The organism is Aedoeadaptatus acetigenes (genome assembly GCF_025566985.1).
Taxonomy (GTDB): Bacteria; Bacillota; Clostridia; order Tissierellales; family Peptoniphilaceae; genus Aedoeadaptatus; species Aedoeadaptatus acetigenes.
In genome coordinates this window covers 57672-115342 of record NZ_JAOQJD010000007.1, presented here as the reverse complement: position 1 = coordinate 115342, position 57671 = coordinate 57672, and the positions used below count along the sequence as shown (strand labels likewise).

The window sequence follows — 57671 nt, the reverse complement described above, 5'->3', positions numbered from 1 at the left end:
TACCCTTTGCGACTCTAACATCGAGCCGATATGGACATATTGGAGACTCTTATATCAAATCAGCGGTCGCATTAGGCTTGCAAGGTTTATTTATTATCATCACTCTAGGAGCATGGTCGGTATTCGTGCAGTCTCTAACAGTAGCAAAAAATGGCAATCCATGGACATTTATGTTCTCGTTCCTAGCAGCAAGCTTACTTGCCGTGATTGTACTCTTTAGAACAAAATCGGCAGCAAGTTCGATTGTCTCTGCAGCGTAAAGAAAGGAGGAAGCAATGGCTTATGTAAATGTACCGAGAGACCTGTCAAAGTATGAATCTAAAGTCGCATTTAACCTAACAAAAAGACAATTGATTTGTTTTTCGATAGGAGCGGCTTTTGCAATTCCCGCTTACTGGTTTACACGTCATTTTTTACCAAGTGACGTGCGTTCAATTTTAATGTTTATTATTGCAAGTCCTTTTTTTGTTGCCGGTATTTTTAAAAAAGACGGCATGACTCTAGAGAAATATCTCTACATTGTGTGCCGACAGAAATATTTTAGACCTGGCATACGACGCTATAAGACGCTGACTCAAAGTAAGCGAGAAGTTACGACAAAAATAAAAGGAAAAACAAAAAAGAAGAAAAAGAGGTGAGATCATCTTGAATCAAAATTTCCAAAAAAAGCAAGAACAGCGTCTAAAATCAAACATCGACGCAGCGAAGAAAAATAAAGAAGACTTTGGCAACACAAAAGCCAAAAAGTCGGAATCAAAGACTCCTCAAGTTTTACAAAACTTATTGCAATTACTCGTTAAGAAAGAGGACAACGAAGTCTACACGACGCAAGATAGCTTACCTTACGACAAGATCTTTCAAGACGGTATTATGAAGCTTGACGAAGGACGCTATAACAAATGTATTGAGTTTACTGACATTAACTACCGATTAGCAAAGCCTGAAGATCAAAGAAAGATTTTCGACGACTATTGTAAGTTTTTAAACTACTTCGACTCGACGATTGATTTCCAACTGACTTTTTTAAATTTAACAGGTTTTGCTGACAGGCTCATGCACAATATTCGCATACAAAAGCAGAATGACCCGTTCAATGATATTCGAATGGAATATAGTAGAATGCTTCGTAATCAATTGGCAAAAGGCAACAATGGTTTGATTAAACGAAAGTTTATTACTTTTACCATTAAAGCTAAAAATTTAAAAGAAGCTATTCCAAGACTTGAACGAATAGAAACAGATATTCGCAATAATTTTAAAACACTAGGCGTACAGGCTGAATGTTTAACCGGGAAACAACGTGTCGAACAACTTCATGATATTTTAAATCAGGGAAGCGACAGAGAACGGACGACGTTTGATTGGCATAATGTAAGAACCGGAAGCATGACGACGAAGGACTATATATCTCCCTCATCGTTTAATTTTCAAAATCCACGAATATTTAAAATGGGGCAGATGTATGGTGCAAGTAGCTTTTTAAGAATTGACGCTCCTGAACTGTCGGATAAAATGCTTGCTGAAATTTTAGACATCGAAGACGATCTATTGGTGAATATTCATATTCGATCAATGGATCAACAAGAAGCAATTAAAGAAGTTAAGCGGACAATTACCGACCTGGATAGAACGAAGATTGAGGAACAAAAGAAAGCCGTTCGCTCAGGTTACGATATGGATATTATCCCCTCAGACCTTGCGAGCTTTTCTGAAGAAGCGAAGAATTTGTTGGAAGAACTCCAAGGGCGAAACGAGCGTCATTTTATTGTAAGCTTCCAGATTACGACCTTTGCTAAAAATAGAAAGAAGCTTGAAAATATCATTTTCCAATTAAATGGTATCGTTCAAAAATACAACTGTAGTTTAAAACGTATGGACTATCAACAGGAACAAGGACTTATGTCTGCGTTACCGATTGGGGTAAATCAAATAGACTTTGAAAGAAAGCTCACAACGTCTTGTGCAGCTATTTTTGTACCCTTTACAACCCAAGAGTTATTTATGGGCGGGAAAGCCCTCTATTACGGTTTAAACGCCATATCCAACAATATGATTATGGTAGATAGGGGTACACTAAAAAACCCTAATGGACTGATTCTAGGTACTCCTGGTGCCGGTAAATCTTTCTCGGCCAAGCGGGAAATGACGAATGCTTTCTTCATCACAGATAATGACATTATTATTTGTGACCCTGAAGCGGAATATTCGCCATTGGTAAAGGCGCTAGGTGGTGAAGTTGTTGAAATATCACCAAACTCCAAACATCATATTAATCCTTTGGATATTAATATTAACTACGCCGACGGCGACGACCCAATCATGTTTAAAGCGTCGTTTATTCTATCCCTATTCGAACTGATCACAGGTGGTACGCAAGGTTTACAGCCGACAGAAATTACCATTATCGACCGATGTACAAGAGCGATCTATCGGAAATATTTAGAAAATCCTATTCCTGAAAATATTCCGATCCTGGAAGACCTATACAATGAATTAAAGAGACAAAAGGATATAGAAGCTGAGCGATTAGCGACCTCTCTTGAAATTTATGTAACAGGTTCCCTTCGAGTTTTCAACAATCGTACAAATGTAGACGCTAACAATCGAGTCATTTGCTACGACATTAAAAACTTGGGTAATGCACTGAAGAAGCTAGGTATGCTGATTATTCAAGACCAAGTTTGGAATCGAGTGTCCATTAACAGAGACAACTTTAAAAAGACCTGTTTTTACATTGACGAGTTCCACTTGCTGCTAAAAGAAAAGCAAACTGCGGAATATTCGGTGGAAATCTGGAAGCGGTTTAGAAAGTGGGGAGGAATCCCAACTGGTATCACACAAAACGTTAAGGACTTACTACTAAGTCAAGAGATTGAAAACATCATCGAAAACTCAGACTTTGTTTTAATGTTAAACCAAGCTTCTGGCGACCGTGAAATCTTAGCTCATCGTCTCGGTATTTCACAAGATCAACTGTCTTATATCACCAATTCAGGTGAAGGAGAGGGCTTATTATACTTTGGCAATGTTATTGTGCCATTTATAGATAAGTTCCCGAAGGAAACGAAACTCTACAAACTCATGACAACGAAACCGGGAGAGAAAATGTATTAGATAGGAAGGTGAAGTTTTGAAAAGAAACAATTATAAAAATAAGCCTAGCCAACAGCCTATCGATTCTTCCAAGGTACAAAAGAGTAAGGAGAATTATAGCCAATCTCTGAACAGAACTAGAGACGATTACAATGCCAAGCACGAATCTTTTCATGCTTCATCTTTCAAAGACTATCGAGCCTTTACCAATCAGCAAGAAAATATAAAGAAACAAGAAAGCGTTAAGCAAGACTTTAGAAAGACTGATAAAGCTATAAATGCTCAACTCACGGCTTCCTATGAACAGCAAAAGAGGTTAAATTATAGAAAAAACCTCATGAGAAAAGAGCGTAGGGAGCGTGAAAGAGAGGAATATGCTAAAGAGCTAGAACAAAGAAGGCGAGACGAAGAACGGCGATTAGAAGAAAACAGAAAAATTGACGAGCGCCGAATTGAAGAAGAAAGACGTCGTCAAGATTATCTTCAAGAACTGGAAAATCAAAAGTTTATTCCGACTCAATCGCCTCTTTCTGCTGCTATTCAGCGTGAACTCGTAGACAAGCCCGCTAATCGTGTAGTCGATTTAACGGAAAGAAAAGAGAAATATGAGAAGCTGAATAAAAGAAAAACCTCTAACGAGAATTTTTCATCAAAAGAGAAAGAGCCTTCTACCGGTAGTCAGCCTAAGTCTTACGCCGATCAAAACTTTTATGATGCTGATCGATCTTCTACACGGCAACATCGTGATAGTGTTAAAGATCCAAAAAAAGAAAAGCTTAGGAAAAAACAGGCGAACACTGTTTATCAAAGATATCAGACAGATGTGGCTGACAATAAAGTAGAGGCGGAAAGACAAAATTCTTCTGCTCAAGCTCAAAAGTTTAAGATGACAGATGAAATGGATCTCGACGGTGACGGTATTATTGATCGATATGATGCCGACTTCAGGGATTCGAATGTTCAACATTATGGCGATTTAGACGAGCGAGAAGACGCAAGAGCGGATTCGGAAAAAGAATATACAAACAAGGATATTAAAGAATCCCTTCTCTTTAACTCTGAACCCGAAAACTCAAATAGTGCTGCGAAAAAGAAGAAGCTAATTAAAAAAGCCTATTCTTCAAAATATCGTAATGAACAAGAAAAAGAGTCTGATTTAAAAAAAGAAAAACGATTCTCGGACAAAATGTTCTTTGATGACGAAGAAAAGGTCAATGCTGAACATTTAAAACTCGATCAAAAACTCGAAAGTGTTTCCGATCGAATTGCAAGATTAAACAAAGATAAAAACGCCGGTGCTGACACCGTAGCACGAAGCGTCGGTATGTCTGCAATGGCATTAAAAGCTGCTAAAAAAAGAAAGCAGTATGCGTCACGATTAAAAAATGATGAATCATCAATGATTCATAAAGTTAAAGAACACAAGTTTAACATTGAAGATGAAGCAACTAGACGGGTAGATCAGCTAAATGCAGATCAGAATCTTGCAGTTGAAACTGGCAACAAGGCAGCTAAGACTGCCGTTAAAACGAGAAAAGCTACCCAAAAGATTAACAAGGCATATCAAAAAGCTAGGAATAAGAAAAAAGCAAGAGAATCCTACTTAGAATCAAAAGGGGCTTCGTCAAATGCTCAATCATTAAGAGAAAGAATAAGCAATGCGATGAAAAATCCCGGTCAAGCGATTAAAAGGGTCGGGGAAAAAGAAGGTGCTAAATATTTAGCACTGGCACTCATCATCGTGCTGCTTATTTTTGTGCTTTTTTCTTGTGTATCATCATCTTTAGTAGGTATTACCTATTTAGGTAACACGTCTTATCTTGCAGATTTTATCGATGTTACGGAAGCAGACAAATACTACATGAAAAAAGAAGCAAAGCTACAATGGGAGCTTCAAAACATCGAGAAAGTTTATCCTGGCTTTGATGAGTATCACGTTGTAGATGACGCTATAGGTCACGATCCACATTTGCTTATTGCATATTTAACGGTAAAATTTGAAGATTTCAAGTTGAAAGATGTTACCGGAGAATTAGAGAGTATATTCAAGGAACAGTATCAATACAAAGTTGTTAAACGCACGGAAGTACGCTACCGACGGAATGGAAGCCCTTACCTATATAAGATTTTAGAAGCGACACTTTATACTAATGACTTAGAAACGGTGCTTCGCTCTCGATTAGGTGGAGGAGATTATTCAGGGGCAACTGGCGAAATGGGAGATTATGGCAATGGTCAATTTGCACAGCCTTTAAAGCATATAAGAGTTACCTCGCCTTTTGGTCCACGTAAAGCGCCTGTACCTGGAGCTAGTACATTTCACAGAGGAGTGGATTTTAGTGCGTCTGTTGGTACGCCTGTCTACGCTTCAGAATCAGGAAGGGTTATAACGAATAAATTCAATCGCTTCCGTGGTTGGTATATTGTTGTTGACCATGGAGGTGGTCTGAGAACGTTATATCAACATTTAAACGGTCGAGCGCCCAAGGCGGTAGGCTCAAGTGTTCAACGTGGAGAAGTTATTGCTCGTACAGGTAGGAGCGGTATCGGTTCAGGTCCTCATTTACATTACGAAGTACATGTCAATGGCAAACCTGTCAATCCGCTACCTTTTATTCAAGGCAATGGAAGGCGCAAGCCAAAACCCAAGCCTAATCCGCCGACACCACCACCTTCTACTCCGGAGATTTCTGGAAGTTCAGGAGACTCAGACAAAGTAACAGACCTTGAAAAATTCGATATTTATATGGAATCTAAAGGTAACTTCATGCTCTTCGAATCTCCAATAGAAAGTGATTGGAAGGGCAAGATATCAAGAATGTTCGGTTGGAACGTTATAAACAATAAGGTTACTCTTTATAACTGGTTGGATATTAATGCCGGCGGTGAAAAGGTAGTAGCTGTAAATGACGGTGCAGTATCTTCGAGCAGCGGTGGTCTAACTTTAACTGATGACACAGGTTGGAAGATTAAGTATCGAGGAGTTAGTCCGACCAAAACCGGTAAGGTTAAAATCGGAGATCAAATCGGTACTGCGTCAGGTAAGCTATCTATTCAAATTATTAATGACCAAAATCAAATACTAAATCCGTATTTTCATTTATGGTCAGAAGGCGGACGAGTCCAGTACAAGATGTACAATCCACGTCCAAGCATAGGCAGTATAGATTTCTCTTCCGGAGGTTGGGGTCAAGGTGGCGCAATGCCAAGCGAAGCCAAACCTTTAGGCGATTATTTTATTGCAACTGCCTACACACCTGACCCTAGAGAAAATGGCGGTTACAATGGAACTGCCATGGGGACAAAACTTGTACGAGGCGTGGTAGCTGTTGACCCGAAAGTGATTCCGCTAGGAACCGTTTTATGGGTAGAAGGCTACGGTGTTTGTCGTGCAGAAGATACAGGTGGAGCCATTAAAGGTAAACGCCTTGACTTGCTGTTTGAAACTAAAAAAGAAGCCTACAATTGGGGACGACGCAAAGTGCGTGTAGCGATACTTCCAAAAGGTTATAAGCCGGGAGGAAATGTTAGTGAACGGCGAACATCACTATTAAAAGAAGCACAACGCTATAGTGGCGTTCCTTATGTTTGGGGCGGTACAAGTCCACGAGGCTTTGACTGTAGTGGCTTTGTACATTACGTCTATAAGCAAAAAGGTATTAATATTCCGAGAGAAACCGTATCTTTGTACAACGGTGCAAGAAAGGTTTCTGCAGATCAGGCAAAGCCTGGCGATATAGTGTTCTTCCACAAAACCTATAATACGAGTAAACCGATATCACACGTCGGAGTCTACATTGGAAATGGAAAAATGATACACGCCAGTTCCAGTAGAGGTGTCATTATAGCGAACATTAATACGAGTTACTGGAGAAGTAAACTTGTTGGATTCGGAAGTTATTTACCGTAAAGGAGAAAAAATGACGATAGAAAAAGTTATAAAAAAGAAAACAAAGATTCAAAAACTCGAATCGAAAATCGCAGATATGCAGAAAGAGTTAGATGTTCTAAACGAAGATTACTATGCTGATCTTGGTAAAGAAGTAGAAGAAATATTTGTTGAAAAGGAACTAGATCTTAAAGATTTAGTTCCTTTATTAAATATGATGGAATCTTCCGAGGAAGTTCCTGACAAAGAAGAAGGAGGAGAAGATGAAATCGCACATTAAAAAAGGGCTTATCCTTTGTTTAGGTATGTTACTAATTGCACAGCCTATTTATGCGAGCAATCAGGAGATAGCCAACAAATTAAAGTTATACAACAATCCGTCACAGAATCGATATATAGAAAGTAAGTTAAAGCCGGAGTCTAAAAAACAGCCGTCTCAGCCGAAAAAAACACAGGCAGCAAAACCGGCAGCAAGACGAAATCCAATTCCTAAAAAAGCAGTTACACCAACGTCACCGGCACAAAAGTCAACGGTACAAACTGCTCCGTCTGCTCCAAAAGCTGTAGTTGAGCCTAAACAAAAAACGGAATCGGAAACAGTGCCTGAAAAAGCTACTACGCCGACAATGGCAAAGCCGGAAGAAAAGAAGCCTGATGTACAGCAATTTATAAAATTCCGAGCTGAAAATGGGAAGCTATACTATCTCGTGACAACTAGAAATCCTGACACAGGAGAGATTATTGACTCGGAACTATTCAGTGAACTTTCCGAAGACCGCTTGAAGGTAATGAGTGGTGAAGATTTAGATCAACAGGAAAAAGAACGTGAAGAAGAAGAAAAACGTCGGCAAGAAGAACTTGAACGACAACGTCTTGAAGATCAAAAACAAAACAAAGAAGAAGTACCTGAGAAAAAAGGAAATGGTGGAACAATCTTCTTGATGATTTTAGTCGTTGTCGGTGTTATCGTCGCAAAACGATTTAAAGATCAAAAGAAAACACATGAAGAGTTTGACGACGATGAACTTGACGATGATGATGACGATGAATTTTACGAGGACTACGAGGCAGATTATGACGAAAATGATGATACAGAGTTATATGAAATCGATCAGAGCCTCTTTGATGAAGATGATGAAGACGAAAGAGAGGATCAAGATGAAGAATAAGCTAAAAATAGTGGCAATGGCTTTGTGTTTTTTAAGCATTTCTTCACAAGCCTTTGCTACAGGAAAATCAAATATAAATGAATATGGGACTGACGTAAAAGAAGAAACAATCGTTAGCTCAGATACGCCTCAGTATCAAGATAGTCAGGAACAGAATAAAAAGATTGTACCTTTTGATCCTTCGAAGAAAAATGATATTCATGAGTCGAGAGGTCGAATCATCATGAATGTCGATCAGAAAGGGAACGACTTTAACTCCAGAGGTAATAAGTTTGATTTAATTCCCTTTACGACGGCGAATGGTACGACTTTAAAGCTATTAGTAAATTACGACGAATACAGTGAAGATGTAGTATTACTGGGTACGACAGACGAACAAGAACTCGCAAGTATGACCAAGAACTTGACGGAAGAAACTCGTGAGAGAGAAAAAGAAAGAGAAGAGTTCCAGCAAGAAAGTAGGAAGCTTCGAGAAGAAAATAGAGAAAAGCTCCAGGAAGAAAAGAGGCTTGAAAAAGAGAAGAAAAAACAAATTCAGCGAATGCTAATGTTACCCATTATTCTAGGCGGAGTTGCAGTAGCTTTAGTCTTAAAGTATTTAAAGAAAAAGAAAGAAGCAAATGAAGAAGGCTTAGAAGATGAAGGCGATATACTTGCGGAGGACATGGAAGACGAGTTTATAGAAGCAGAAGACGAATTTGACGATGACGACGAAGAATAAGGAGGGAGCTTGTGAAATTAATTGTTGCAGAAAAACCCTCTGTCGCAAAAACAATTGCAAAAGTGATTGGCAATAGTCATAGCCGTAATGGCTATTTTGAGTGTGGAAACTATATTGTTACTTGGTGTGTCGGGCATTTAGTGTCATTGGCAGTACCGGAAGATTATACCGATTCATGGGCAAACTGGGATTTGAAAGTTTTGCCCATGATCCCGGTTCAATGGAAATTCAATGTAGTGCAATCTACACAGAATCAGTTTAAAGTAGTAAAAGCACTCATGAATCAAAAAGAAGTAAGTGAAATCATCTGTGCAGCAGATGCCGGTCGAGAAGGCGAGCTTATTTTCAGACTTGTTTATGCTAAGACAAACTGCTCTAAGCCCATAAAAAGGCTATGGGTATCTTCACTTGAAGATAAAGCCATAAGAGAGGGTTTAGATAAGTTAAGAGATGGAAGTGAGTTCGACTCGCTTTATCAATCGGCACTGGCAAGAGCAAAAGCCGATTGGTTGGTAGGAATGAATTATACACGCCTATACACTGTAGGTTATTCTGAAAAACTAACAATTGGTAGAGTACAAACACCTACGGTCGCCATGGTAGTTGAACGAGATAATGCTATTAAAAACTTTGTGAAATCCAAATACTATGAACTAGAAGTACAGGCGATCAAGGACAATCAAAAGATCCTCTTTAGATCTATTAATCAATGGGAAAAGAAAGAAGATGTTCCCGGTGATCTGGGAAGACATATTATAATTACTAGCTATGTTGAAGATCAAAAGAAAACTTCCGCTCCTCGTCTTTACGATTTAACGAGTTTACAAAAAACAGCCAATCAAGTGTATGGTTTCACAGCCCAGCAGACTTTAGATTATGCACAGAGTCTATACGAAAAGAAGCTTATAACCTATCCAAGAACGGATTCACGTTATCTCACTGAAGGTATGAAAAGTACAACGGAAGAACTAATTCATCATTGTCCGTTATACGAAATGAACGACAAAAAGAGCAATCACGATCGATTGTTTGATGATAGTAAAGTTTCTGATCACCATGCACTGTTGCCGACACTAGAATCTTTAGATGAAGATCTTCATAATGTGCCAAGTTCAGAAATTAAAATTTATGAACTCATTTACTATAGGCTATTAGAATCGGTTTCGGGAGATCACATCATCAGGCAACAAAAAGCAGAGGCTATCTTTAAAGAGCGTCCTGAAGTTAAACTTCAAGCAGTTGGCAAAATTATTGAAGAAGAAGGCTTTAAGTCGGTCGAGAAGTTATACAGAGAAATCAGCCTTGAGAACAGTCCAATTTTCAGAATTGAAGAAAATGAGCTTCTGTCAATTGAAAATATCTCTATCGTTGAAAAAACGAAAAGTCCGCCAAAACCCTATAATGAGTCAACACTTTTAGGAGCTATGGAAACGGCGGGAACTGAAGATCTAGATACGAGTTTAGAGATAGAGCGAAAAGGCTTAGGTACTGCTGCTACAAGGGCTTCTATTATTGAAAAGTTGATCCAGTCCGAATATCTAGTGAGAGATAAAAAGAATCTCAGGTCTACAGAGAAGGCACAAAGACTCATCACCGTAGTTGATAGTCGAATTAAAGATCCTAAGACAACAGCTCAGTGGGAAAATTTACTATCTTTAATTTCCACCGGCGACTATCAAGCTGAGAATTTTTTAAAGAAGATTATTAAGGAAATTACAGACCATTGTTCAGATTTTGAACCTGATTCAAGTTTAATTCGCAGCAATCAAATTGGATCTTGTCCTATTTGTGGTAATGCAATAATTAAGACGAAGAAGGTTTATTTTTGTACGAATAAGGAATGTAATTTTCATATTTTCACGGAAATGTGTAGAAAATCCATTAATGAATCAGAAGTTGCAGAACTTCTGGAAAATGGAGAGACAAAACTTATAAAAGGCTTTGTTTCCAAGAAAGGCAATAAGTTTAATGCAAAATTAAAATTGAATTCAGATCATGAAGTGATTTTTGATTTTGAAAACAAGAAATAGTTTAGGAGAGAGAACAATGACTCAAAATAAAGACAAAAAAAGAATTGTACAAGAAGGATATATTGCAGAAGATATCAAGATTGAAGCTGCAATATCTAAAGAAGGTAAGCCCTTTTCCGTTGCCAATTTTTCAATCGTATTTGAAAATGAGGGTGGAGAAAGAGAATACCGCCCTGTAAGTGCCTATAAACATAATATAGATAAAGTCATGGATCTCAAAAAAGGAGATCTAATACGAGTGTATGGAACAGAGCAAGAATACTCTAAAAAGTCCGGAGAGAAGGCTGTCTCAATCAATTTAAATGATTGTGATCTTCTTGAAGGTGTAAAGAGGCAAGACATTGTTTCTTTAAGAGGTAATCTGACACAAGATGTAAGCCTTACCGATATAACGACTCGTGAAGGTGAAAAAATTCAAGTAGCTAACTTCTTTATTGTTTATAAAGATGAAAATGGAGAAAAAGCCTCTCGATCGATCAGTGCTTATGGAAAGAATGCGTTAAAGGTCGCCGACTTGAAACAAGGAGATTTTGTCCATGTTCAAGGTGCGGAAAAGCACTATAAAAATAAAGAAGGAAAAGATCGGACGTCCGTTCATCTTTATAGTTTTAAGATGCTAAAAGCTAAAGAAGATAGACAAAAAAATAAGGAAGTCGATCGGGAAGATAAGAAAATGAAAAATCAAGATGAAAGAGAAATCTAGGAGGATATTATGAATCATTGCATGTTTTCAGGAAAAGTAGTTTCAAAGGAAGCTGTTGAACAATTTACGGGCAAAGATGGCAGAACCTTTGATTCGATGAATTTTCAATTAGAAGTAGAAAATCAGAAAGAAAAAATGTTAGTACCCTGTCGCTATATTTCGTCTGCTGATACAGACAATAATTTAATGACGACGCTAGGAAATCTCGAAGACGGTCAAGACGTTATTCTCATGGGCAAGCTCAATATTCGTTCTATTAATTTTGGATTGACCACTATAACTGAGCCGTCTATTTATGTTCGCTCGATCGAAATTTTAAAAAGTAAATACAACATTGTAGATGAAGATGACAATTATATGATTATAGATAAAATGGAAACACCGTTTTAAGCTCTAGATCTATAAAAGATTAAGAAAGAAAGGGGTAGCAAAATTTTTTGTTACCTCTTTTTTTATTTAGTATTGACATATATTCCATGGAATAGTAATGTGGAGGTAGAAGATGAACGCTAATAAACATGATGAAATTTACGATAATATTTATAATACGATTGGGGGGTTGCTTGAAGCTGAACAATGGAAAGGGTTTATGCAATCTGCTGCCTATAACTATAAATATGATTTTATGAGACAGGTTGCTATATACAGCCAAAGACCTGATGCAAAAGCTTGCGCTCCGTATGACTTTTGGACACGAGTAGGACGATATGTTAAACGTGGGAGTGCCGGGATAGCAGTACCAGACGAAACCACGCAAAAAATGAATTATCTTTTCGACATTTCTGATACAGGAACTAAAGTAAACTACAATGACCAGGTTTTTGTATGGCAAATAAACAGAGAGGCGTTTAATGAAAAATATGGTACCAATTGGTATCAGGCTCTTAGCGATGAAATAAAAGAATCCATAACATCACGAAATATAATTGATGAATTGTCAGATAACCAAAAAGACGTATTATTTCATACTGTTCTGTATCAAACGCTCTATCGCATGGGCGTATCTCAAGAACAGTTGAGAGAAATAGATTTTACTAATTTAAAAAACTTGTCATTTAGTGAGTTTTTAGTCGTTGGTAGACTTGCAAATGAACAAACAAAAGAAAGTATTAATCAACTACGCTACGAATTTAAGGATTATATAGAAAGAGAGGCTCAAAATGACAGTCAAAGTTATGAACAACAAACAGTATCAAAAGATCAACGGATATTGGATTCCGGAGACAAAAATCAAGAGCGAACAAAGACCGATCAGGAAATACGGACACATGAGGTGGAAGTATCTCAGAGAGAGCGAGAAGCTTTCGGATATGGAACTGTTGAGCGAACTCGAAGTAACCGGACAACTGATGAACTATCTGGCGAATATAGAGGAGGAAGCGGAGAAAATCAAGGAATCCCGCTCGAAGATGATGGAGGAACGGAAAATCGATTCCAATCTTCAGAAGAGCGACTATCAAGCCTATCTACAAGGGGTTCTACAAATCGAGACGGAATTAGAAGAAATAATTCTGCACACTCTAATTTACGCATAGAAGATATAACACAAGAAATATCCAATAGATTCGTCATGTTTCCACCTGAGGAAGCAACACAAAAAGAAGTCATTCAGCAAGATATGGCTTCTTTTTTAAATGAGCAAAACAATAAAACTGCCTTGGATATGGATATGGATAACGACGGTGTTATTGATCGATATGATGCCGATTATCGAGATTCCACAGTACAGAGTATTGGGCAACTCGATGAAAGAGAAGAGGAACGAAACAGGGAAGATGAAAACGAAGACTATGAACTAGGCTATTTCAGTCTGGGGAATGGATATGTAGTTTCAGATCAAAATATAAACGATAGAGAAACAAATGATTTTTTGTACCTAGCTCATATAAACGCTGATCGAACGATCGATTTTTATAATGCGACATTAAGCAGCCATTATTCTCCAGGAATAGTGGATAAGATTATAGGCGAGGTTTGCTTGCAAGCGATGATCTTAGATGGGAATATCTCTTTTACTCAAAATCTAAAAGTTTTAAACGAGCTGTCTCCATTACTTAAAATAGAAGAGTTATCTAATGGAGAGATAGAAAACTTAAAGACTCTACTCACAAAAATAGATTTTAACAGTTACATCGAAGCGGAAAAACTTAATCCTCAAGTTTTATCAACTGAGGAAAGAGTTAGAGAGATTAGTCAATTAGCACTCGATGTAAACAAAAATAAGGCAAAAGATCAAGTAGAACAGTCATTACCCGAATCCAATGCTTTAAGTCAACAATTGAAATTTAACTTTCCTCCCACACCTATCACTCAGGAAGTTATAGATACTATATTAGTTCATGGTGGGAATGTTGATGGAGGAAGACTTGCTATTGTTGCAGAGTTTTCAAAAGACAAAAGCATAGAAGAATTAGGCGATTTTTTAAAGCAGTCATTTAAAGGTGGCAACGGTTTTTATATCGATGACAATCAAATCGCAGCATATTATACAGACGAAGGTCTTCAAATAGCACATGGTACATCTGCTAAGGAAAGCTATACAACGATTTCGTGGGAAGAAGTAGCGAAAAGAACTGACGAACTCCTCCAAACCGGCGATTTCGCTACGAAGGAAGAATTAGAAAATGCACTCACTTTCGAGAGGGAGAAAATTGCAGAATCGCTATGGTATTTAATACACGATCTAAATGCGGAAAGCACAGGAAGCTATTTCAAAACACTAAAGAACGAACGAAGAGGCTTCTCAGAAGATACCAAGGATATTGCGGCATTGCTATCAAATCCCGTTTCTCTCCAAGGCATCAAAGAGGAATATAGCGACTTCTTAGAAGCATATAAAGATGACAAAGATCTTCTGCGATTTAACTTTCATAAGGTAGATGATCTTTATCAAAAATTAAGTGAACTCGAATTAAAACGTCGTGCATACAAGACAAACCTAACAGAAAACAAAGGAGTGAAGTCATTTATTACAGAAGATGAAATATATGACTTCTTTCATAGCGGAAGTGGAATGTCAGGAGGAAAAGAACGAATTTATCGTTTTTTCACGGAAGATCACGGTTTAACGGAAAAGGCAGAATTTTTAAGAGATGAGTACGGCACGGGTGGTCGTATGCCGGTCTTTCCGGGTTCCAGTAGCAGTCAAGAAGAACATGATTCAAGAGGAGTTAAATTAGAAAAGGAAAACTGTTCTGAAGTTTTTCTTACCTGGTCAAATGCGGCTAAGTATGTTGATGACTTAATTCTTCAAGGTCTATACCTCGATAAGCAAGAAACGAACCTAGAAAAAGACTCAGAAGACAAGAGCAATAACTATTGGATTGTTGAATTTAATGAAAATGATCCTCTAATTCCTGATTATTCGGGCCAATTAGTAACACAGGAACTAATCAACGATATCAAAGAAAAAGATCAGTTGGTATTCAATCACAACAGAAACGTTGGAATCGACGCAAATAATGAAATGACAGACGATTATATGGGCTATTTCAAGTTTTATTTTGACCATTATGTCGATGGCGAAAGAATCGAGCATCGTCGAATTGATATTGGAGATGGAGAAGAAGCTAATGCACAAGAGTTTGCATATCTCGAAGATCAATTACTCAGAATTAAAGAAGAGCCGATTAAGCAGCAAGTCGTTTCCACGCTAGAGAAAGAGAATTTTGAAAAAATTGAGGGAATTGAAGGGAACTTCTATTTACTCAATCGAAAACAAATACCGAAAGGTGTATTGAAAGAGCCGAGCCTTATTAAAGATAGTGTAAATGGTCGTTTGGGATATGAGGCAGATCTTCTCCTAGACTTAAATGAACAAAAACTAAAATCGGTTTTTTTGTATAATGGTTATTGGATTAATAATAACGATTTTGATTATGAAAGTTATGCTGATATTGAAGCTGCCCTCGTAGATTTAACCGATCGAAGCTATACAGGAAATATCCTAGATGAGTTTACTGAAGCCAGTGCTGAAAAATATGAACTCAATGTACGTGAAGTACAAAATGTTTCTGTAAAAGATGAGAAACAAAGCTTCGATTTAGTTAAGGATTTTGATCCGCCTTCTGTCCGACTGGAAAATAATATTAAAGCGTTAGAAGTCCTCAAACGTTGTGAGAACGAAAGTCGATATGCTACAAGTGACGAGCGAAAAATTTTAGGAAACTATGTCGGTTGGGGCGGTCTTGCAGACGTTTTTAATGAAACAAAAGGTGGACAATGGGAGCGTTCAAGAGAAATAATTAAACAATATTTATCGGAAGAGGAATATGAATCCGCTAAAGAGTCCACGTTAACATCGTTTTATACGTCGAATGGGATTATCGATGGAATCTACAGTGCTTTAGAGAACATGGGATTTAAAGGCGGAAATGTTTTAGAACCGAGTGCCGGAATAGGAAACTTTATAGGCAATTTACCAAAGAGTTTGGAGCCGTCATCGTTTCATGCAGTAGAGCAAGATACGCTAAGCGGTCGCATAGCAAAACAGCTTTATCCGGAAGCTACTATTGAAGTTTCGGGATTTGAAGATGTGAAACTACAAGATGACTACTATGATATAGCAATAGGTAATGTTCCCTTCGGAAATTACAAGCTATATGATGAAGCTTATAGTAAGCAGAATTTTTTAATTCATGATTACTTTTTTGCGAAGTCTCTGGATAAAGTTCACGATGGTGGCATTGTTGCTTTTATAACATCAAAAGGAACAATGGATAAGACAAATAGTGAGTTCTTAAACTACATGGCAGATCGAGCAAAACTGGTAGGGGCTATAAGATTACCAGAAGAAGCTTTTAAGCAGACAGGAACGTCTGTCACTTCCGATATTTTATTTTTCCAAAAGGGAGAAAACAGTGATCGCACCTGGAATGAGCTGGGGAGAGATGAAAACGGAATATCCCTGAATCAGTATTTTATAGAACACCCTGAAATGATCATTGGAACTATGGTAGAGCGAACTGGTCCTTTCGGGAAGGTTGCTGCTTGTCAGCTGGGCGATAAAGATTTTTCAGTACTCTTTGAAGAAGCCATTAAAAATCTACCTAAAGGTATATACAAAGAGCCGAATGAACGGTCGATCGAACCTAAAAAAGAAGAAAATCAAATTACAGCGGAACTGCCTGATTTGTCTGATGTAGAGGATTACACCTACTGTAAAGTAGGAGATAAAATATACTACAAGAATGAAAACGTCGTCGAAGAGATCTCACAAGATGTCGAGCTGCTTAGCGGTATGATCGAGCTACGTGATACAGTTAAAGAACTTTATTACCTGGAATATAATAATTTCGATAGTAAAGCGATCGATGAGGAAATGGAAAAGCTCAATAGTGTATATGATGAATTTGTCGAAAAGCACGGTCGCATTAATGAACCTTCGAAGATTAAAGCTTTCAGAGGAGACGACTCCATTGCCATTCTTCTAGCATTAGAAGAATTAGATAATGACGGTAAGTTTGAACAGAAGGCTGATGTCTTCAGAGAACGTGTTATTAAGGGAGTAGAAGTTCCTGAGCATACAGAAGATCTGGTAGATGCTGTCATTCTTTCTCTCAATCACAAAGGTAGAATTGATCTGAATTTTATGTCTGAAATTATGGGAAGAGATTCCGCAGAAATTAAAAACGATCTTTTAGAGAAAAAGCTGGCTTTTAAAAGCGAGAGAGGTACAGGAGAATTAGTATATCGTGAAGATTTTTTATCCGGTGATATTCGCAAAAAAATAGAAACGTTCCAAGCAAATATCGACTCTTTTACAGTAGAGGAAAGAAAATCGATGATAGAAGCCCTCGAATCAGCAATACCTGAAGCAATTAAAGCGAAAGATATAAGCTTTAGGCTAGGCTCTACATGGATTCCTGAGAGGTATATTTCTGATTTCTGTAGAGAAGTGTTAGGTGGAAGTAAGCGGATTGAATTTTCGGAAGCCACGTCGAAGTGGTATGTACCTGATAAAGGGAATGACTGGAGCGTTTATAGTACGACTAAATTTGGCACCCGTCGTATGAACTCGTGGCATATTTTGGAGAAAACACTTAATCAGAATGAACGATTAAAAATTGAAGATACAATTTATGTCGATGGCAAGGAACAAAAAGTACTAAACAAAAAAGAAACGATTTTGGTACAACAAAAGCAAGAATACATGAAGCAAGAATTTGCGAATTGGCTTTTCAGTGATCCTCAAAGGACAAGTGAATTAGAAAAGATCTATAATGAGCGATTTAACAATATAGTTATTCGAAAGTATACAGGAGAAAATCTTCCGTTTAGCGGCATGAATCCGCTTATTAGCTTGCGTCCACATCAAAAAGACGTAGTAGCCAAATCAATATTCCACGGAAATACGTTGGCAGCTCATACAGTTGGAGCAGGTAAGACTTTTTCTGCAATTGCAGCCATAATGGAATCGAAACGCTTAGGTCTATCATCTAAGGCTATGATCGCCGTACCCAATCACTTAACGGAGCAGTGGGGTAGAGACTTCTTAAAATTATATCCAGACGCAAAGGTCCTTGTGGCGACAAAAAAGGATTTTGAAAAAAAGAATAGGCATAAATTAATGGCGAAAATCGCCAGTGGAAATTATGATGCCGTTATTGTAGGACACAGTCAGTTCGGTATGATTCCCGTGTCGCAAGAATATGAAAAAAGATTCCTACAAGAACAATTGAAAGAACTCGATCTAAAACTAAATTCTTGCAATAAATACACACAAGGGTTTTCCGTCAAGCAATTACAGCAAAAGAAGAAAAAACTAGAGTCGAAAATAAAGGCGTTAATGAAAGAAAAACGCCGTGATGATATTGTCAACTTTGAGGAAATGGGAATTGACAAGCTAGTTGTGGACGAAGCTCACGAATTCAAGAATTTACAAATTCCCACGAGTTTAACAGGAGTAAGTGGAATTAGCAATAGTGCGTCTCAAAAGGCATATGACCTCTATATGAAAACTAAATATTTAGATGAGAAGACCGGTCGTAAAGGTCTTCTTTTTTTAACCGGGACACCTGTTTCAAATTCTATGTGCGAACTTTTTGTTATGCAAAAGTATTTGAACAATGAAGATCTTGTCCGAACCGGATTATTGGATTTTGACGCTTGGGCTTCCACCTTTGGAGAGATTAAAAATGTGCTTGAACTATCGGTCGATGGTACAAGCTATAAGATGAAAACAAAATTTAATCGATTCAATAATATGCCAGAACTAAAAAAACAATTTTTAAATTTTGCAGATATAAAGATGCCTGAAAGCTTAGATTTGCCGGTTCCTGATCTAAAGTCTGAAGTAGTAAAGGTAAAGCCTAGCGAATTACAAAAAGAGATTATCGAAGATCTCTCTTCCAGAGCTGACAAGGTAAAATCCGGGATTGATCCTAGAATTGACAATATGCTAAAGATCACGAACGACGGGCGTAAACTGGCACTTGATCAAAGGGTATTTGACCCGATGCTGCCAGATGAAGACAACAGTAAAGTGAATGCTTGCGTCGATAAGATTGTAGAAATCTATAATCAAACTATGGATAGTAAATCCACACAAATTGTATTTTCTGATTTATCTGTTCCGAATAAAGATGAATTTAATGTTCATCATGATCTTAAGGAAAAACTCATTAAAAAAGGTCTCAAAAGCCAAGAAATTGCCTTTATACATGATGCCAATACTCCTGCAGAAAAAGAAAAGCTATTTGCGAAGGTTCGTTCAGGCGATGTTAGAGTCATCATCGGTACTACTCAAAAAATGGGAACCGGTACGAATATGCAAGACAGGGCTATCGCCTTACACCATTTAGATTGCCCGTGGAGACCGGCAGATAGAGAACAACGGCTTGGTCGCATGGTAAGACAAGGAAATGAAAATAAGGAAGTATTCGAATACACTTATATTACCGAAGGAACATTCGATGCCTATATGTATCAAATTCTAGAGAACAAGCAACGATTTATCAGTCAATTAATGACAGAAGAATCGGCTCTTCGATCCATTGAAGACGTAGATGAAATCACCTTAAACTATGCGGAGATAAAAGCTTTATGTGCTAACAATCCTTTGATTAAAGAAAAGATGGAACTAGAAAATGATGTTAATCGATTGAGCATTGAAAAAGCTGGTTATTTGCAGAATATAAATCAACTTAAAAATCAAATAGCAAATGTATATCCTGAAACCATGAAAAAACTTGAAAATAACATGAATGTTATAAATAAGGATTTAGAAAGAGCTCGTAGAAGCGAGAATAAGCCTTTTGAAATTAAAATTAATGGAAATGTATATAAAGATGAAAAAGAGGCTGCAAAAGCCTTTATAGAGTCTTATCAGGGAAGTATTAAGAAAACAACACCATTTGCAGAGTATGAAGGATTTAAAATCTTCATAGATTACAGTTCTATCGACAAGCAATATATTTTAAATATCGCAGGAGAGGAACGTAACTATAAAGAACTCGCTTCGAAGGCGGGGCACTGGAATATCACAAGAATAAAAAACATGACATCTCCGGAATATTTTAAGGAACTAATAAATAGTACGGAAGAGCGACTAAAAGAACAACAAAGAAACTTAGAAACTGCCAAAGAAGAAGTGTTAAAACCATTTATAAATGAGGAGGAATATGTAGAGAAAATGAATAGGCTTACGGAAATTAATCTGAAATTCAATGATGGAGATATTTCATTCGATCAGTCTCTGGAAGAAGCTAAAGAGAAATTATCAGATTTTTGTATTGCCTCTCAGGGTTATTCAGATATTGATTTTACCGACCTAGGAGATGTACATCTCATGACCAAAAAGATTGATGGTCAACGGAAAATAGATATATCTTGTAATTTACTCGATCAACCCGAGCTAATTACAAAGTTAAATGGTGAGATCATAGATATAAGAAGAGAACAGTCATTAGAAGACTTTATAAAACTTAATATCACTTCACTAGATCTTTCTCAACACATCCACAAACTTAAAGAAACAGGGAAGCTTGAACTTTCTGAGAAAACAAATAAAGAGGTGACCAAGCATGACAGATTCGAAGATAGAGATGATCGCTAGAGAGATAGGTGAAGATACCGAGTCCTATTTAAAGGCTTTTTTTCAATATTTTCTATTTATAGAAGATGAAACGATTTTAAACGATCTATATTCAGCCTTCATGGAGTCAAGCTATTCACTTTTTAGCGATGAGATTGTCAATTTTGAAGAAGAAATTAATGCCATAAGATATGAAGCAATAAATGACTTTATTTCTAGGGTGAATGATGTAATAGGTCAAAAGATAGATCTAAAAGCTTTTGAGACAGAATTAGAACAAAAAGATATCATCGATGCCTATGAAATAAATCTCATGGGGAAACTAACGAGAATTATAATAGTCTTTAAAAATGAAGAAGGAATAGTTCTAGGTATAAGCGAAAAAATGATATTAGAGCTAGTAACGCCCCTAGAGTTGGTCTATGAAACAAAGATTCAGCAATTACTTGGAGAAACTGAAAGTAGATCTAATATAATTCAAATTTATTTTCAAGCTCAAAAGATAGGCACATTATATTGGGATAGGTCAATAAACTTGAAAATTAAATATGGTCTTCTTTCAGATTATCTTGACGGAGAGTTCTATACTCTGAAAGAAGAAAAAGAAAAGATGGAGAAAGAGTTTAGAGACTTTTATCTAGATACGATTAATAGTTTGACGTACTTTAAAATTCCTAAATCAATTAATTTAGAAGAAATTTTCCATTTTGAAAATATCGATAGAGACTATAAAGTTATTCTCTATATGAAGAAGCTATATAAGGAGATCCTACAAGGAAAAAAGTCTAGAATGCCTGATTTTAAAAATATTATTGAGATGGAAAGCTTCATTGGGCAAGCTAACGTTTATCAGCCTTTGTTTTTGGAAAAGCTAAGTAAAGTAGACAAGACAAAACTTAGCTATGAGCAGGCAAAGAAAATAGCATTAAAGAAAATTGAAAATCAAAAGATATAAAAAGAGCTGTCTAGATAAAGAACGATTTGTGAATTGGTAAGTCATTAATATGACAGAAAGTAGATGAAAGGGTCTATTTCTAGAGATTTCCTATAGCATTGGCAGGAAAAAGACATTGCGGGGCATGGTAAAAGGTTGTATAATTAAACAAGAGGAAAACCTTTTAGTACTTTAGCACTAGGAATTTTAATAGGGGGTGATTTTTAATCTGTATTGTTGGAGTAGTGTGTAATTCTGTTGTTTTGTAAAATTTTTCTATTAGAAAGGTGGTCAGGATGACTTTTAAAAATAATATTAGGTTTGCGATTGTTGCTTTATGTTTAGTAGCGTCTAGCATCCCTGTACATGCACAAGAAGAAGTTGTTTTGGAAGAACCAATAGAGTCGATCCATCAGCAAATCCCTGTATTACACATGAACCATGCAATATCTATATTGAATAAGAACAATGCCCAAAATAATAGACAAGATTCCTCTTTTGGTATTTACTATGACCAAGAAGGTAATCAATATGGTCCAACGGATTTTGATGTGGAACAAGAAAATATATTTATCTTGGATAATGCGAAAAATAAAGTAAGTAAAGTATCCTCTACAGAAGGAAGAATGGATGCATCAGTCCGCTTAGAGTCTCCATCGATGATATGCGAAGATAAAGGCAATATCTATATTTTAGATATAGCAAATGGACAGATTGAGATAATTGGAGTAAACGGTAGTTCCAAAATCAAGGACATTGATCTAGGGAAAAATGAGGCTATCTCCGAATTTGAAGTTGTGAATGGTTGTATCTATATTACGCTTTTTGATGATACAGAGCACACAATTCAATATATGGATCAAGGTAAAAGGTTTGTAGCTGTGAATAATTTTATTGGTCGAATTTCCAATGAATATATTTATACTTTTGCTTTAGAAAAGAATAGCGAAAATGCGTACAACGGAACTATGACAGTTTCGAACTTAAATAATGAGCTATTAGCTAATCTAAAGATTATCTCTAACTATCCCCTATATGGAGCCAAATTACTTGGTGTAAATGAAAAGGGAAATTTTTTGGTTAGTAAAACCGTAAATATAAATGGGAAAAGCACGAGTATTTTGGATGAAATAGATCCAAATAGTAATATTATCAATGAAGAAGAAGCAATAACACACGCAGATATGCTAGAGCCCTTTATTTTTGATAATGGAAAAATTTATAATGCAAAAGAAAATCAAGAAGTTTTGAAGATAGTAGCAACTACTGTAGAAGGCCAACCAGAAACTATTGATAAGAAGAGTGGAATTGAGATTTCCCCTGAAGTAGTGCCTTCTCCGGTGCAGGCCTCAATTTCGAGGAGTCAAATTATGAATATTGCTCGTTCATACCATACATCTTTCTCGTGGAAATGTACCAGTAGAAACATCAGTGCAATGAGAGGTTACTCTAAACCTAGTTATATTAATGGCGCTGGAACATATACTTGTATGCCATACTGTTGGGGTGGCTTTGACACTAAGGAATCGTTTATTCGAGGGTTAAAGAATGGTGGCAGAGCAGGAAATATTAATACAAGGTCTGGCAAAGTTGGAAATACCTTTGGTTTAGATTGCTCAGGATATGTAAGTAGATGTTGGGGCCTAACATCCAAAAGAGGCACAACTACAATTGAAAATGTGGCAAGACGGATTTCGTATAGCAGTCTGCAACCAGGAGATGCCCTGAATTATCCGGAAGAACACGTTATGTTATTTGAAAAGCGTGACAGCAACGGGGACTATGTATTGTATGAAGCAACGAAATTAAATGGATATGATCGAGTATCTCATACAATACGTTCAAAATCGAAAGTAGAGAGTCAGTATAAAGCTATTCGGTATAATGGCATATGATCCATAGATAGCTTAACGTATAGATAGATGAATGCATAGATGAATGAGTGTAGGAGGCCTTTAATGAAAAAGATGGCAGTATTGTTATCATGTTTATTGCTTCTCCCTTCAGTAGCCTTGGCGAAGGGACCTTCTCCTGTTGGACGTTACGTTGGAGTTTACGTTAATGGGCGGGAACCCTTAGAAGAAGATGTGATGCCCGTTATCCGTCACAATCGAACGTTTCTTCCTTTGCGTGCGGTCACTGAAGAATTAGGCTATGTCGTGTCGTGGAATCAAGATAAAAAGGAAGCAACTTTAACGAAAGGTAAAGAAAAAGTCGTGATGACGATCGGAATAAAATCTTATCGTCAAAACGGAAAAGATGTGGCGATGGATGTCGCGCCATATCTAGAAAAAAATCGCACATTTATTCCGGCGCGTTACTTAGGGGAGGCGACGGGGCTTTCAGTCCAATGGATGCCAAACGAGCGCATCGTCACCGTCGGAAGCTATCCTCAAAAGGATATTCCTGGAGCGAAACGGATCTACATCAAGGAAATAGATATGTCCTTTATTTTACCGAAAGATGCAAATATTGATTACAAGCTCGAAAACGACGAGCTTTGTTTCTATGAAAAGTCGAATGAACAAATAGGTGGCGATGGTTTTCTCTTTCGCCTTTCAAAAGTCAAAAATCCGAGGACTGATTGGTGTAATGGTCCTGTGATCCTTGCTCATAAAGATGGCATCTACTACGGTGCAGATTTCCGAGGAGATCCAGCGGAAATTCAAGATAAGGCACTAAGGGAAAACTTCGAAAAAGCTTACGACTATATTGATGATATTCTGATGACAGTTCGAGTAGGAAAGTAAGAGGAAATTCTATATTAAATAGTGTTAATAGTGTTGGTGGAAACACCGGCACTATTTTTTTATTATAATTCTGGTCAGACTCAATTTAAAATAAACTTCGAAAAGTTTATCAAACCATAAGTAACGGATATCAAAGAATTGTTTGATTTTAATTTATAGACCAATTCATGTAGGTTCAAGATAGAACCTAAATATTTAGTAATTTACTCCCTTTTAGTGTAATAAAGAAAATGATTAATGACTCTTTTATCCATTCACTTTTGAAGAGATAGCTTTACGAACGAAGCTTGAATCGTTTTTATTACACTAAGATTAAAAACATAATCTGAAGAATTTACAAAATCTTAGTTGATATGTGCAATCGCACATGATATCATCTAACCAAGATATAACTCAATCACATTTCGTATGGAGGTTTAAAATGAAAAAGAAAATGTTAGTCAAAAGTGTATTGTCCGTAACATTAGCTACAACTATGCTCTCTTCAGCAGGGGTAGCGTATGCCAACCATGCTCCTGTGAATGCGAATGACAAGAAGATTCAAATTAATGGAATTAAGTATTTGAAAATTGCAGACTTAGAAAAAATGGGATTTAAAGTAATTGTTAAAGATGGCGTCCTAATTCTTGAAAAGGATGGAAAAATTATTCACTTAAAGTTAAATCAGAAGACTGCTTTAGTTAATGGCTTAGAAATTTCTTTATCTAACGTAATTTACTCTAACGAAGGAGTAAATGAACAAGCTCTAAAGAATCTATTAGAAGCATATGACTCCGGCAGAACCTATTATGTTCGTAATATCTTAACGAAAGACGAAGACACAGTTAAAGATTCGAAAGCTGTAGAAGAACCTGGAACAAGACCTGAAGAACCCAAGAAAAAAGAAGAAGGCACTTTAGATCTCCTGGACATTCTGAAAGATGAAGAATCGAATAAGAAGATTTATGATGATCTAAGCAAAGATAACGAAGTATTTGATAAACTGTTTGATTTCAGTGTAGAAACCCCTGGAACAGAAGAACCTGGAACAAGACCTGAAGAACCCAAGGAAAAAGAAGAAGGCACTTTAGATCTCCTGGACATTCTGAAAGATGAAGAATCTAACAAAAAGATCTATGACGATCTAAGCAAAGACAACGAAGCTTTTGATAAGCTCTTCAATTCAAAAGGTGAGAACTCTGATAAAAAAGAACAAGATGAAAGCCCAGAACAAACGCCTGAAATCGTATATGAAGAGATAACCGTCAAATTAAAAGATGGAAAAACCGCTACTGTTAAAGTTCGATATGATGAGGCTATGGCTCAAAAACATCTCGATCTTTTGAATAACTACAGAAAAGAAAACGGGCTTCCTAAAGTCAAAGACAATAAAGAACTAGTCAAAATTGCAAAAGAACGTGTTGCTGAAATTGTATATGAAAAAATGACGACCGGAACCATTAGCCATACTCGAACGAATGGCGATGCAATTAAGAAAATGAACGACTTTGCCGGTGAAAATATTCAGAATATACGTGGGACTTTATCTGAATCAGAAATGAAACGTGCTTTGGATAACTTTATTAATTCTCCTGTACACAATGAGGTTATGAAGCATAATGAGTATGACAGGAACGTAGGCGTAGGAGTAGGCAACTACGAAGATAGCGGTGTATCTCGAGTCGTTGTTGTACAACTATACGGAAAAGATTTAAAAGGTAAGGAAAAATATACTTTTGACGAAACAGAAAAACAAAAAATAGCTGAGGAACGAAAGGATGAAGAAGAAAAGAAACTGATTGACGATGTAAAAGGTCAAATCACCGATGAAATCAATGGAGAATCTGAATCCGTAGTACAATCTGAAGCCAAGGAAACTTCCTTCACTAAGGAAGAGAAGGCTTTAGTTGCAGAAGTTAAAACAAAGATCGAAGAAGAAATAAACAAAGACGGAAACACAAACGAAATCGTCGCGTCTCCTGAAGAAGCAGCACCGACTGATAGTAGTGAACAATAAAACAAGAGCCTTGCGTTAAGCGAGGCTCATATAACTATAAGTTCTCTCTCATAGATAGGTGTCATTGCACATTTATCTGATATAATTACAGTAATAATAAACGGAGAAGGAACTTAACATGAATGAAACAAATAATATTATTCTTTTAGATCCCGAGGATCTTCTAATCGATCCAGAGAATCTAATTTATGAAAGGGATCCGGAGGATGATGAAAAACTTAGAGAAAGTATAGATCAATATGGAATCCAAAAACCTTTATTAGTATATGAGAATCCTAGTGGCAAATATACAATTATTGATGGACATCGCAGAGCAAAAATAGCAATACATGGTGACGCAATGGTACCTTGTATTCTGTTCCCGATTGAAAATTCCCTAGATCTCATAAAAGCTAAAATAGCCGTTGTGCAATCAAACCATGATGAAAATAATCGATCTGTACAAGATAAATACCGTGAAATAGTTTTTCTAGAAAAGTATATTAAGGAATTAAAAAAGCTAGACCCATCGGTAAAGGGACTTACTAGAAAGCTTATTGCTGAAAATATAGGATTAAAAGAACGTCAAGTAGCTGACTATACAAAAATAAAAAACAATTTAAGAGAAGACGATATGAAGTCTTTTTTATCAGGAAAAATTAATGTTAAAGAAGCTCTTAGTATAATAGATAATTACAAAGAGTTTATACCTGACGCAGTAAGCGAGTTATTTATTAATGATGAAAATAATCCTAAAAAAAACAATCGTTTTTCCGGGAAAAGTATAGACGAAATAGAAACCGTTATTTTCGATATGGTACACAATGAATCGACTTTAAACGGTTATAAAATTGAGCCACAATCGAAGAAAAAAATAAGGCTAACTGATTTAAATACAAATCAAAGTCAAATATTCAAGATTAGAAATATTGCAATAAATATACACGACTACAACGAAAGATATAACGAGCGAGCAGGTGAGGAAGCAAATCCGAAAGTTCAATCTATCTATGATCTAACAATGAACTTAAATAAAGAAAATTTGAATCCTATTGATCGTAGAATCCTATCAGACGTAATAGAAAAATTGCACGGCAAGGGAGTTTAGGATGGAAAAGAAAACATCTAAAAGCCAAATGCGTGCAACGAAAAAATGGAAGCAAAAAAATAAAGAAAGAAACCGTTTTTTATCCTATCGATCGACTGCCTTTCTTTTTGCTAAATCTTATGCAACAAAGGAAGACATAGAGGAGTTAATAAACGTCTTTCAATCCGAGAATCCCAATGCGAGAGAAGAAGAGGTGGAGAAATGAAACTGTTAATCAATGTTATCTCTTTTTTCTTTGAAACAAAGTATAAATTTCTAATTATCTTTTTATATTTTCTTAAATGCTCGTAAAGCCTTATTCTATGTGCTTTCGAGTATTTTTACTGTAGGAAGATACTTCACGTTTCTTTGCATATTTCCTCATGTCTTAGCTGTCAGAAGTGGTAAATTAGTAGTAAATTCATCTGTACTACTAAGCAACAAGACGTTCCTGCTGTTTCTTTTTTTCCAAGCGGTTCATCTCTGCCATAGCAGAATCGAATGTAGCATGTGCGTAATAGTTCAGCGTCATGTTTATATTCGCATGCCCCATAATGTACTGCAATGCTTTTGGGTTCATTCCTGCATTTGCATAGTTAGTGCAGAACGTATGACGCAAAATGTGTGGAGTGATATGGGGTAGCTTATCCTCATGATATTTATTGTATTTCTTGACAAGGTTTTTCAACATACCATTGTAATCACTTGCCACTTTAGGATAGTCTTTCCCATTGAGAAAAAGGAAATTACTATAACCATCAATCACAACACATTTACGGTTCTTCCGATTCGCCAGCACTCGCTGAAACGCTTGATAGGCTTCTTCAACCATAGGAACTTGTCGTTCGCCACTTTTAGTCTTGGGAGTTTCAATGTAGTATCCATTTTCAGTATCTCGTAGTAACTGATGGTCTACCTTGACAAGACGATTTTCAAAATCCAAATCTGGAAGTGTCAGACCGCCAAACTCTGAAATACGAAGACCCGTTTTTAAGAGTATCAGGATTTCATCATAATTCTTGCTGTAGGTCTTATCAGCTTTCGCAAAGGATAACAGCTTTTCTTCCTGCTCCGTTGTCAATGCGACTTTAGGAACAGTATCATCATCAATGACGGTATTTAGCTGGAAGTCAAAGGGATTCTTCCGAACACAATCGTCTTCAATCGCAATATAGAATGAAGCCCTTAAAGAACGCTTATAGTTATTGATGGTTTGATAAGCATATCCATCTTCACTCATTCTAATCGCCCATTCTTTAGCGTCAGACGGTTTAATGCTGTCTATGCTCCTTGCACCTAACTTGTCCTTTGTCAAAATATCCATCAGATATTTCCGTCCAGTTTGCGTGCCTTTCTTCACATTGGGTCTTTGAGCATTCTGCTTTGCGTAAAGCTGACAAAGTGTCATTTTCTTTCCTACAACATCAATGCCATCATGAATGTCTTTCAGTAGCTCCGCAACTTTTTCCCGAAGAGGAACACAATCACGCTTTCCTGCTGGTACTCTGTCTGTAGCCACCAGTTTCCATGAGTAGATAAATTGCGGTTCTCCAAATGAATCTACATATTTATATAAGTATCTTCCGTCTTTTCGTTGGCTCTCCCCAGTCTTTAAAATGCGACCTTTATTGTCACGTCTTTTCTCTGACATGGCTTTCGCTCCTTTCCAAAATGGAAAGAGCCTTGATACGACTTAATGCTATTTTATCATATCCAAGACCCTTTGGCGACGCTAGATTGCGTCCAATTTATCAATAATTTTTTCAAACTGTTTTCGCTTTATCTGAATACGATTGCCATTCATAATCAGCCAATCAGCATTTTTATTTTCATCTGCCAAACGACGGAGCTTATTTTCGCCAATACGGAAATACTTAGACGCTTCTTCAATGGTCAGGGTATAACGCTCCCAGATAGGAATATCTGTCTGCTTCATAAAATCCTCCTTTCCCAATCACACGTTAGATTTCATAAAAGTAGTTTTACAAGCAATCGAACAGCTTTAGCAAAGCTCACGGGAGTTCCACCCTTGCACGGTTCTCGTCCAACTGTACTCATTGCCTGCGACGCTTTTAACGCTCGGACTATGACGATACAGGAGTATCATTATTACGATAAGAATGTCTTCGCTGGCAATCCTGCTAAAGATTACTTCTCGGATCACTGACATGAATCGCTCGCTATCTTTACAGGGCAGGTCATGGCGGTCAGCTCCGTTGGCTCTTTTCTTATCGAAATGTATTCGACTGCTGTTATTCAGTTTTCAAAGAACAGATGGCTTGTCAGCCTATCAAAACATACTGAAAGACAATATGCTTTGATGGAATAACAAACCTCCCCAATCGGGAAGTATGGAAAGCTCGTCCGCACTTCCACGAAAAGAGAGATAAATCGGTGCTACTCAATCTCAAATGACAGGATTTTTGTAATCAACCTGGTTTCCATTCGTCCACGTAAGACCTCATCAACGACCATACTTTGATTGCCATATTCATCTTTCATCAACCGTAGAGAGCGTTTAGCAATGTACCCTCTGTAATAATGTAGAATCTGGTTAATCGCTTCTGTATCGCCATCACAAGCCTTTACAATCAATGGGAATGGAATTCTGGAATATTCTTTTCTCATTCTTCGTTTTCCTCCTCCATAAACTTCTTGATTAAGGCTAGTCCACTGGTTCTATGCCGATAGACAGTAGAACGGTTCAATTTCAACAGGTCTGCAATTTCTGAATCGCTCATGTCCATAAAGTAAAACAGCAGTAGAATTTCACGTTTCTTGTCTGGCAACTCACGTAATGCTTCACTCAACAAATCATTTTCAACGCCTACTGATAACCCATTGAGTGTAAAAATCTGAAAGTCAGTTGAATAGTTATCTGTTGTCGCAAACTGGCTAACAAGATAATCGCCAACATCCGAAAAGGACACCTCACGCTTTGCAATCCTTGAAAGATAAAGCATATAATTCTTTCGCTCGTCTTCCATAGCACGTTTACAGATATAGTCAAACTGATTTTCTATTGTGGTCTGAAAAGAAGATGGTTTCATGTTTCTCACCCCCTTTCTATCTAGGAAAGGAAGTGAGCCTTGCTCGTTTATCTCCTTTCACTCTTAGTCCCAATGTGAAAGGGGGATTTGTTGCATTACTGATAAATAAACTTTGTAAAAAAGTTCTGAATAGCCAAAAAAGCATATAAACAGATTTATTTCTCTGTTTACATGCTTCTGTTATTCTATCTATATGATTTATAAAACCACATTGGTGGACGTACTTATCTATTGCAGATAGACGACTTTTTTTGACAAGAACCCAATGTAAGGAAATTTATTGTATATGATGTACTTCATGGCGACGTTGACCTCCAACAAACCGCCATTTGGAAGTAATATACAATATTTTAACAGCGTAAATAGCACTACCATATAACGGTTTTTTTTATTGGCGTTTAGTAGTGCTTTTTATTAAATATAAACCTATAAACCATATAACACGTTTTTCTATACCTGTTTTTAATTCAGTAGGAACAATAAAATGTATAGAGGTGGTCTACTATGCGTAAAAAAGAAGATAAATATGATTTTAGAGCCTTTGGTTTAGCCATTAAAGAAGCTCGATTGAAACGAGGTTTAACTCGTGAACAAGTGGGAGCATTGATTGAAATTGACCCACGGTACTTAACTAATATTGAAAATAAAGGGCAACACCCCAGCATACAAGTTCTTTATGACCTTGTATCGTTACTTCATGTTTCCGTTGATGAATTTTTCTTACCTGCTAATAACTTGGTAAAAAGCACCCGACGATTACAGATAGAGAAATACATGGATAGCTTTACAGACAAAGAACTATCCTTAATGGAATCTTTAGCCAGCGGTATCAACGAAGCAAGAAACATCGAAGACTAATTAAAAGAATCCATACATAACGGAAAGAGCCGATAAAATGAGATTGTATTAATCTCATTTTATCGGCTCTGCGTCTTTGCGTCTGGCTCTGTAATCACAGTTACTTTGAACTGCTTTATTTCAATTAAATTTTCTTGTCTGCATTTCGGACAATAGAGGGGGAATTTTTTTAATTCAGTATCTTCCCTTATCTTTAATCGTGTTTTATTTCCACATACAGGACACAATATCCACTTGTAGTTTATAATAACTATCTCCTCCTTTACACTTTAATTCAAATCTTTATTAAAAAATATTTCATCTTATTTAACAAGAAACCATATTTATATAACAACATAAAATACACTAAGTTATTTTATTGAACATATATCGTACTTTATCTATCCGACTATTTGGACGACGGGGCTGGCAAACAGGTTCACCGGTAGTAACATGGTACCCTTTTAACTCTGTTAAACAAACACTACGTCCATTTGTAAAGAAAGTTAAATCACTACGATATTCTTGAATACACCGAGCAGGGATTTCTCCACTAAGAATGACCTCATTATTTTTCAATTGAGTGTCTACGATGTTCGCACAATATTTAGGAGCATCGTTGTATGCTCGTGAAAGATATTCCTGTGGCGCATAAATTTTAAAACTAAGATATGGCTCTAACAATTCTGTTCCAGCTTTTTTTAAGACTTGTTCCAATACAATAGGAGCAAGCATCCGAAAATCTGCTGGGGTACTAACAGGGCTATAGTATAAGCCATACTTAAAACAGATTTTACAGTCCGTCACATTCCAACCATATAATCCTTGTTCGCAACCATAGCGTATCCCTTCCATAACTGCATTTTGAAATGATTGATTTAAGTATCCAAGAGAAACCGAGCTCTCATACTGCATTCCACTTCCCAACGGAAGCGGTGATACAGATAAACCAATGGAAGCCCAGAAAGGATTTGGCGGCACTTCGATGTGAATGGTATATTCTGCATTTTTTAACGGTCTCTCCATATAAATGACTGTAGGCTCTTTTAGTTCTATCTCCACATGATACTTTTCTTGCAACAGTGCACTAATCACTTCCATTTGTACTTTCCCTAAGAAAGAAAGTATAATTTCATGTGTCGTAGAATCCACGTAATATCGTAGAAGCGGATCACTATCTGAGATTTCCAAAAGGGCATCAAGCAACATTTCTCTCTGTTCAGGTTTACTCGGTTCAACAGTTGTTTGTAGTAGAGGGTGCGGATTTTCAATCTTTTTTCTCTGTGGCAATAGTTTTGTATCTCCAAGAACACTATTTAACTTCAAAAACTCATTTTGCAAAATAACAATTTCTCCAGAATAAGCTCTATCAATCTTACATAATTCACCATTTATTGAAGTATACATTTCTGTAACTTTTATTTTTTCTTTTTCTGATACTCTAACCGAATCTCGTAAATGTAGTACTCCACTATAAAGGCGTATATATGCAAGACGTTGTCTTTTTTTTGTATATTCAATTTTGAAAACATTTCCGCAAAGTTCAGACGGACCTCGATGTGTTGATGAATAAAATTTATTAGTAATAACTTCTATAAGGTTATCAATCCCTATATTACTTTTTGCACTTCCATGATAAAGAGGGAACAGAGAACAATTCTGAAATCTTATGCTTTCCTCTTGTTCGAGTTCCAATGCTTCTAATGATTTACCGGACATATATTTCTCTAAAAGGTCATCGTTTCCCTCTATTACCGTATCCCATTGTTCAGATTCGGTAAAGTTCGTCACACACATATTAGGATACAGTTCTACCTTCTGTTTGATTACAATTTCGGCAGAAAGTTTCTCTTTAATATCCTGATAAACCGTTGATAAATCAATTCCATTTTGGTCAATCTTATTGATAAAAAAGATTGTGGGAATCCCCATTTTCCTAAGTGCATGAAATAATATACGAGTTTGTGCTTGTACGCCATCTTTTGCAGAAATCAGTAGAATTGCCCCATCTAAAACTGATAATGAACGATATACTTCTGCTAAGAAATCCATATGTCCTGGCGTGTCTATGATGTTCACCTTCGTATTTTCCCACTGAAAAGAGGTTATTCCTGTCTGAATTGTAATTCCTCTCTGACGTTCTAAAAGCGTATTATCCGTCCTCGTTGTACCTTTGTCCACGCTTCCTAATTCTGTAATCGCTCCACTGTTATATAATAAGCTTTCTGTTAAGGTAGTTTTTCCTGCATCAACATGAGCTAAAACTCCAATATTAATAATTTTCATGTGATTTTCCTCCATTCAAAAACCCAAAAGGGCATAAAAATCCCAGTGATAAATACTTTTATCACTGGGATTTTTATGCATAACCATAGGTATACAAAGCATACAGATATTCTCTGGATACTTTAGAATCACATGATAAAGGTATTCTTAAACTGGGTACAAAAAACTAAGCCCTCCTAAAAAAGGACATCCAATTATTTGTTCCCACTATCAAATTGACAGTTTATTTAAGAATACCTTGCCGCATATTTATTAACTCCTTTTAAATAGATACTTAAATAATAGCACGTAAGAGCATATTTGTAAAGGAATCTCCAATTTTTTATCAAAGAGAGTACGTGATTACAAAATAGCTGTAATAATGTACCAATATTTGTTATTCTATAATCTTCCAATTACTCCCGTTCTTTTCAAGTACCAAATCAAATTGAGATACCTGCGTTGCTTTGGTCTGCTGGTCGATATACTCCACTGTCAGCGATACCGTGACTTGATTATCCTTACGATTGTGAATAGGATTTACCAGTTCTTGAAAGATGTACTCTTTTCCGATTGGTTTTAATATCCCGTCATTCACATAGTAGGAAAGTTCACTGGCTGTCGCTGTAGGATAGAGCTTGAAGAACGTCGTTAAAAACTCATTGATTTCATTGGTTGTAATGGAATCAACCGTCCCCTCACTTTCAATGGCTTTTGGTTTATAACTTGATTTCTTAGGTATGTTGGTAATGGTCGGATTCTTAACCAGTACCATATTTCCAGAACCATCTACATAGACACTCACTATATAAGCAGAGTGGACGGTCTTTGTATTTTCTCCCTCTGTAATGAGCTGGTCTACACTGTAGGTTACATTAAACTCATTGTCGCCAGTTGGCTCTACCGTCCATATCTGAAATCCTCTTACAGAAGACGATACAGGAATATCTTTGCGTACTGTATCAACATTGAGAGCTTGAAGTTCATCTGTCAGATAGCCTTTTAGACTTTCCATTCGATTATCAATGGACTTATCGGATTGCTCCCATGAATAGTAGACTTTCGCAAAGTTCTCTACAAAATTTTCTACATGATGAGTATCAACGTATTCCTTTTCTATGATAGTTGTTTCGTGAATAGTATGAGTATCTATAGCTGTAAAGTGCTTGAATATCGCAAAGCTGAAACTAAGCCCTAAAAGTACCCACAAGGCAATCACAACCTTTTTATGAGGATTGACCTTATAGTAGACACGAGGTTTCTTTTCCTTTGGTATCTGTTTTTCTTTATTCTGATTTTTTCTAAATTTCATCATTAAATCTTCCTTTCTCATTGTTTGATTCGTCCTGCTCCCACTAAATGCTGTTGCCAGTAGGGGCTTGTTAAGTCGGCATAACCGATTGGGTCGCCTGCATGAAACATACGGTTATTGCCAAGGTATATCCCAACATGAGTAATATAAGAGCCAGCGTTATAGGTAGAATGAAAGAAAACCAAATCGCCAGCTTGTGCTTCCGATAGTGGGATATGCTGGGTCACATCATATTGCTGTTGTGCGGTTCGTGGTAAGTTAATTCCAGCTTTTCCATACGTCCATTGTGTCAGTCCGCTACAATCAAAAGAAGTAGTCGGGGAAGCTCCACCGTAAACGTATCGCCAGCCCTCATATTTCAGTGCTTCGTCCATGATGGCTTGTACCGTATCATCATCAAACTCTGTTGTGACAAGATACTGCGTTACCAGTTGCACATAAAACATATTGCCATAGTTGTATCGCCAGCCCCCATTGATAGGTATGGCTATGGGATTGGGGTAAGACACTTTTTCGCCACCTGAATACTCTTTTGAGAAACTTTGAGCCAGTTCAAAGGTATATTTATTTCCACGATTAGCCACATACCCTAAGAAACCACCACCATAATTGTAGGACTGGATAACCGATTCTAAATCTACACTGAGCCTTTCGCTACTGGCTAATAATTCACTGAAATACTTCACACCTTGCTTAATGGATTCTTCTGTACTCAATGAATTAGGTGGAAGACCGAGGGATTCCGAGGACTGCATAACATCTTCCGCAGTACCGCCCGATTCCACCTGTATAATCGCAAGAAGTATGTTGACATATTCTTCAACGCCATATTCTTTGGCATATTTTTCTACCATAGGCTTATGAGCCAGCACTTCTGCGGAAACATTCACACCTCCATAATGAATATTGGAAATTCCGCTGTCCTGTTCATCTGAAAATAAAATGGCAACAAACAGAAGCAGTGAGAAGACCATCAAGAATAATCCAGAACCACCAATCACTAAAGTTTTCAACTTCATGGTTTCTTACCGACTTTCTTAATGGTGGCGGTTTTGATTGGTGGTCTACTTCTTGTATTTTGTAGTGGTACTCTTTGAACAGTAGACGGACGTTCTTTTGTGATTGGACGTTGTGAAGTTCTATCTGCTGTAGTGGTTGAAGTTGCTGGCTTTTGAACGGTTTTTTCTTGAACGGTATTGCCTTGGCGTTCCACTTTTGGACTTGAAAAATCGGACTTAACTGCTGGACGCTCTTGTTTGGCTTGTTGAGATTCCTTATATGAAGTCTGAATATTAGACTGTTTTGAGGTCTGTTCATCATGATATTGTTCTTGTCTTGTAGTCGGTCTTTCATGAACAGAAGAAGCAGGCTGTTTTTTCTGTTTGACCTGTTCCATTTCAGAGCGACGCTTCGCAATGGTTTTTCGCCTTTGTTCCTGCTGTTCCTTGCGTCCACTGGCTCTGTCCGCTTTGGTTTGAGAAATACTACTGGTTAAATCACGGACATTCTCTTTTACTTTGGATTTTCCTTGATATACTGCATATCTTGCATTGGTCGGCAAATCTTTAACCTGTTCTTTCAAACCACTAGCAGTGTCTACCATTCTGTCTTTGGTATCAGCTACTGTACCGATGGTTTGACCGATACGTTTTCCAAGTGTTGATTTTTCCTTTCCGTCTGGTCGGGAGTGATCTGCTTGTGTCCTTGCAGAACTCCCCGAACCCGACTGTCCTTTTTTACCTGTAACAATGGCAGACCCAGCCCCTAGAGTAGTCATGGAACGTCCAAGTTTCCGCTGTAGACGGTGCATGTGAGCGTGCATAAGCATACGAGGTTTTCTCATCACACGACTTCCCACACTTTGAGAATCGTTACTCTGTAGAGAAAACATACTCATTAAATCGCCCAGCTTGAAGTAGATTCCTGCAAAGGTCACAATCTGTAGAAAAGCAATCAAAAAGAACGGATAACCAGCCGATAAGGTATAGAGCATGGTTGAAATACTAAATGCTGTCGTAATAATCAATGTGATTCCAGCTCGTGTCAAAATGGTATTAAAGAGCTTTGTTATGGCTCGTTTTGACATACCATCAAATGATGGAATCATGCTTAAAATAAAGCTCACAGGCAGAAACATAGCATAGATGATAAAAAGTACCTGCGAGAAAATCATGATTCCTGTTAATAGGAATACAAATATGGAAATCCCAATATTGAAGACAAATAGGAAGAAGACTGTACCTAAACGGTTAATGGTCTTTGTAATGGTTAGATTGGTATTGCTTCTGTCTTCAATTTCTTCCGCAACAATTTTTTCTCTGTCTTCGCCATTGTTGGAATCTGGGCTGGTGGAGAGCAGGCTTTCCACACGGTCAATACCGATACTTTCAATGTCTGAACTGTTGTATTGAAGCAGTAGCCACGGTTGCTGAACCTGTATGGAAAACAGGCTATCTCTGATTAAGTCCACGCTGTCCTTGCCTTGACTATCGGAATGGGGCATGACAATCTTCGTGCCAAGTGATAAACTGGCATTACTGATGTCTGATGAAAAGTCATTGATTTTTTTAATGTAGTCGGGAGCGTAGGCAATAAAGGAAGCCGATAGGATAAACACCAGCACAAAATTCATAATGGCATGAATTGCCTTTGTGGTTTCTCTCTTTATCAGTCCCGTATAGGCAACATAAACCCCAAGAACCAAAATCAAGAGTAAGAGGAATCCAACATAGAAACCCTCTGTTGAAAATCCGTTTGCACTCACACCAGCTAAGGTCTGCATATTCTTACCAATGGAATCTGCTGTAGCGGAAATGAAGTCTAAGGAATAGGCTTCCTGTACTAAGTAACCTGTCGCATTGGAAACATACAAACTGATTGTCCAAATAAAATTGGTAATGGCATATAGTCCATACATGACCTGTTTTCCAATCCCGTCCGACCAGTTCCACGGAAGCCAGCCCCAGCTATTATCCACATAAAAATCCAGTTGATAGTTTTCAAGTGGGTATCGGCTGTATTCATTTGCCACATTGACCGTATCATCTACCAAGCCCGCAGCTTGAACCACCGTTCCCAGCATGGCTAAAAGAAAAATGGCAATCACAAGTGTGAAAGCCACTGTCATTGCCACTTTACCTAGACGTTTCAGCGTCCAGTTTGATTTTATTCTGTTTACTATTGATGGTTTCACATTTACACCTCTTTTCGCACAGGTGGTCTGGTATCAAAGGCATGGAGCAGTTCTTCAAATACAGGGTGGAACTGTATCACACCGACACGACCATATAAATCACTGATAAGGCATTGCCCGTTTTCCAAATCACGCAATCGCTTCTGATTGTTTTCGTCCTCTGGGTCTACACCAAAAAAGGCTAAGGTCTTTTTAATCTCGTTAAGGTCAGTGGAACGAAATGCAAATTTTAAGCCGAGGTTATTTTTCAGTTTTTCATCTAAGAGGTCGTCTGTATTTTGGGTCACGAAATATACCCCAGCGTTCATAGCACGACCAGCCCGAACCAGCTTCATAGATAGTGTTTTTCCTTGTGCTACCTGTAAAAAGCTCCATGCTTCGTCTAAATCTACAATCTTGAAAATGCTTCGGTCTGTATGGATAAAGTCTAAAGCAAAGGTACTAATGACAATCAGCATAGCAACGGATAAAAGCTCCATAGTGGTATATTCCTCAAAGGAAGTTTCCTTGTCGGGAAGTACCAAGTCCGCAACCTGTATAATGTTCAGTTGTTTTTCTAAGCTGATAGACTGCTCCACATAACCATTACTGAATAATAAATGTGCAAAGTCATAGTCTGTAAAACTTTCGATATGGTCGGCTATACTGGTACTTAGTGGCGTATTCTCAACCCGTAATTCCTCAATCACTTTCATCAACCCTCGTACTTCACTATTGGTTACTGCACGAATGGCTTTTCTAAGGATTGGGAAGCGTTCCCCATCACGAGAGGAAATCCCCGTAAGGAATGTCAGAATATCAATAGCCAGTGATTCAGAATCTTTGGGATTTTTCATAATCACATAAGGGTCAAGTAAGCCTTTGTTTTTCTCATCAGAAGTCAGAGTGACGATATTGATTTCATGGGAAATCTCTGGCAAGGTTTCTTTCCATCTGCCACGTTCTGCTTTTGGGTCTACAATCACTGCTTGTGCCCCATAAAGCACCGCATAATAGACGATAAGGTTATTCGCAAAGGATTTACCACCACCCAGCGAACCAACAAAAGCCGACGCTAACGCATTGGTTACTGAACCCTTAACCCCTTGACTGGCAAGAGCAGGTTTCAGATAGACATTGCGTCCAGTATCTAAGCTGTAGCCAACATAAATCCCCTCATTTTCCCCCAGCATTTGAGTAGCACCAAAACCTAAACCAGCGAGGAAATCAGAGGTCACGTATTGAATATAATCATTCATATAACGCTTGCTGGCAGGTAAAAATTCTTCATGTAAGCCGAGCATATCCCCAAATGGTCGTACCAGTTTTACGCTTAAATCGTCATAAAAATCTTTCACTTCATTACAACGACGTTTGAGTTCGTCAAGATCATTTGCTGATACCCTTACCACATAAGACAGCTTGTACATAGATTCCTTGCTTTGGTCTAAATTGGTTTCCAGCTCATTCACACTTTCCAGAGCTTCCGCCACATTGGAGCTGGTTTCATTATCACTTTGCCAAGCGTGGTTATCCAAGTCTTTCAGTTCTTTCTTTTTATTGCGGACAGTAGATAGGGCTTTACGATTCGCTACAATTTCCACATTCATTGACGTATCAATCGGGAATGTAAATTGCTGTTGCTGGTAGTAGAAGATTTCAGAGGACGGGAAGTCCAGTTCTCCGACAATGCTGTTAATGGTAAAGTAAGCTACATAGACGGTTTCATCTTCCTGCTGGATTTTCAAATATCGCTGTTTTTCTTCCACCAAACAGCGAGTAGGCTTAATCAAGTCATAGTATTTAATCAGCGTTTCATTATCCAGCTTTTTCTTTGATAGATGGTACTCATACTCTTCATAGGCAGTGCCTGTCTGTCCGTAAAGGTGTTCAATCAGATAGCCGAAGTCGTCCTTATCTAACCTGCGGATTTTGAAACGACGAGAGATTTTATTTTCTAAGAGCTTTTCCATCTTCTGAAAACGCAGGATTTCATCATTACTCATACTAACAAAATCGCCCATCAGCTTATGGTTCACATCATAGACAAAATCAGACAAAGCATTTTTTGCTTCAACGGTAAGACTTTTCATAGAAAACTCCTGATCGTTGAGAAGCAACTTAAAGCCGATAAAGAAACGGTAGTTCACTTGATTTTCGCCAATCATGGATATTAAAGCGTCTGTCTGTTGGTCGATTTTGTCATAGGCAACCGCTTTGAGCTTGCCAGTGACTTCATTTTTGGAACGCTCTTGTGCAGAACGTATGCTGGATTCTGTACTGATTTGTAAAGCATGAATTTTGCCATCACGATTTTGTGCGATAAGCTGTCTGAAAGAATCATGCACTTGTATTTTCTGTTCTGGACTTAGAAATGAGTAATTGTAAGGAACAAGCTCATAGTAAGCATAACATTCCCCGTCTTTATTCCAGACGAGATTGTTTTCAATGTATTTAATTGGATATGCCATAAAATTCACTCCTAACTGCTGTAATGGCTTCTTGTGGCTGGTTTCTGCCAAGCGTTACTTTTTTTCCTGCATAGGTCAGCTTTGGTCGCAGTGCATAAGCAATGACAGACTTCAAAAATCCATAAGGCTTTTTACCATCAAAAGTTTTTGTAGACATAAACCATGTGAAAGCCACAGGAATCCCAAAGTATTTGAGAAATGCTCCCTCTATCATGGAAAGAGGGGGCAAGTTGCCAAGTATCATCACTGCAAAGAGTGACACGACAAACCATGTCATTTGCGTAAAGGTTATGGGAAACGGAAGTCTAAAATCATTGATAGAATACAGTACCTTTTCCACAGACCAGATACTGGTATAGCTTCGTATTTTCTTCATGTAATCAATCCTTTCATAAAAAATAGGGGTAGCTGATTGAGCCACCCCGTAAAATAGAAAATCTGCCAGTAGTAATGTACCGACAGATTTAATAGACGATTTCAAAAATCCCATGATTGGTTGAGATAAACGTTCCTGAAAGGTCTAAATCCCGACCATAGGCTTGATAATCAATATAGTTTTGAAGACTAGCTGGTACTTCGCCTAAAGCACCCGTTTCTTCAATGTAGTAGCGTGCCACGTCATACATATCATCACAATCGGAATGAATGATAATATCCTCTTGATGTTCGCTTAGTTCTTCAATGCTTGAAAAATGAGTGAGCAGAGCAGATAGCTCCGATTGTAATTCTTCGGGTAATTCCGATACCATTTCCCATAGTCGATTGAGTTCGCCAATGGAAGTGTATTCGTCAACCGTAAAGGGTAACTCGTAGTCATGAATGGCGTATTCCTCATATTCATCATTCAAGCCGATTTTCTCTTTGACTTCCTCAAAGTCAATGGGAAAGGTAAACCACGCACCGACCAATTCGCCCTCATTGTATTTGCCTAAATTCGCAATATAGACTTGCATATCGTCCATATATTCACGTCCTTTCTTTGTAGAGATTCAAAAATCCCTACCGCACTTCGTTTGGTGTACCATTCCTTTGCGGAACATAAGAAAACCACTTATATTCCACAAAAGAACGGTTTTATTTAAGCACCAATAATGCGATTGAATAGCTCTAGTAAAATGTCTTTTACTCCAGCAGCGTTGAAGACTAAGCCAACCGCAATAATCGCAATAATTAAAAAGCCAATCAGTTTGCTAAACTCACGCTTGAAGCCAAGATACAAGCCAATCACAACGATTGCTAAAAGCACCAGTGATTGAGCGTTTGATAGAAACCAGTTATAAAGGTTTTGTCCAAAATTCATAAAAATGTTCTCCTCTCTATATTCAATGAATTTGTATTTGAGTTATTTTTTTGTTGTTATCACGTCCTGTTCTTTTACTGACTGTTGCTTCAAAATCTGCTTGTGTCGGTCTGTCAGTTTCGCATGGTCGAGAATGTCTTTTACAACCTGCGTCTGGTTGATTTCATCAAGTTTAATCGCAACCTTTAAGGTCGGGGCAACTTGATGAGATAGCCAGTTCAGCGTCCTTTGGAAGGAGTAAGGCTCTGGTTTTGTGGTTAGTTTTAATCGTTCACGATTGTTCCCAATAAACCAAGCCCATTCTTCATTCAGTTTCCAATCAGAACGAGGTTTGGAATCGTCTTTATCTACAAAACGGATATACCGATTGATAATTTTAAAGGCGGTATGCTCTGGATTGTCATAGACGAGTAAATCACGGACTGCATAATAGGCACGCTCATTTTTCAATCGAATCTCAAAACGGTTTTTTACTTCTGCGTCTTCAATGGGAATATCATTTTTCTTGTACTGCTCGTAGTCCTTTTCATAGATACAGAAATAAACTTCACTTTGTAATGAACCGATATAGAGGGTGTTTCCCATACATTCCTTTTCCTCTTTGCGTACCAGTTCGCCACTGCGATAGCTTTTAAAACTGCGGAAGACGGAGATACATTCTTCCTGTTGGCACTTTTCAGTGAGTACAGGGATATTCAAAATCCCTGTCTTATCGTTAATGGCAAGGTCAAGGCGTTTCATCACACCGCCAGCCACCAAAACGTCCATAAAGAACTCATACCAGCTTCTTTGTTGTGCCAGAAGATAGCTTTCAAATTGTCTGCACCCACGACCTTTCAATTCCACCAGAACTCCTTTGTCCAGTTCATGGGAGCAAAGGACGAATATGTCGCCTAAAGCATAATGCTCTGAATAAGAATAGAAACCATAGTCCTCATGAAGAAAATAGGACAGTTTCAGTTGTAAGATGTTTTCGACCACCTGCTGTACGTCTGTTGTCGGAAAGCGAATCCTTACATAATCAAACAGCATTTCAAGGGGAGCGTCGGGATTGAAGCGTTCCAGAGCTTCCCAAAGGGACTGCTGTAAATCCTCTGATGGCTTGACTTTTCCTGTTTCAATATCGCTTAGATACTGCCTTGTAATACCAGTCGCAACAGCTAAACGGTTTTGAGATAGTCCATAAGCCAAGCGTTTTTCTTTTAAATGCTGTAACCAAGTTTGTTCATTCAGTAAAAATCCCTCCAATCAAAAAGGCGTATGTCAACTTTTAAAGCCCATTTGACATACGCTGAAATTTTGTAAATCCCTTGTAACCAAAGGATTTTCTAATGTTTTTTTGACTGTTTCCTGTCGATTTGTACCCCCCTGTTAGATACGGGGGGTTAAGTGCTGGCGTGGCTATTGCCACACCAGCCAGCAAGATCAGTCCACACCTGCGACTTCCGCTTCGCACGTCGCCTGCGTGGACTGTCTGCTGTTGGATAACTTTTTAATTTCCTCCAAGAAATCATATCCTTTTGGTACAAGGGGAGTATAAAACTCTGATATGACACTTGTTCCTACATCAACATAGCCACGACCTTTGATTCGCTTTAAGAAGAAATCCTTTTGTACGTCACTGCCAAACATCATGCCATAGCCCATTTCAGACATACGACCTAAAGCCACTCTGAAATTAAACTGATCACGGATTCCGTCGCCTAAATATTTTGCGTCTGGACGTTGACAAGCCAGTATTAGAAAGAAGCCAGCTTGACGACCTAACATGACAATCTGTTTCAGCTTATTCATAACTGCGGTGTTTTCTTTTGTTCCCAGCATTTCCATGAAAGCGACGTATTCATCAAAGATTAAGAAGTGTGCCGGGAGACCTAAGTAAGCATAATTTTTGCCAGTCTTATAGTTCTTCATCTGCTTCATTTCCTCACTACGTTTCATCATTTCTTCATAGAATGTTTCAATGCAAGAAAGCAAGTCTTCTTTTCTATAGTAGACATTTGCCATCACAGAACCTAAGTCCGCAAGGTCAGCATTTTTCGGGTCAAGAATATACAGTTTTGAATCTGTATGAAGCAAGGCTTCAATCAGTGTCAGTATAAAGTAAGTTTTACCGCCACCTGTACCACCAGCAATCAACATATGAGGGAGCTTATCATATTCCCACCATACGTTTTTCATTAAGCGAAGTTTACCATCTTTAGCTTCTACTTCATCAATAGAAATACGACTGGCTATGGTGTCATAGAGCAAAGTATATTCCACATAGGAATCCTTTAACTCTTTATCCGTCAGCTCACAGTACAAGCCACTCTCTAATTTCTTTTCCAAGTGTAAGAGTTGGTCTTGATATTTTCCCAGCGTGATTTCCACCCGTATCTGTATCAAGCCATTTTTAAGTCGATAATACATTTTAGGGAAGTAGGTTATCTTTTCCTTTGTACGACCAGCACTATCTTTAAAGAAACCCTCTGTTTTGACCTGTTCAGATTCATACCACTTGTTTTCAAGTATCATCTTTGCCAGTTTTTGACGGTGGTAAAGTTGTTTAACCGTATCATAGCGAACCCGTTTGAATACAAACGCTACCAGCAAGCAGATAAGAATTGCGACACTGAAACTGATAATTAAATAGGGAATGTCAATCTTATCTGCTTGTGATAGGTTAAAATCCTGCCAGTTGATCTGCTGGATTGTCTTCACATGAAACAGTCCGACAACCAGCAGGAAAACAGGCAGGAGTGACGCTATCGTAAAATGAAAGACTAAATCTTTACCAGATGGGCGAATCCTTTTACCACGCTGTTTCATGCGAAAAAGTCTCCTTTCTACCTAGCGACTATTTGTCTTGTGTCGGTTCTTTCTTTGCTTGTGGTTGAGCTTTGAATGAACTAGAATCCTTTGTCAGCACAATATCGTCTGCCTTGATATACCAGTCAACATCTGCTCCTTGATAGGTGGCAGTAGCAACGGTGTCCGCAATGGGATTGATAAGTTCCACCCGTGCGTTATAATCAAACTCTTTCAAAGGCACGCTGGCAGGAATACTTACTTGAATCATGCGTCCTTGTCCTTTGGATTTTAAGTCATAGGTACGTTCCTTGATTTCATCTGAAACCGACCCGTCTTCATTTTGGATTCTCACTTCACGACGTAGAGCAGAGAATTTCAATTCTCCAAAAGTCGTGTCTTTATCTAATACAATGCCATTTGCTAATCTCATCATTTTTCCTCTCTTTCTTTATTCTTTTATCATGTCGTCAGCATGTAAAAGGTAATTTGTAAAACCACGAGTGCCGATTTTGTAGCCCTCTGCGGTAATACGTGGATTGACTAACTTCACACGTTCCTCAAAGCCGAAATGTTTTTCGCCAGCTTCAGCAGGAAGCACCACCACAATATCATCTGCTCTTTGAACATCAGAATAGAGATTATAGCTTCTTGATAAGACAGTTAGCCGTCCGTTGATTCTTCGCTGAACGACTTTATCCTCGCCAGCAAATTCTAAATTGCCGAATGTTTTTTCCATGTTGGGAATCACAAATTTAAGTTCCATATTTTTACCTATCCTTTCTTTTTTATTGGCTGAATGAATGTTTGATGGTCTTAAAGAGTGGGGAACGACCTTTTGATTCTTGATTTTTTGTTTTCATAAGTTCACTTCCTTTCAAAATCGGGTAAAAAAATAGACACCTCATTTTTTGAAGTGTCTACCTATTAAATATTCAAATTTTATTGGAAGTATCTTTATATCTTCACTTTTCAAGGATAAATCGTCGTATCAAAGCTCATTCATAAGTAGTAAATTAGTAGTAAATTGAGTGGTTTTGACCTTGATAAAGTGTGATAAGTCCAGTTTTTATGCGGATAACTAGATTTTTATGCTATTTTTAGGAAAAATCTTGTTTAAATTAATTGCGATAGCCTGTCATCTATTAATTGCATTCGTTCTGCTTGCATTCTCGGTGTTATCTCTTGTGATAGGCTGTCAATTTTCCAGACGATAAAATATTTCTTTTATACTAGCATAGTCTGGAAGGGTCGGAGCTTTGCGCTTCGATCCTTTTTTGTTGTATTAGAAAACCCCCGGTTAGACCGGGGGTTCCGTTTAGCTTTGGCGATGAGAACCTAACAGCCTCTCGTGTTATGATAAAAAAGGTCTGGAAACCACGCAACATTATCATCAACAGGAGGTAAAGATGTCATCGCTAAATGACACTCATAGTCTATCACACACAAAATGGAATTGTAAGTATCACGTTGTATTTGCACCGAAATATAGAAGAAAAGAATTCTATGGGTCAAAGCGACTCGAAATAGGTGCAATTTTGCGAGAGTTATGTGGTTGGAAAGAAGTCAACATATATGTAGTCAATAATATTGTATCTTTCGTCAATAGAGGCTTCGCCTTTTGTATTAAATCTGTTCTCAATTTAACAACCCTGGTTTAGCTTACCGAGAAAAGGTACGTTTAAATTATTTAAGGAAACCACCTAAAAAGTGAAATGAGGAACATTGAATAGATACATTACAATAAATTAGAATTCTACTACCACAAAGATTAGAAAATATGAAAAAGGGGAAGTTATCAAAAAGAAAAGAGAACTTTAATACAGTGCAGAAATACTTGACAAAACAACATGTGGATGTTATCCTAGCTTTAGGAAGCCTTATGCAAACTATGATTCAACAGTGCCATCAAAGATCTAAGAAAGGATGAGAAAATGATGAAAAAGGTTTTGTCTTTAGTTATCTCCTTGTTAGTGATGCTCTCTGTTTCAAATGAGGTATTCGCTTTTTCTGCAGAAGGAGAAATGAGTTCTAATGAGAGAATAAGGCAGGTAGCTATTGAATTTGTAGAAAAAGAGTTTTCGGATTTTAGTGATTCTAACGATGTGAAGAGCAGTGTGGTTGACAGCAAAGCGGAAGGCTTGAAAAAACATATGCTTGACCGAAAGGAAATAAAAGCATATAAAGAAAAATTAATAGGAAGAAAGTTAACCTTAAAAAGCTTTAAAGTTTTGGATGAGCAGTTAGTTCCTGTAAACGAAAATACAGAAGATGTTTTGTTGAAAATCCAATATAATTATTGGGATGGAGACTTAGAATCCAAATTGATTGCGGATTACAAAATTAGAGTGACAAGAGATAATGATGATTTTTATGTTTATGCTGCGATTTCAAATGACCTTTCTGATGGAACATTATTTCCTGAAAATTTAACGTTAGAAGCGAAGGAATTACCTTTGGATTCACAAATAAACTCTAGTGCTATGAACAAAGAAAGAGCTTTTTCGATGGGAAATTCTAGTATAGATTCTGCTAAAGATAGATTTGCAGAGTATATTAAAAGCATAGAATTTGAAAAAGAACTTAACGATCAATCTGCAATTAGACCTATGTCTGGAAGATTTGCCTATTTTTCCAGTCAACAAAAGGCAAATATGAGGCGATATCAAGATAACTATTTTAATGGATTTAACTCAGCTTACTACAATTTTACAGGAAGAGGGGGAGACTGTACAAATTACGCTTCACAAATACTTAGAGCGGGTGGCGCACCATTCAAAAGCTCAAGTTCATCGTCGATAACAGGATCTAACTATTGGTACTATAGATCCATAAATGAAAGAAGTTCCTCATGGGCTGGTGTAAATGAACTAAGAACGTTTTTAGTTAATAATTCTTCTCAGGGGCCTGTGGGATATTTTTCTAGTACTTTTGGTGCGTTAGATACAGGAAGCATTATTCAACTAAAGAACGATAGAGGTCGATATTATCATTCAGTTGTAGTCTATAAAAAAGGTGGAGACCCTTGGGTAACTGCGCATTCTTCATCTTATTCAGGATATTTCTCCAGCAGATGGGGGGGTATTGACAATGTTAAGATAAGAATTGATGGATACTACTATTAATGCTATTTTCAATTAGAAAAAGGAGAGTCTAATATGATGAAAAAAACTCGTACTATATTTCTTTTATTAATAGTGTTATTTGTTTTGCCATTCAGCTTAGGAATGAAGACTGCAAATGATCAAAAAAAGGATACCAAGAAAGAGCAACAAACGAATGATAATGTTATAAATACTATGCTATCAAGTAAACCAGGAGCAGATCCCTTAACTCTTGTCGCTGGTTCGGATGATTATTTGATCCTAGAACACTATTGTGGTTTATTGATTTTAGATCGCAATTTTTTGGAACCTTTTGCTGAAATTCCAGCAAAAGATATCGAATTAAAGACACAAGGAGATGAAGCCTTCTCTTATAGCTTAGATGGAAATACACTATATTTAAAGAGAATGGGAAGTGGAAAATCTTTTACCTTTAACATTGCAGACAAAGTTCTACAAGTGGAGCAAAACAAGGACCAAATGAATAGAATGGATTCATTTAAGTCTCTCTCTGAGGGTAGATTGGAAGAGGTTTTAGGAAGAAAGTGTAATGCTCAGGGGATTCAAGGGGATAACTGGATATTTATCCTTATACCTGACCCAAATAAATTAGGAAATAGCCAGTTAATGATTGTTGATCAAGATACGGGTAGTAAACGCACAAAAAATCTCCGTGATTTAGTCGAAACAAAACACAACGTATCTATATTCTTAGATGAAAAAACTTTGAACTCAAAAGGTTTTGTGGAAAAAGGAAGAGCTTACCTTCCTTTGCGATCGATCTTAGAGGGGCAAGATTATGAGGTAAATTGGAACCAAAAGGACTCTAGTATTGTAATTAAAAATAAGAATCAAAAGATTCTCATGGTTCCAGATGGTCAACGTTATTGCTTAATTAAAGAGGGGAAGAAGCGGAGTTATGATTTTTATGTAAGAGAAAATCGAACTTATTTAAGTCAGAAATTTTTTAAAGAGATAGCGGGGTTGAACCTTTCGGTTAATAAATAAAAAGATAAATCTTAATTTTTTATCAAAATGATAAGGTTCTAAGTTCAATGTTTATTAGGGAGATTTGTTTTTGCAAATCTCCCTTTTTATGCAATGCTTTCATAAAGTTATAAAGAGAATAAAGACTTTGAAGAAAAGATTATGTGTTATACAATAGAAAATAATTGACCTATTCCCACATACGAGGCTTTTGAGAAATATTAAATTTTATCCATACTGACCACTCAAGCCATGTCGAGAAAAGGCAACTGCTACGACAACGCCCCCATGGAGAACTTCTTCAGTGTACTGAAAAGAGAAATCTACGACGGTTACGTCTACCGAAGCCGACAAGAACTCGTGCGTTCCATCGAACGTTTCATCCACTATTACAACAACGATCGAATCAAAGAAAAGTTAGGAGGCTTGAGTCCGAAGCAATACCGTGAACAGATGCAATCTGCATAGAACGAATGTTATGTAAAACAAAATCGAGCAAGCGGAATGCTTACTCGATTAAGTCCAACTTTATGGGGTCACTTTATAGTGCTCCGACCTTTTTTCTACAGGTAATTAAAGCTGCTGGTAATCTCGCTGAACTAGTTTTTCTAAGCGCTTAAGCAGTATCGCCACTTTTTTTGACCGCTTCTTTAGCTTCTTCCATCCACTGTGTTAGAGCTGTCATAGCAGAGATTTTTTGATGAGATAGAACGGTAAAGCCTTCTTTTAAAATATAAGCGGTACGAATAGCATCGCTCGTTTTAAACAAGATGGCGACAACGAACTTTTCATCTTCTGTTAAGTTCTTTGTCGGTTTCTTTAAAAGACTGTGGCTCTTTTTAAACTACTTTCTCTCCGTTACCGTCATTAGTTTTTGCTCCGGGTTCGTCACATTTTCAAACACCCAATGGATACTTTATAACCCATAATGCTCCGACATTTTATATCTTAGAGAATCATTTAACGGCTAGGCGTACCTTTATCTAGTCTTTCTTTTGATCGATCATTAAGTTCCAAATATCGTGAGTAGTTATCATGAATTTTATGAAGGTTTGCCACAGAAGCCTTTAAACGACGATTATCGTTATAGAGGTCCGTTAGCTCAGACTTTAATTTTAAATCCGTTAAATAGCCTCCTGTAAGCTCTTTGATCTCTTTAATTCGATCATTGTTTTCCTTCTGAATGTTGTTGTTGAAATTAATTACTGCTGTAATTTCTGAGAAACTATTAATGCCATGTTTTTTTAAGAGCAGATAGTTCTCGTTCATCATCGTCATATTTCTCATTAAGATCTCATTCTGATTAAGACCTTTTTCAAAACGAATCATGCGTACATCTTCTTGACCGATTGTTTTATGCTGAATGTTAAAACTGATCATTTCTTTGGTATAGTCCGTTCCAAAAGTGGTAGGGTGTATAAGCGTAAATTCTTCATCGCTTGAATGTTTCAGGTAGAGTTCGCCACGGTACTCCTTGAAATCATATTGTTTCTTCTTCATCTCGTTTAAAAATTCGTCGTAAGATGAAGCATATTTTATAGCTGACTCCATAGCGTATTTTGTTCGATTAATGATCTTATAATCGACGAATTGTTGTTTATAAACATCGATGTTGGCTTCACGATATGCAGCTTGTATTTGCTCCATATGATATTTTTTACTGAGTCGAGCTTCCGGACAAGTAACAGAGCGGTGACTATCTTCAAACATATAGACTTTTTCATCAGGATCATAACTGTAACCTAGAGAGGAAAAACGCTCCATAAAATCACGGAAGGTCTTTTCTTCGCCGAGAATAGTGTGAAGATCGTCCTGAATTTTTTGCTTGGTTTGTTTTATAAAGTTAGGATCTTGCATGTACATCTTCGGCTTGTTTGCAATTTGATTTTTGATTTCTATTTCTTGCTCAATGCGATTTTGAATAGCTTCACGTGTGTAGTCTTTTCCAAGTGTTTGTTCCTTGCACCTTGTAAATTTTTGTTGTTCCGGGAATTTAATTTTCAGATACTTTCCGTTGTCATCATGAACAAGTCCAATGTCTTCGATCAAAAAAAGAAAATTCTCATAGCTTGTTGCCTTTTCAATACATAAGTCAATTCCGGACTGAATCTTTGCTTTCCAGGACAGACCTTTTTTTAGACACATATCTTCATAATATGACCTCGTGTTTCGAAGATGGTCGTTTAGAAATTCTTTTTCTTTATCGGAATCAATAATGGATAGTCCGTGTTCTTTACAAATATCGTCGTTTATTTGTCTGATGATGGGAATGTCTTTTGTGATCTTATAGGCTTTAAAATCCGTCATTCGTATGTTATTAAAAAGAATATGATTATGAATACAGTTCGTATCGACGTGTGTTCCTACTACGTATTGATATTCACCTTTTAAGAAACGCTCACAAAATTCCAAGGCAATTTCGTGTGCTTCTTCAGGAGATACTTCTCCTGGAGCAAAGGACTGTTTGAAGTGTCTTGCTAATACTTTCTTTTGTGGATTTGTATTCGTGTTCCAGATTTCTAAAAAATCTCTTTCTCCATAATCAATACTAGTGCCATACGCTGAAACTAAAATACTGTTTTCAGTTTTATAAGCGTCTGCAACATAATTAATTGCCTTCTGCAACGTGGACTTAATTGGCTTACCTTTTACAATAACAGCCACAACTTATGCCCTCTGAACATTAAAAGTCTTGCATAGCATGTGAAGATTAGTACGAATATCTTCTAATTGGTTTTTAATTTCTAAAATATCATTAATGTCTTCTTGGTAAATTGAATTGGTAGAATTTATTCTTCGAGCAATTTGATTTATATTATTTCCAATCAGGGAGAGAGAAACGTGCATAGCATTTAGCTGACCGTCATTTAGTCGGACATTAATTATTTTACGATGGCGGAGTAGGTGGATAATAAAATCATTGCGATTAGTAAATCGACTTTTTTCAAAAAGGGTTTCGAAGAATTCTTTTTCTTCAGAAGTAAATCTTAAAAGCATCTGCTGATCTCGGTATCTTTTTTCACTCATAGCTTTAATTCCTTTCATAAAAATAGTTTAATAAGGGTTCGGGATTATCCCATAAATTTTGAAAATCCAAAATTTATTTCGGGGGTTTGGGGAACTCCTCAACAAGCCTTGGAGATTTATTTTTTCAAAATGGATATCCAAGGTACTCGCTTGCTATGACAGAAAAAAGGTGAATTTAGATACTTCTATTATACCAAAAAAAGCCACCGCCTTCGCAGTGGCTTTAAATCTATCTTTCTAAATCATCAAGCTTTAAAAATTGGTTTGGCTTAGAAAGATTCATTCTCTCAGTTGCTTGATCTTTTAATTCTCTATAGGAAGGAAGATCCTTTTCTCTTAACTCCACACCGCTGATTGCTTTTTTATAAATCATATTTATTAGATCGGTTTTTTCATCTGTAGAGTAATAATGGCTGAGCAAAGTATTGAATTCTAAAATATCTTTCTCCCTGATTGTAAGGATGCCCTTACCGTGGCTTATAAGATCTTTATTAGCAATCAGTGAAGCGGTTCGTTTATTTCCGTCCCAAAAAAGTTGTGCTTTCATCATCCATAGCATTCGTTCAATCGCTCTTTCCGTTGCATTATTTATTTTTTCGAATGCTAAAAGTTTTGTTTTTACTTCGCCTTCTTCAGGTATTGGCGGTACATAATCTGTTCCTCCAATACCAACACGACCTGTTCTTAGTTCTCCCCAGGCAAGAGCTTCATCTTTAGCAATTTCATAATGAAGGTCTTTTATGAAATCAAGGGTAATGGGTTCTTCGATGTTCTTTAAAAGAAATTGCCAGGCATGCTTTAGATTCAAAATTGTGCTGACGGCAGAAATATCGACATTCTGCATCTTCGCCTTTTCAAGAATGGTATAAGTTTCAGGGAAGGTAACATTTAATCCTTCCAACTTGGCACTATTATAAATGCTGTCTACTAAATTACGTTTTGCGTAAGCAATGTTTTGTGAAAGCGTCATATTATACTTATTGTTCATTCATAACCTCCGAAACAAACAGAGAAAAGCTTATATAGACTAAAGGAATTTCAGTACAATCATCTTTCAAAGGGACGAGATTTTTCTACCTGTAATTCAATCTCATAATCCTTAATTGCTTTTTCTTCTTCTTCACAAATCAAAAATAAAAACTTTTCAAGGTCCTGATCTTTAGCGTACTGATCGAGGCTTTCGTAATATACAGCCCGTTTCTCTGTAGAAATGTTAATAGGCAAGAAATCATCGGCCATTAAAATATAATTCATAAGCAATCGTGCTGTTCTACCGTTGCCATCGGAGAATGGATGAATTTTGACAAACTCAGCATGTACCCATGCAGCTAATTCTAACGTTGATAAGTCTTTCTTTCGAACTGTATATTGTTCTATAAAATAGGACATCTCATTTCTGACCTCTGTCCAATCGATAGGAATAAAGGAAGCACCCGAGATCCGTACATTAGTTTGACGATAGATACCCCCGGGAAAAATATTTTCCGTAATAATCTGGTGGAGATCTTTGATTAGGTCTTCTGTGAATTCTCTGTTTTCTAGAATCGCTTTTTTTAGATACTCAAAGGCTTTCTGATGATTAATCACTTCGTAGAGTTCTCTTAATTCTTTCCCTCCTACTGTAATTCGATCCACTAGAAGAGTTTTGACTTCGAAAATTGACAGAGTATTTCCTTCCATCTTTGTAGATTCATGAGCGAATCGAATAGCAAAATCTTCCTCGTAACTGGTTAAAAAATGTTGTGAAATAGTTTGTATCTTTTGATTCAAATGTCTTTTTCTAGCTTCTAACTCTTGAAGTTTATTATTCATTGGTTCTCACTCCTTACATTTTGTGCTCTTTTATATTCTGCTATAATATCATTCTAAATTCTATCACAAACATTGAATATCTGAATGAAATTGAGTAGCAATCAATTGAAAAATCCAGGAAGCCTTTCGCTTCTAATTTAAAGTTTTATTTAGTTTGAAAACAGAACACTACACCGACTATTTATCGTTACACACTGGTTGCACACTATTTATTTCAAACGGCCTTATCATGCGATTTGTTTGCCTATATCCTAGATCCCCGCCGTCTCCACCAATAATTTCATAACGGTTAAGAAATAGCCATTTATTATTTGAATGATCCTATTTTGATACCCATGAGACCGGATTGCATCTGCAGTCCGGTTTTTTATTTGCGCAAAAGGGCAAAGAAGAACGCTTATTTCCGAAAAAGGAGGATTAGGGGAAATAAGCGTCGGTTTTTGAGGTCATTATTCTCGAAAAAGGCCTTTTTCGAGAATTACAGCGGGTAAAGACGGACTCATTTTTCAAAATTAGCCTTGTTTCGTCTATACCATGGTATAGATGATATGCGCGATGATATAATAAGGGTGATAAGGTAGGAATTTTTGTATCCTCATTTGGGAGGTGATCTTATGATGTACCTACACAAAGTTTTTTATGCGGATAAAAAGAATTTCGAATCAATTTATAAGAATCGTTTTGATTTCGAAGAGACGCTGAGAACGAAATTGTACATTAAACCTTATAAACACGACCGGTCTTATGAGTTGTATTACGTGTATAATCAAAAAACAACAAAGCTTATGGATCGCGTTTGGCAAAACGACATGCTTTTAGCGAATTTGGAAAGCAAATTGCCTTTCATTGCGAAAAGAGCATTTTTAGTCGAGATTATCTCCGGAGAATTGCAGAGCACCAACGAGCTTGAGGGTGTACGCTCCAGCAAACGGGAGATCGTGGAGACGACGCGAAAATTGGTTGCATCCGGCCGCGGGCGGCACGAGCGTTTCTATAGCATGATTAATTCCTACCTATTGTTAAAGGATTCCTTGGAAGTTCCGAAAGACCTAAAAGATGTCCGCAAGATTTATGATGAAATCACGGCAGGTGAAATAAAGGAATCTGATCGGCCGGACGGTCATTACTTCAGGAAAGAAGTCGTTTATGTCCAGAAAAAGAATGCGGTAGATGGCGAGATTATTCATCGCGGAATTTTGGGAGAAGAGAGAATCGAGAGTAAAGTGCGCCGTCTTCTCGATTTCATGTCCGACGATACGGTGGATTTGTTGCTGCGGATCGCCATAGGCCACTATTATTTCGGCTATATTCACCCTTTTTATGACGGAAATGGTCGCGTAAGTCGATTTATTGGCAGTTTATATTTAGTCGAAAAATACAACTACCTTACGGCCATGTCTCTGGCTCGGGGCTCGTGGATTAGAAAGGCGGACTACTATAAGGCATTTAGTACAACGAACTTGCCGCAAAATCGCGGGGAAATGAATGGTTTCGTCGATTCATTTCTAAAACTACTTGTCGCCGGGCAGGAAGATATTATCGATTATCTTAACAAAAATCTGGAAAAACTAAGTCGTGCGGAAGAGTGTATTGACCAAGATAATGGATTGGGAACGAACTTTAAGAAGACCGTGATGTTCTTCTTGTCACAGAACTACCATTTTGATTACAATTCGGGCATCGAACGTAGAGAGCTTATCAACTTCATCGATGACGGTGTCAGTGAGTACAGGGCGACGCAGGAATTTGAAGAACTTGAAAAGGACGGCTATATAAAAAGAATAAAAAATCGTCCGATTACCTATGTATTAGACACATCTTTCATGGGCAAGCTGTAGCACTCGTTTTTTTATCGTGCTCAGAATTCTGAAACCACCTCCGGGTGGTTTTTTAATTAAACAGAGAGAATATGAGTATGCGGCATTCATTTTCGCCGTATACTTTATTTTTACATCGCGAGGATTGTATCTTCATCCCCGAGGGCGTATAATGTTGAATTATCTATAAGCTTTAGTGCTTTACAGTGATTTATACGTAGGAGGTTTGTAATGGAAAGAGTGTTTAATTTTTCCGCCGGCCCCGCCACTTTACCGGTGGAGGTTTTGGAGCAGGCATCGAAGGATATGTTGAATTACAACGGATGCGGCATGTCGGTTATGGAAATGAGTCACCGCTCAAGCGAGTACGGGGCCATTCACGCTGCAGCAAAGGAATCCCTTCGATCCCTTCTGAATCTGGATGAGGATCACGAGGTGCTCTTTTTGCAAGGGGGCGCGTCTTTGCAATTTACCATGATCCCTATGAATCTTTTATCCGACGGCCAATCGGCTTCCTACGTGATCTCAGGCTCTTGGGCGAAGAAGGCCTACAAGGAAGCGGCCATGCTTTATCCCGTGAAGGCCGTCGCCTCGTCGGAGGAGGATAATTTTAATTATTATCCCAACCTGGGCCAAGGGGCGAAAGACAGCGTCTATACTTACGTCTGCGTGAACAACACGATTTACGGCACCCGCCTCGCCCCGGACCGGTTGGCGGCAATAAAGGGCACGGTGGTGGCGGATATGTCGTCGAATATTTTAAGCGAGGTCTACGACGTGAATCGCTGCGGCCTCATCTTTGCCGGGGCGCAAAAGAATCTGGGCCCCAGCGGCGTCACCGTGGTCATCGTGAAGAAGGATCTCTTGAAAAAGGAAAAGGGCGAGCTGCCCACCATGTTGGATTACAAGACCCATTTGGAAAAGGACTCCATGTTCAATACCCCGCCCTGTTACAGCATTTATATTTGCGGCCTGGTCATGGATTGGGTGAAGAAAATGGGCGGCGTGGAAGCCATGGAGGCGCGGAACAGGGAAAAGGCGGCGCTTTTATATGAAACAATCGACAACAGCGCCCTCTTTAAAAATAATATTCCCGCCGCAGATCGCTCCCTGACCAATGTGGTCTTTCTGACGGGAGACAAGGACTTGGACGGGGATTTTGTCGCCGGCGCCAAGGCCAAGGGCCTTTATAATGTAAAGGGCCACCGAAGCGTGGGCGGCATGCGGGCGAGCCTTTATAACGCCATGGACATAAGCGGCGTAAAGGCCTTGGTAAATTATATGAAGGAATTTGAGGTGCAACGTGGCTAAGGATGAACGGCGGGTCTATAAAATCAAGACCATGAACAATATTTCGAAAGAAGGGCTGAAGCTATTGCCGGCGAATTTTATCGCGTCGCCGGACGTGGAAGATCCCGACGCCATTTTGGTGCGCAGTGCGGATCTTCACGATTTCGAATTCGGCCCCAATGTGCGCTTCGTAGGCCGGGCCGGCGCAGGGGTCAACAACATTCCCATCGACCGCTGCTCGGAAAAGGGCATCGTCGTCACCAAGGCCCCGGGGGCCAATGCCAACGGCGTGAAGGAGCTGGTGCTTCTGGCTCTGCTTCTTTCCTCGAGGGATGTGCTCGGCGGCATCGACTGGGTGAGAAATTACAAGGGCGATGCCATCGGAAAAGATGTGGAAGCGGCGAAGAAGCGCTTCGCCGGCCCCGAGCTTATGGGCAAGACCCTGGGCGTCGTCGGCCTCGGCGCCACCGGGCGTCGCGTGGCGAAAATGGGCATCGACATGGGCATGAACGTCATGGGCTTCGATCCCTTTCTCTCCATCGGCAACGCGCTGAATCTGGACACGCGGGTCAATGTGGTGGAAGATCCCAAGGCCCTCTTTAACAAGGCGGATTACATTACCCTGCACATTCCCTACACGGCGGATACGAAGAATTTCGTCGGCGCGGAGCTGCTCTCCATCGCCAAGCCGGGCCTGCGCCTCATTAATATCGCCAGAGGCGGCCTGGTGGATGTGAAGGCCCTGAAGAAATTCATGGACGCCGGCGTCGTGGTGAATTACGTGGTGGACTTCCCCGATCCGGAGACCATGCGCCTGCCCCACACCATTAACATTCCCCACTTGGGCGCCTCCACGCCGGAAAGCGAAGAAAATTCCGCCATCATGGTGGTGCGCCAATTGGTGGATTACTTGGATCACGGCAACATTCGCCACTCGGTGAACTTCCCCGATTCCAATATGGGCATCTGCAACAGCATGGGCCGGCTCACGGTCAATCACCGGAATATTCCCAACATGCTTGGGCAAATCACCAAGGTCTTGGCCGATGAGG

General features: G+C 38.0%; 46 protein-coding genes and 2 pseudogenes (2 of these 48 cut by a window edge). 25 read left to right on the top strand and 23 right to left on the bottom strand.

Annotated features, from left to right (window positions below; genetic code table 11):
• From OCV31_RS05355 to OCV31_RS05275, 17 genes are all read left to right on the top strand, one after another.
• Positions 1 to 260, top strand: the 3' end of a protein-coding gene (locus OCV31_RS05355; RefSeq protein WP_068455200.1) for a VirB6/TrbL-like conjugal transfer protein, CD1112 family. It extends 601 nt beyond the left edge of the window; the window shows 260 of its 861 coding nt (coding positions 602-861); the start codon falls outside the window, past its left edge; the stop codon is at positions 258 to 260.
• Positions 261 to 275: 15 nt separating this feature from the next.
• Positions 276 to 638, top strand: coding sequence for a PrgI family protein (locus OCV31_RS05350; protein ID WP_108831242.1), 363 nt, complete (start codon positions 276 to 278; stop codon positions 636 to 638).
• A gap of 7 nt (positions 639 to 645) precedes the next feature.
• Positions 646 to 3114 carry a VirB4-like conjugal transfer ATPase, CD1110 family gene (locus OCV31_RS05345; protein WP_445323175.1) on the top strand — a complete coding sequence of 823 codons (2469 nt, stop codon included), beginning with the start codon at positions 646 to 648 and terminating at the stop codon, positions 3112 to 3114.
• Between the two features lie 16 nt (positions 3115 to 3130).
• Positions 3131 to 7003 (top strand): CD1108 family mobile element protein, encoded by a 3873-nt coding sequence (locus OCV31_RS05340; protein ID WP_148473212.1) that lies wholly within the window; start codon positions 3131 to 3133, stop codon positions 7001 to 7003.
• A 10-nt stretch (positions 7004 to 7013) separates the two neighbouring features.
• The gene (locus OCV31_RS05335; protein WP_108831244.1) at positions 7014 to 7262 is read left to right on the top strand and encodes a hypothetical protein; all 249 of its coding nucleotides are present in this window, start codon (positions 7014 to 7016) and stop codon (positions 7260 to 7262) included.
• A complete protein-coding gene (locus tag OCV31_RS05330; protein ID WP_159082044.1) occupies positions 7246 to 8151 on the top strand; it encodes a hypothetical protein in 906 nt (301 codons plus the stop codon). The genes OCV31_RS05335 and OCV31_RS05330 overlap by 17 nt, the downstream gene beginning before the upstream one ends.
• The gene (locus OCV31_RS05325; protein WP_267303822.1) at positions 8114 to 8872 is read left to right on the top strand and encodes a hypothetical protein; all 759 of its coding nucleotides are present in this window, start codon (positions 8114 to 8116) and stop codon (positions 8870 to 8872) included. Before OCV31_RS05330 ends, OCV31_RS05325 begins: the two co-directional genes overlap by 38 nt.
• An 11-nt stretch (positions 8873 to 8883) precedes the next feature.
• Positions 8884 to 10902, top strand: coding sequence for a type IA DNA topoisomerase (locus OCV31_RS05320; protein WP_159082046.1), 2019 nt, complete (start codon positions 8884 to 8886; stop codon positions 10900 to 10902).
• A 16-nt stretch (positions 10903 to 10918) separates the two neighbouring features.
• A complete protein-coding gene (locus OCV31_RS05315; RefSeq protein ID WP_068455170.1) occupies positions 10919 to 11605 on the top strand; it encodes a single-stranded DNA-binding protein in 687 nt (228 codons plus the stop codon).
• A gap of 9 nt (positions 11606 to 11614) precedes the next feature.
• Positions 11615 to 11995, top strand: coding sequence for a hypothetical protein (locus tag OCV31_RS05310; protein ID WP_108831247.1), 381 nt, complete (start codon positions 11615 to 11617; stop codon positions 11993 to 11995).
• A 112-nt stretch (positions 11996 to 12107) separates the two neighbouring features.
• Entirely contained in the window at positions 12108 to 20660 is an 8553-nt protein-coding gene (locus tag OCV31_RS05305; RefSeq protein WP_267303821.1) for an SNF2-related protein, read from the top strand.
• The gene (locus tag OCV31_RS05300; RefSeq protein ID WP_108831249.1) at positions 20629 to 21594 is read left to right on the top strand and encodes a hypothetical protein; all 966 of its coding nucleotides are present in this window, start codon (positions 20629 to 20631) and stop codon (positions 21592 to 21594) included. The genes OCV31_RS05305 and OCV31_RS05300 overlap by 32 nt, the downstream gene beginning before the upstream one ends.
• A gap of 275 nt (positions 21595 to 21869) precedes the next feature.
• Entirely contained in the window at positions 21870 to 23468 is a 1599-nt protein-coding gene (locus OCV31_RS05295; protein ID WP_108831250.1) for an NHL repeat-containing protein, read from the top strand.
• 63 nt (positions 23469 to 23531) lie between these two features.
• On the top strand, positions 23532 to 24323 hold the full coding sequence (locus OCV31_RS05290; protein ID WP_068367206.1) for a copper amine oxidase N-terminal domain-containing protein: 792 nt from the start codon (positions 23532 to 23534) through the stop codon (positions 24321 to 24323).
• A gap of 421 nt (positions 24324 to 24744) precedes the next feature.
• Positions 24745 to 26319: a CAP domain-containing protein gene (locus OCV31_RS05285; RefSeq protein WP_068455153.1), complete on the top strand. Its 1575-nt coding sequence runs from the start codon at positions 24745 to 24747 to the stop codon at positions 26317 to 26319.
• A gap of 118 nt (positions 26320 to 26437) precedes the next feature.
• Positions 26438 to 27406, top strand: coding sequence for a ParB/RepB/Spo0J family partition protein (locus tag OCV31_RS05280; protein WP_108831251.1), 969 nt, complete (start codon positions 26438 to 26440; stop codon positions 27404 to 27406).
• 1 nt (position 27407) lies between these two features.
• Complete coding sequence (locus OCV31_RS05275; protein ID WP_068367200.1) at positions 27408 to 27611, top strand: hypothetical protein; 204 nt, start codon at positions 27408 to 27410, stop codon at positions 27609 to 27611.
• 207 nt (positions 27612 to 27818) lie between these two features.
• Here OCV31_RS05275 and OCV31_RS05270 read toward each other — a convergent pair whose 3' ends face one another.
• The 4 genes from OCV31_RS05270 to OCV31_RS05255 form a co-directional block, all read right to left on the bottom strand.
• The gene (locus tag OCV31_RS05270) at positions 27819 to 29036 is read right to left on the bottom strand and encodes a tyrosine-type recombinase/integrase (RefSeq protein WP_001291569.1); all 1218 of its coding nucleotides are present in this window, start codon (positions 29034 to 29036) and stop codon (positions 27819 to 27821) included.
• Between the two features lie 81 nt (positions 29037 to 29117).
• Positions 29118 to 29321, bottom strand: coding sequence for an excisionase (locus OCV31_RS05265; protein ID WP_000814510.1), 204 nt, complete (start codon positions 29319 to 29321; stop codon positions 29118 to 29120).
• A 461-nt stretch (positions 29322 to 29782) separates the two neighbouring features.
• Entirely contained in the window at positions 29783 to 30013 is a 231-nt protein-coding gene (locus OCV31_RS05260) for a helix-turn-helix domain-containing protein (protein WP_001224508.1), read from the bottom strand.
• On the bottom strand, positions 30010 to 30435 hold the full coding sequence (locus OCV31_RS05255) for a sigma-70 family RNA polymerase sigma factor (protein WP_005957428.1): 426 nt from the start codon (positions 30433 to 30435) through the stop codon (positions 30010 to 30012). Before OCV31_RS05255 ends, OCV31_RS05260 begins: the two co-directional genes overlap by 4 nt.
• A 504-nt stretch (positions 30436 to 30939) precedes the next feature.
• Here OCV31_RS05255 and OCV31_RS05250 point away from each other — a divergent pair.
• Entirely contained in the window at positions 30940 to 31293 is a 354-nt protein-coding gene (locus OCV31_RS05250; protein ID WP_001227347.1) for a helix-turn-helix transcriptional regulator, read from the top strand.
• Between the two features lie 59 nt (positions 31294 to 31352).
• Here OCV31_RS05250 and OCV31_RS05245 read toward each other — a convergent pair whose 3' ends face one another.
• The 14 genes from OCV31_RS05245 to OCV31_RS05175 form a co-directional block, all read right to left on the bottom strand.
• The gene (locus OCV31_RS05245) at positions 31353 to 31520 is read right to left on the bottom strand and encodes a cysteine-rich KTR domain-containing protein (protein WP_000336323.1); all 168 of its coding nucleotides are present in this window, start codon (positions 31518 to 31520) and stop codon (positions 31353 to 31355) included.
• 118 nt (positions 31521 to 31638) lie between these two features.
• Complete coding sequence (tet(M), locus tag OCV31_RS05240) at positions 31639 to 33558, bottom strand: tetracycline resistance ribosomal protection protein Tet(M) (RefSeq protein ID WP_000691736.1); 1920 nt, start codon at positions 33556 to 33558, stop codon at positions 31639 to 31641.
• A gap of 15 nt (positions 33559 to 33573) precedes the next feature.
• A complete protein-coding gene (locus OCV31_RS05235; RefSeq protein ID WP_011058339.1) occupies positions 33574 to 33660 on the bottom strand; it encodes a tetracycline resistance determinant leader peptide in 87 nt (28 codons plus the stop codon).
• Between the two features lie 274 nt (positions 33661 to 33934).
• On the bottom strand, positions 33935 to 34852 hold the full coding sequence (locus OCV31_RS05230; RefSeq protein WP_000975335.1) for a conjugal transfer protein: 918 nt from the start codon (positions 34850 to 34852) through the stop codon (positions 33935 to 33937).
• 14 nt (positions 34853 to 34866) lie between these two features.
• Positions 34867 to 35868, bottom strand: coding sequence for a bifunctional lytic transglycosylase/C40 family peptidase (locus tag OCV31_RS05225; RefSeq protein ID WP_000769868.1), 1002 nt, complete (start codon positions 35866 to 35868; stop codon positions 34867 to 34869).
• Entirely contained in the window at positions 35865 to 38042 is a 2178-nt protein-coding gene (locus tag OCV31_RS05220; RefSeq protein WP_000804748.1) for a CD3337/EF1877 family mobilome membrane protein, read from the bottom strand. Before OCV31_RS05220 ends, OCV31_RS05225 begins: the two co-directional genes overlap by 4 nt.
• Positions 38043 to 38044: 2 nt before the next feature.
• On the bottom strand, positions 38045 to 40492 hold the full coding sequence (gene tcpF, locus OCV31_RS05215) for a conjugal transfer ATPase TcpF (protein WP_000331160.1): 2448 nt from the start codon (positions 40490 to 40492) through the stop codon (positions 38045 to 38047).
• A complete protein-coding gene (locus tag OCV31_RS05210; protein WP_000506270.1) occupies positions 40476 to 40982 on the bottom strand; it encodes a conjugal transfer protein in 507 nt (168 codons plus the stop codon). The genes tcpF and OCV31_RS05210 overlap by 17 nt, the downstream gene beginning before the upstream one ends.
• Positions 40957 to 41454: an antirestriction protein ArdA gene (locus OCV31_RS05205; RefSeq protein ID WP_000342539.1), complete on the bottom strand. Its 498-nt coding sequence runs from the start codon at positions 41452 to 41454 to the stop codon at positions 40957 to 40959. Before OCV31_RS05205 ends, OCV31_RS05210 begins: the two co-directional genes overlap by 26 nt.
• Positions 41455 to 41570: 116 nt before the next feature.
• Positions 41571 to 41792, bottom strand: coding sequence for a hypothetical protein (locus OCV31_RS05200; protein WP_001009056.1), 222 nt, complete (start codon positions 41790 to 41792; stop codon positions 41571 to 41573).
• Between the two features lie 42 nt (positions 41793 to 41834).
• Entirely contained in the window at positions 41835 to 43040 is a 1206-nt protein-coding gene (gene mobT, locus OCV31_RS05195; RefSeq protein WP_000398284.1) for a MobT family relaxase, read from the bottom strand.
• Between the two features lie 177 nt (positions 43041 to 43217).
• On the bottom strand, positions 43218 to 44603 hold the full coding sequence (locus OCV31_RS05185; protein ID WP_000813488.1) for an FtsK/SpoIIIE domain-containing protein: 1386 nt from the start codon (positions 44601 to 44603) through the stop codon (positions 43218 to 43220).
• Between the two features lie 28 nt (positions 44604 to 44631).
• Positions 44632 to 45018, bottom strand: a complete 387-nt coding sequence (locus tag OCV31_RS05180) for a YdcP family protein (protein ID WP_000985015.1) — start codon at positions 45016 to 45018, stop codon at positions 44632 to 44634.
• A 15-nt stretch (positions 45019 to 45033) separates the two neighbouring features.
• Positions 45034 to 45348 (bottom strand): YdcP family protein, encoded by a 315-nt coding sequence (locus OCV31_RS05175; protein ID WP_000420682.1) that lies wholly within the window; start codon positions 45346 to 45348, stop codon positions 45034 to 45036.
• 643 nt (positions 45349 to 45991) lie between these two features.
• Between OCV31_RS05175 and OCV31_RS05170 the strand changes: the two are divergent.
• The 4 genes and pseudogenes from OCV31_RS05170 to OCV31_RS05155 all read left to right on the top strand — a co-directional run.
• Positions 45992 to 46156: pseudogene (locus tag OCV31_RS05170) on the top strand (transposase); the annotation flags it as partial.
• A 360-nt stretch (positions 46157 to 46516) separates the two neighbouring features.
• Entirely contained in the window at positions 46517 to 47707 is a 1191-nt protein-coding gene (locus tag OCV31_RS05165; protein WP_108831252.1) for an amidase domain-containing protein, read from the top strand.
• A gap of 33 nt (positions 47708 to 47740) precedes the next feature.
• Positions 47741 to 48694, top strand: coding sequence for a copper amine oxidase N-terminal domain-containing protein (locus tag OCV31_RS05160; RefSeq protein WP_108831253.1), 954 nt, complete (start codon positions 47741 to 47743; stop codon positions 48692 to 48694).
• A 231-nt stretch (positions 48695 to 48925) separates the two neighbouring features.
• Positions 48926 to 49141, top strand: a complete 216-nt coding sequence (locus OCV31_RS05155) for an IS3 family transposase (protein WP_083508484.1) — start codon at positions 48926 to 48928, stop codon at positions 49139 to 49141.
• A gap of 148 nt (positions 49142 to 49289) precedes the next feature.
• Here OCV31_RS05155 and OCV31_RS05150 read toward each other — a convergent pair.
• From OCV31_RS05150 to OCV31_RS05130, 5 genes and pseudogenes are all read right to left on the bottom strand, one after another.
• Positions 49290 to 49505: pseudogene (locus OCV31_RS05150) on the bottom strand (transposase); the annotation flags it as partial.
• 128 nt (positions 49506 to 49633) lie between these two features.
• Positions 49634 to 51337 carry a relaxase/mobilization nuclease domain-containing protein gene (locus OCV31_RS05145; RefSeq protein ID WP_108831255.1) on the bottom strand — a complete coding sequence of 568 codons (1704 nt, stop codon included), beginning with the start codon at positions 51335 to 51337 and terminating at the stop codon, positions 49634 to 49636.
• Between the two features lie 3 nt (positions 51338 to 51340).
• On the bottom strand, positions 51341 to 51718 hold the full coding sequence (mobC, locus tag OCV31_RS05140) for a plasmid mobilization relaxosome protein MobC (RefSeq protein WP_108831256.1): 378 nt from the start codon (positions 51716 to 51718) through the stop codon (positions 51341 to 51343).
• Between the two features lie 211 nt (positions 51719 to 51929).
• Entirely contained in the window at positions 51930 to 52688 is a 759-nt protein-coding gene (locus OCV31_RS05135; RefSeq protein ID WP_108831257.1) for a Fic family protein, read from the bottom strand.
• Positions 52689 to 52747: 59 nt separating this feature from the next.
• Entirely contained in the window at positions 52748 to 53512 is a 765-nt protein-coding gene (locus tag OCV31_RS05130; RefSeq protein WP_108831258.1) for a Fic family protein, read from the bottom strand.
• Positions 53513 to 54126: 614 nt separating this feature from the next.
• Between OCV31_RS05130 and OCV31_RS05125 the strand changes: the two genes are divergently transcribed.
• The 3 genes from OCV31_RS05125 to OCV31_RS05115 all read left to right on the top strand — a co-directional run.
• Positions 54127 to 55350, top strand: coding sequence for a Fic family protein (locus OCV31_RS05125; RefSeq protein WP_148473208.1), 1224 nt, complete (start codon positions 54127 to 54129; stop codon positions 55348 to 55350).
• Positions 55351 to 55560: 210 nt separating this feature from the next.
• Positions 55561 to 56640, top strand: coding sequence for a 3-phosphoserine/phosphohydroxythreonine transaminase (gene serC, locus OCV31_RS05120; protein ID WP_148473206.1), 1080 nt, complete (start codon positions 55561 to 55563; stop codon positions 56638 to 56640).
• A protein-coding gene (locus OCV31_RS05115) for a phosphoglycerate dehydrogenase (protein WP_267303820.1) crosses the window boundary here: on the top strand, positions 56633 to 57671 show its 5' portion. It continues 140 nt past the right edge of the window; the window shows 1039 of its 1179 coding nt (coding positions 1-1039); the start codon lies at positions 56633 to 56635; its stop codon lies beyond the right edge, outside the window. The genes serC and OCV31_RS05115 overlap by 8 nt, the downstream gene beginning before the upstream one ends.

Coding starts and splice junctions, on each gene's coding strand:
- OCV31_RS05210 (WP_000506270.1), bottom strand. CDS start 40,982: ATGGGATTTTTGAAATCGTCTATTAAATCTGTCGGTACATTACTACTG.
- OCV31_RS05160 (WP_108831253.1), top strand. CDS start 47,741: ATGATGAAAAAAACTCGTACTATATTTCTTTTATTAATAGTGTTATTT.
- OCV31_RS05135 (WP_108831257.1), bottom strand. CDS start 52,688: ATGAACAATAAGTATAATATGACGCTTTCACAAAACATTGCTTACGCA.
- OCV31_RS05205 (WP_000342539.1), bottom strand. CDS start 41,454: ATGGACGATATGCAAGTCTATATTGCGAATTTAGGCAAATACAATGAG.
- OCV31_RS05290 (WP_068367206.1), top strand. CDS start 23,532: ATGAAAAAGATGGCAGTATTGTTATCATGTTTATTGCTTCTCCCTTCA.
- OCV31_RS05260 (WP_001224508.1), bottom strand. CDS start 30,013: ATGAGAAAAGAATATTCCAGAATTCCATTCCCATTGATTGTAAAGGCT.
- OCV31_RS05285 (WP_068455153.1), top strand. CDS start 24,745: ATGAAAAAGAAAATGTTAGTCAAAAGTGTATTGTCCGTAACATTAGCT.
- OCV31_RS05130 (WP_108831258.1), bottom strand. CDS start 53,512: ATGAATAATAAACTTCAAGAGTTAGAAGCTAGAAAAAGACATTTGAAT.
- OCV31_RS05225 (WP_000769868.1), bottom strand. CDS start 35,868: ATGAAGTTGAAAACTTTAGTGATTGGTGGTTCTGGATTATTCTTGATG.
- mobC (WP_108831256.1), bottom strand. CDS start 51,718: ATGAAAGGAATTAAAGCTATGAGTGAAAAAAGATACCGAGATCAGCAG.
- OCV31_RS05305 (WP_267303821.1), top strand. CDS start 12,108: ATGAACGCTAATAAACATGATGAAATTTACGATAATATTTATAATACG.
- OCV31_RS05125 (WP_148473208.1), top strand. CDS start 54,127: ATGATGTACCTACACAAAGTTTTTTATGCGGATAAAAAGAATTTCGAA.
- OCV31_RS05250 (WP_001227347.1), top strand. CDS start 30,940: ATGCGTAAAAAAGAAGATAAATATGATTTTAGAGCCTTTGGTTTAGCC.
- tcpF (WP_000331160.1), bottom strand. CDS start 40,492: ATGGCATATCCAATTAAATACATTGAAAACAATCTCGTCTGGAATAAA.
- OCV31_RS05200 (WP_001009056.1), bottom strand. CDS start 41,792: ATGAATTTTGGACAAAACCTTTATAACTGGTTTCTATCAAACGCTCAA.
- OCV31_RS05335 (WP_108831244.1), top strand. CDS start 7,014: ATGACGATAGAAAAAGTTATAAAAAAGAAAACAAAGATTCAAAAACTC.
- OCV31_RS05165 (WP_108831252.1), top strand. CDS start 46,517: ATGATGAAAAAGGTTTTGTCTTTAGTTATCTCCTTGTTAGTGATGCTC.
- OCV31_RS05235 (WP_011058339.1), bottom strand. CDS start 33,660: ATGCTTTGTATACCTATGGTTATGCATAAAAATCCCAGTGATAAAAGT.
- OCV31_RS05265 (WP_000814510.1), bottom strand. CDS start 29,321: ATGAAGCAGACAGATATTCCTATCTGGGAGCGTTATACCCTGACCATT.
- OCV31_RS05155 (WP_083508484.1), top strand. CDS start 48,926: ATGTCGAGAAAAGGCAACTGCTACGACAACGCCCCCATGGAGAACTTC.
- OCV31_RS05275 (WP_068367200.1), top strand. CDS start 27,408: ATGGAAAAGAAAACATCTAAAAGCCAAATGCGTGCAACGAAAAAATGG.
- OCV31_RS05175 (WP_000420682.1), bottom strand. CDS start 45,348: ATGGAACTTAAATTTGTGATTCCCAACATGGAAAAAACATTCGGCAAT.
- OCV31_RS05255 (WP_005957428.1), bottom strand. CDS start 30,435: ATGAAACCATCTTCTTTTCAGACCACAATAGAAAATCAGTTTGACTAT.
- OCV31_RS05180 (WP_000985015.1), bottom strand. CDS start 45,018: ATGATGAGATTAGCAAATGGCATTGTATTAGATAAAGACACGACTTTT.
- OCV31_RS05350 (WP_108831242.1), top strand. CDS start 276: ATGGCTTATGTAAATGTACCGAGAGACCTGTCAAAGTATGAATCTAAA.
- OCV31_RS05310 (WP_108831247.1), top strand. CDS start 11,615: ATGAATCATTGCATGTTTTCAGGAAAAGTAGTTTCAAAGGAAGCTGTT.
- OCV31_RS05330 (WP_159082044.1), top strand. CDS start 7,246: ATGAAATCGCACATTAAAAAAGGGCTTATCCTTTGTTTAGGTATGTTA.
- OCV31_RS05185 (WP_000813488.1), bottom strand. CDS start 44,603: ATGAAACAGCGTGGTAAAAGGATTCGCCCATCTGGTAAAGATTTAGTC.
- OCV31_RS05270 (WP_001291569.1), bottom strand. CDS start 29,036: ATGTCAGAGAAAAGACGTGACAATAAAGGTCGCATTTTAAAGACTGGG.
- OCV31_RS05295 (WP_108831250.1), top strand. CDS start 21,870: ATGACTTTTAAAAATAATATTAGGTTTGCGATTGTTGCTTTATGTTTA.
- OCV31_RS05315 (WP_068455170.1), top strand. CDS start 10,919: ATGACTCAAAATAAAGACAAAAAAAGAATTGTACAAGAAGGATATATT.
- OCV31_RS05280 (WP_108831251.1), top strand. CDS start 26,438: ATGAATGAAACAAATAATATTATTCTTTTAGATCCCGAGGATCTTCTA.
- OCV31_RS05325 (WP_267303822.1), top strand. CDS start 8,114: ATGATGAAGACGAAAGAGAGGATCAAGATGAAGAATAAGCTAAAAATA.
- serC (WP_148473206.1), top strand. CDS start 55,561: ATGGAAAGAGTGTTTAATTTTTCCGCCGGCCCCGCCACTTTACCGGTG.
- OCV31_RS05230 (WP_000975335.1), bottom strand. CDS start 34,852: ATGATGAAATTTAGAAAAAATCAGAATAAAGAAAAACAGATACCAAAG.
- OCV31_RS05300 (WP_108831249.1), top strand. CDS start 20,629: ATGACAGATTCGAAGATAGAGATGATCGCTAGAGAGATAGGTGAAGAT.